This window comes from Weizmannia sp. FSL W8-1119 (genome assembly GCF_038008605.1).
Classification (GTDB): Bacteria; Bacillota; Bacilli; order Bacillales; family Bacillaceae_C; genus Weizmannia; species Weizmannia coagulans.
The window spans coordinates 57,672-115,342 of record NZ_JBBOZL010000001.1 but is presented as its reverse complement, the minus strand read 5'-3'; the positions used below and the strand labels follow the sequence as shown (position 1 = coordinate 115,342).

Here is a 57,671-nt window from a genome sequence, read left to right as displayed (position 1 = left end):
TTGCAGGACGGATCAGCCAAAAAAACTTCTGCTGTAAAAGCAATGACCGGGCGCTTGTTCAGTTCAAGAAATAATTTGTTGAACCCTGCGCCCATCCGTTTCCCCGATCCGGCTGCCGGTATAATCACCTCATAATCTGTCAAATCCAATCTCCCCCCCGCATCGCGTTTAAACCTCCCGCGGCCCGGGCCGCGGGTGTTCCAGCTCCATTATAACGCTTTTTCGAGCAGCTTCGGCTTGGCAAAAATCATCCGACCCGCTGAAGTCTGCAGGACGCTTGTCACAAGCACATCAATGCGTTTGCCAATGTAATTTTTGCCTTCTTCGACAACAATCATCGTGCCGTCATCCAAATAGGCAATCCCCTGGTGATGCTCTTTCCCGTCTTTAATGAGCTGGACATTGAGTTCTTCGCCGGGGAGCACAACCGGTTTTACGGCGTTGGCAAGGTCATTGATATTGAGCACTTTGACTTTCTGGAATTCACACACTTTATTTAAATTGTAATCATTTGTCACGACAATCCCGTTCATCAATTTTGCCAGTTTAATGAGCTTGCTGTCCACTTCCTGGATATCTTCAAAATCGCCTTCGTACATTTGTACTTCGATCGGCAGTTCATTCTGTATCCGGTTTAAGATATCAAGACCGCGCCGGCCCCGGTTTCTTTTCAAGGCATCCGAAGAATCGGCAATATGCTGTAATTCTTCAAGCACAAAGAGCGGAATCACAATCGGGCCGTCAAGAAAACCGGTCTGGCAAATATCCGCAATCCGCCCGTCGATAACAACGCTTGTATCAAGAATCTTCACCTGTTTTCCAGGCTGCGGATGCCCTTCTTGCTCTGTCCCGCCTTTCCGCCTGTGCTGCCGGCTAAAAAACAAATTGAAAATTTCTTCTCTTTTCTTAAAACCGACCTGGAATCCGATATAACCGAGCAATACCGTAAGCGTAATCGACACGATTGTATTGACAATCGGAATTCCCCGGACCGGAATGCTTGCCAGATAAGCAATAATCAGGCCCAGCACAAGGCCAAAGGTTCCGGAAAAAATTTCCGTCATCGGGACTTTTACCAGTGAATCCTCAAACCAATCGACAAAATCAACGATATAATGAATGGACCAGAAAGTAATAAGATAAAAGATAATAGCCCCCAACAGCGCTGAAACATACGGGTTTTTGATTAACACATAATCCACATTCACAAGTTTGTAAAAATCAGGCAGCAGGAAAACACCGAGCGTGCCGCCAATCAGCACCAAACAAATTTGTATAAGCCGTCTTAACAACATGTTCACCTCCTTTATACATTATAAACAAAAAATATGGTTTAAAACGTTTGCCTTCGTATTATTTTTCCCTGCCGAGCCGTTTAATCGCCGCGGTTTTCTCCGGGCATTTTCAGGCTTCATGCACATCCCCTGCTTTCTTTTAAAATTTGTATCCTGCCAGCCGTTGTCTTTTCTGCCTTTACATCATAACGGATCCTGCAAACGCAGATTCGCGGCAGTTGTTTGCTTATCCAGCGGGTTCCGTTTTTTCCCACGTTTGCCTTCACTTCCCGGTTCCTTCACGCACTGATCCAAAGAACACAAGAAGGCACGGAAGTTTGTTCCCAGTCTCATCCTCCGAGTGCCGCTTTTAAAGCTTCCTGGATGGTAGCGACGCCGATCACTTGAATCTCCTTTGGCGGCGTCCACCCACCCATATTATTTTTCGGAATGATCGCCCGCCGGAAACCGAGCTTTGCCGCTTCCTGGACGCGCTGCTCAATGCGGGACACCCGCCTGACTTCCCCCGTCAGCCCGACTTCTCCGATAATGCAGTCATCCGCATTTGTCGGCTTGTCGCGGAAACTGGATGCCACGCTGACGGCAACTGCCAAATCCACTGCCGGTTCATCCACTTTCAGGCCGCCGGCAACTTTTAAATATGCATCCTGGTTCTGAATCAAAAGGCCGGCCCGTTTTTCAAGCACCGCCATAATCAGCGTGACACGGTTATAATCAATCCCGGATGCCATCCGCCGCGGCATATTGAAAAACGTCGGAGCCAAAAGCGCCTGGATCTCGACAAGCACCGGGCGCGTCCCCTCAATGGAAGCAACCACGGTAGAACCGGCTGCACCTTTTGTCCGTTCTTCCAGAAAAATTTCGGAAGGGTTCTGGACTTCTTCCAAACCGGATTCTTTCATTTCCAAAATCGCAATTTCATTGGTCGAGCCAAAGCGGTTTTTGACCGCCCTTAATATCCGGTAGGCATTATGGCGTTCACCTTCAAAATACAGGACCGTATCCACCATATGTTCAAGCACGCGCGGGCCGGCAATAGAGCCTTCTTTTGTCACGTGGCCGACAATGAAGATGGCCACATTTTTTGTTTTTGCCGTCCGCATCAGCTGTGCAGTCGTTTCCCTCACTTGCGACACACTGCCCGGCGCAGACTGGATTTCCGGATGGTAAATCGTCTGGATGGAATCAATGATAACAAAGCCGGGGTTCAGTTCATCTATCGCCTGCTGGATCACGGAAAGGTCCGTTTCCGGCAGCACATAAAGATGGTCGGTATGGATGTTTAACCGGTCTGCCCTTAATTTCGTCTGTTTCGCCGATTCCTCCCCGGAGATATACAGTACATTTAACCCGTGCTTTGCCAGTTGTGATGACACTTGCAAAAGCAGGGTTGATTTGCCGATCCCGGGATCCCCGCCGATCAAAACAAGTGACCCGGCAACAATGCCGCCTCCGAGGACACGATTCAGCTCGCCAAAATCCACTTTCGTCCTTTTTTCTTCTTTAGACTCTATAGACGTAATAGGCGCCGCTTTGGTTTCATTTCCGGGCTCAGGATGTAAAAAAAAGCCCCTCCTTTTTGGCGCCTCCGCTTCCTCCACCATCTGGTTCCACTGGTTGCATTGCGGGCACTTTCCCATCCATTTTGGCGACGCGTAGCCGCAGTTCTGGCAAACAAACTTCACGGTTTTTTTTGCCATCTTAAACCCCTTTCCCTAATATCTATGTGTATAAGTGTAAACAAAGTATCTTGAAATTTAATTAAAATCGTATAAGGAACCGCTATGTGAAAAAAAAGGGTACAATCACCAATACCATTGTACCCTTCCTGCTTCCGGCATTAAGAATTGGACGATACAGCTTCCGACTCCGCCACACTGGCAAAAGTAAATTCGCCGTCTTTTACATCGACCAATACCTTTTGCCCTTCTTTTATATTGCCTTTCAGCATTTCTTCCGAAAGGCGGTCTTCGATGTTTTTCTGAATCGATCTGCGCAGCGGCCGCGCGCCGTATTCAGGATCGTAGCCTTTTTCCGCCACTTTTTCCTTTGCGGCATCCGTCAGCACAAGTTCGATATGATGCTCTTTTAACCGGTCCGACAATTCTTTCGCCATCAATGTGACAATTTCGTTCAAATGTTTCTTCTCGAGCGAATGGAACACAATGGTTTCATCAACACGGTTCAAAAACTCAGGCCGGAACGCTTTTTTTAGTTCCTCGAGCACTTTGTCCTTCATGTCTTTATAATCGGCCTCGACGGTATCCTGAATGGTGAAGCCGACGCTCTTGTTGCGTTTTAAAGCATCTGCGCCGACATTCGATGTCATGATGACAATCGTATTGCTGAAATCAACCGTGCGGCCCTTGGAATCGGTCAGGCGGCCGTCATCCAGCACCTGAAGCAAAATGTTGAAAACGTCCGGATGCGCTTTTTCAATTTCATCAAGCAGCACAACCGAATACGGTTTTCTCCGTACCTTTTCCGTCAGTTGGCCGCCTTCTTCAAAACCGACATATCCAGGCGGCGAACCTACGAGGCGGGAAGTCGAATGTTTCTCCATGTATTCGGACATATCGATCCGGATCATAGCGTCTTCATCGCCGAACATCGCTTCCGCAAGCGCACGCGCCAGTTCTGTTTTTCCGACCCCTGTCGGCCCGAGGAAAATGAAGGAACCGATCGGGCGTTTCGGATCTTTTAATCCTGCCCGTGCACGGCGGACTGCTTTTGCCACAGCAAGCACCGCTTCTTCCTGCCCGATCACACGGGAATGAAGGATTTCTTCAAGGTGCAAAAGCCTTTCCGTTTCGGTTTGCGCCAGTTTCGTCACTGGAATTCCCGTCCAGCTCGAAACAACAAGCGCTATATCACCGACTGTGACTTCGCTGTTTTCCCGGCCTTGTTTTGCCTTCCAGCTTTTCTTCGTTTCCTCCAGCTGTTCGCGCAGTTTCTGTTCGGTATCCCTTAACGCAGCCGCTTTTTCAAATTCCTGGCTCTGGACGGCTGCATCTTTTTCCTTGCGCACCTCTTCCAGTTTCAATTCCAACTCTTTCAAATTCGGCGGCGTTGTAAAGGAACGGAGGCGCACTTTCGATCCGGCTTCATCAATTAAGTCAATCGCTTTATCCGGCAGGAACCGGTCTGCGATATAGCGGTCCGAAAGTTTTACAGCGGCTTCGATCGCCTCATCGGTAATCGAGACGCGATGGTGTGCTTCATAGCGGTCGCGCAGCCCTTTTAAAATCTGGATCGACTCATCAATCGTCGGCTCATCGACCTGGATCGGCTGGAACCTTCTTTCCAGTGCCGCGTCTTTTTCAATATATTTCCGGTATTCATCCAGTGTCGTAGCACCGATGCACTGCAGTTCGCCGCGGGCAAGCGACGGTTTTAAAATATTGGAGGCATCAATGGCCCCTTCCGCACCGCCGGCCCCGATTAAAGTATGCAGTTCATCAATGAAAAGAATGATATTGCCGGCCTGTCGGATTTCATCCATCACTTTTTTCAGGCGGTCTTCAAATTCGCCGCGGTATTTTGTGCCGGCTACAACCGTACCCATATCGAGCGTCATGACCCGTTTGTCACGTAGGGTTTCCGGCACTTCATTATGGACAATTTGCTGGGCGAGTCCTTCTGCAATGGCCGTTTTCCCGACGCCCGGTTCCCCGATCAGGACAGGGTTGTTTTTTGTCCTCCGGCTCAGCACTTCAATGACACGCTGGATTTCTTTGCTCCGCCCGATTACCGGATCAAGGGAATCTTCCCGTGCGATCGCTGTCAAATCGCGGGCCAGGCTGTCCAGTGTCGGTGTGCTGACGCTGGCCGCCGAACCGCCCTGCACGGATGCTTCACTGTTGCCCAATAATTGGAGCACCTGCTGCCTTGCTTTATTTAAGCTGACGCCGAGATTTGTCAGCACACGTGCCGCAACGCCTTCACCTTCACGGATCAGCCCGAGGAGAATATGTTCCGTTCCAACATAGGAGTGCCCGAGTTTTCTCGCTTCATCCATTGACAGTTCAATCACTTTTTTGGCCCTTGGCGTGTAGTGGATCGTTTGGGAAATTTCCTGGCCGTTCCCGATCAGGGTTTCCACTTCTTCCTGGATTTTTTCGGCGCTTAAACCCAGGCCGTACAGCGCTTTTGCTGCGATGCCTTCCCCTTCGCGGACAAGTCCGAGCAAAATATGTTCCGTTCCGATATTGTTATGTTTCAGGCGGATTGCTTCTTCCTGGGAAAGGGCCAGCACTTTCTGGGCTCTCTCTGTAAATCTTCCAAACATCATCTGTCATTCCTCCTGTTCATTTGGTCTCCTCAAGCCTCAAACGTTCTCTTATCAGTGTAGCCCTCCGGATATCCCTTTCATACGGGCTGAGCGCTCTTCCGGCATAAAGCTGTAAAAATCCTGGCTGCATTAAAATCATCAATTCATTTAAAATTTGTTTCGAAATGTTTTGAATATAGCCCAGATCAATTCCCAGCCGGACATCGGACAAACAACGGGCCGCTTCTTTTGTTTCAATGATCCTGCTGTTTTGCAGGACACCGAGCGAACGGTAAACCCTGTCTTCTAATTGTATGTTTGAAGTCTGCACCAATGCTTCCCTTGCCGATCTTTCCTGTGTAATGATCTGCCGGATGACACTGGTTAAATCTGAGACAATGTTTTCTTCCGATGTTCCGAGTGTCACCTGGTTGGAAATTTGAAAAATATTTCCGATGGCTTCGCTTCCTTCGCCATATATTCCTCTTACCACCAAACCAAGCTGATGAATCGCCGGAATGATTTGTTTAATTTGCTGTGTCAGCACAAGCCCCGGCAAATGCATCATGGCCGATGCGCGGATGCCTGTTCCGACATTCGTCGGGCAGCTGGTTAAGTAACCGAGCGTTTCATCAAAAGCATAATCGGCCCCATTTTCAATCAGGTCATCAAGCTGATTGGCTTTCTGAAGCGTTTCATGCAATTGAAGCCCCGGAGAAAGACATTGTATGCGTAAATGATCTTCCTCATTTATCATAATACTAATATCTTCGCCGCTTGACAAAATAACTGCCCCGTCACCCGATTCTTCGGCAAGCTGCGGGCTGATCAGGTGTTTCTCCACAAGCACCCTTTTTTCGAGCGGTTTTAATTCATCCATTTTTAAAAATTCAACCTGCAGTTCAGCCGGAAAATGATTCCGGGCGATATCCTGGATTGTTTTCATAATTTCCCTTGCTTCCTCGGTACTAAACAAGGACGGGAACCGGAAATTTTTTAAATTTCTTGCCAGACGGACACGTGAGGTCAGTACAATTTCCGATTCAGGCCCCTGCTCGTTCATCCAGGAACTGGACGCTTCGTGCAAAAAATGTTCCAAAGACATTACTGCTCCCCTCCTTTAGCTTGAGAAGAACCTTCAAGTGCACGAATTTGATCGCGGAGTTCTGCTGCTTTTTCAAATTCTTCCTGGCTGATGGCTTCCTGCAACGCCGCCTTTAGTTCCTGCAGTTTCTTCTTTGTGTAAATGGCACCGCCAATCCGTGCCGGTATTTTTCCTTCATGCGCAACGTTGCCGCCGTGGAGGCGCTGCAAAATCGGGACAAGCTGGTGCTGAAACGTCTCATAGCAATGCGGGCAGCCTAACCGGCTCGTATTTAAAAACCGGGTCAATGTCATCCCGCAATGGCTGCAGCGAAGCACATCCGGGTCAGGCGCTGTTTCCTGTTTGAAAAGTTGGATGGCCGGGTCAAAATTAAAAAGGCCCGCGAGCAAATTATCGAAGGAAAAGCTTTTTCCCCAATCCGATGAAAACTTTTCCCCTTTCTCCTGCGCGCACTTTTCGCAAAGATGGAATTCCGTTTTCACACCGTTTATAATTTTTGTAAAATGCATGGTTGCCGGCCTTTCATTGCATTCCTGGCAAATCACAGCATACTCACCTCTGTAGTTACTTGTATTTTAAGGTTGTTAACATGGATTTCAACATTCTGGCACGCAGTTCATCCCGTTCCGGCAACTGGATGTAGAGCACGGAGCGGTCCATCACGCTGAGCATGATTTTTGCCTCCCGCCTTGAGATCACCTCTTCTTCAACGAGCCGGAGAATGATGGCTTCCGCATTGGACTGGGAGATGACATTGCCGATATGCACGAGCAGCTGGTCAATCAGTTCCGCATCGCTTTCAGGCCGCACTTTCATGATCCGGATATAACCGCCGCCGCCCCTTTTACTTTCAACAATATACCCTCTTTCAATCGTAAACCGCGTATTGATGACATAATTGATTTGTGAAGGGACACATTGGAACTTATCGGCAATCTCATTGCGTTTTATTTCAAGGATTTCTGTTTCATTCAGCTCCAGAATCCGTTTCAAATATTCCTCTATGATATCAGAGATATTTTTCATCAAAGCCACCTCCTGACATCGTCTTTTGACTTTGACTATATTTGACTATAATTATACAGGATTCCCCCGCAAAAATGCAACAGAACAACCCGCCCAATTTTAATTTTTCTTACTCCGATTTTCAAAAAACTGCTGATTTCTTTTATCTTTTCCCTGATTGCGCTTTAAAAACCCGCCAGGCCGGATACTGTCCCGCCCTTCCAAAGCCGGCATCGGTTTGAAAAAAATGGATTACCGAAACCTCCATTTTTGAAATGTGAAAAACCGCAGACAAATCGCCTGCGGTTTTGATTTGGCCCGGCAACGTCCTACTCTCGCAGGGGGAAACCCCCAACTACCATCGGCGCTGGAAAGCTTAACTTCCGAGTTCGGGATGTGTTCGGGTGTGACCTTTCCGCCATCATCACCGGACCTGTATTTTATTTTGGGATGTGTTCCCTGAAAACCGGATGGGAGAAAAAACTGTAAACGGAGAATGCGTTTCTGCTTCTAACTTTGAAAATTGTCTAGCTCCAGCGCCTATCGGCTAGCGTATTTCTGCGCTTTCTCCCTACGATAAGCGGGCATCGGCTCGCCTTTAGGGGCTCGTCGTGTTTCCTTTATCTCAGTCGAAAGCTCCGAAATCCGTACGCCGATGGGCAAGGCGCTTCCGCTTTTCTACTGTCCAGCTCCGGTGCCTAGCCCCTCGAGGTCGAATCACCTGCCCGCCACGAATCCAAAAGACGGCTCCGTGCCGGTCAAAACATTCGCTTGTCGGGGCTAAACAAGGCACCTTCGCTTTTCTATTTGGTTAAGTCCTCGATCGATTAGTATCCGTCAGCTGCACGCGTCACCGCGCTTCCACCCCGGACCTATCAACCTGATCATCTTTCAGGGATCTTACCAGTTAAACTGTGGGAAATCTCATCTTGAGGGGGGCTTCATGCTTAGATGCTTTCAGCACTTATCCCTTCCGCACATAGCTACCCAGCGATGCCTTTGGCAAGACAACTGGTACACCAGCGGTGCGTCCATCCCGGTCCTCTCGTACTAAGGACAGCTCCTCTCAAATTTCCTGCGCCCGCGACGGATAGGGACCGAACTGTCTCACGACGTTCTGAACCCAGCTCGCGTACCGCTTTAATGGGCGAACAGCCCAACCCTTGGGACCGACTACAGCCCCAGGATGCGATGAGCCGACATCGAGGTGCCAAACCTCCCCGTCGATGTGGACTCTTGGGGGAGATCAGCCTGTTATCCCCAGGGTAGCTTTTATCCGTTGAGCGATGGCCCTTCCATGCGGAACCACCGGATCACTAAGCCCGACTTTCGTCCCTGCCCGACTTGTAAGTCTCGCAGTCAAGCTCCCTTATGCCTTTACACTCTGCGAATGATTTCCAACCATTCTGAGGGAACCTTTGGGCGCCTCCGTTACCTTTTAGGAGGCGACCGCCCCAGTCAAACTGCCTGCCTGACACTGTCTCCCACCCCGGTAAGGGGTGCGGGTTAGAATTTCAATACAGCCAGGGTAGTATCCCACCGATGCCTCCGCCGAAGCTGGCGCTCCGGTTTCCAAGGCTCCTACCTATCCTGTACAAGCTGTACCAAAATTCAATATCAGGCTGCAGTAAAGCTCCATGGGGTCTTTCCGTCCTGTCGCGGGTAACCTGCATCTTCACAGGTACTATAATTTCACCGAGTCTCTCGTTGAGACAGTGCCCAGATCGTTACACCTTTCGTGCGGGTCAGAACTTACCTGACAAGGAATTTCGCTACCTTAGGACCGTTATAGTTACGGCCGCCGTTTACTGGGGCTTCAGTTCAGAGCTTCGCCTTGCGGCTAACCCCTCTCCTTAACCTTCCAGCACCGGGCAGGTGTCAGCCCCTATACTTCGCCTTGCGGCTTCGCAGAGACCTGTGTTTTTGCTAAACAGTCGCCTGGGCCTATTCACTGCGGCTTCCCGGGGCATACACCCCAAAAAGCACCCCTTCTCCCGAAGTTACGGGGTCATTTTGCCGAGTTCCTTAACGAGAGTTCTCTCGCTCACCTTAGGATTCTCTCCTCGCCTACCTGTGTCGGTTTGCGGTACGGGCGCCTTTCACCTCACTAGAGGCTTTTCTTGGCAGTGTGGAATCAGGAACTTCGGTACTTTAATTTCCCTCGCCATCACAGCTCCGCCTTGGCGCGAAGGATTTGCCTCCGCACCGGCCTAACTGCTTGGACGCGATCAACCAGTGTCGCGCTTGCCCTATCCTCCTGCGTCCCCCCATCGTTCAAACGGTGAAGAGGCGGTACAGGAATATCAACCTGTTGTCCATCGCCTACGCCTTTCGGCCTCGGCTTAGGCCCCGACTAACCCTGAGCGGACGAGCCTTCCTCAGGAAACCTTAGGCATTCGGTGGAAGGGATTCTCACCCTTCTTTCGCTACTCATACCGGCATTCTCACTTCTAAGCGCTCCACCGGTCCTTCCGGTCCGGCTTCAACGCCCTTAGAACGCTCTCCTACCACGGACACCAAACGGTGTCCATCCGCAGCTTCGGTGATACGTTTAGCCCCGGTACATTTTCGGCGCAGCGTCACTCGACCAGTGAGCTATTACGCACTCTTTGAATGATGGCTGCTTCTAAGCCAACATCCTGGTTGTCTAAGCAACGCCACATCCTTTTCCACTTAACGTATACTTTGGGACCTTAGCTGGCGGTCTGGGCTGTTTCCCTTTCGACCATGGATCTTATCACTCACAGTCTGACTCCCAAGCATAAGTTTTTGGCATTCGGAGTTTGTCTGAATTCGGTAACCCGATGAGGGCCCCTCGTCCAAACAGTGCTCTACCTCCAAAACTCTCCGCTTGAGGCTAGCCCTAAAGCTATTTCGGAGAGAACCAGCTATCTCCAAGTTCGATTGGAATTTCTCCGCTACCCACACCTCATCCCCGCACTTTTCAACGTGCGTGGGTTCGGGCCTCCAGCAAGTGTTACCTTGCCTTCACCCTGGACATGGGTAGATCACCTGGTTTCGGGTCTGCGGCCTCATACTCTTTCGCCCTGTTCAGACTCGCTTTCGCTGCGGCTCCGCTTCTTCAGCTTAACCTTGCATGAGACCGTAACTCGCCGGTTCATTCTACAAAAGGCACGCCATCACCCGTTAACGGGCTCTGACTACTTGTAGGCACACGGTTTCAGGATCTCTTTCACTCCCCTCCCGGGGTGCTTTTCACCTTTCCCTCACGGTACTGGTTCACTATCGGTCACTAGGGAGTATTTAGCCTTGGGAGATGGTCCTCCCGGATTCCGGCGGGATTCCTCGTGTCCCGCCGTACTCAGGATCCACTCGGGAGAGAACGAAGTTTCAGTTACAGGGCTTTTACCTTCTCCGGCAGGCCTTTCCAGGCCGCTTCACTTACCCCGTTCTTTTGTAACTCCCATATGAGTGTCCTACAACCCCGGAAGGCAAGCCTTCCGGTTTGGGCTGTTTCCTGTTCGCTCGCCGCTACTTGGGAAATCGCAATTGCTTTCTCTTCCTCCGGGTACTGAGATGTTTCAGTTCCCCGGGTGTGCCCTTCCTGCCCTATGGATTCAGGCAGGAATCCTGTCCGATTAAAGACAGGGGGTTTCCCCATTCGGAAATCTCCGGATCAAAGCTTACGTACAGCTCCCCGGAGCATATCGGTGTTTGTACCGTCCTTCATCGGCTCCTAGTGCCAAGGCATCCGCCGTGCGCCCTTTCTAACTTAACCATAAAAGGTTTAAATCCAAAAATAAGCGATTCTCGGTTTACTTGGTTTATTTCTCCTATCCGGTTTTCAAAGAACACATTTATAAAGGTGGAGCCTAGCGGGATCGAACCGCTGACCTCCTGCGTGCAAAGCAGGCGCTCTCCCAGCTGAGCTAAGGCCCCGATCATTAAGGAATGGTGGGCCTGAATGGACTTGAACCATCGACCTCACGCTTATCAGGCGTGCGCTCTAACCAGCTGAGCTACAGGCCCTTAATGAAAGGAAATATAAGGAAGGATTGAACCTTCAAAACTGGACAAAACGGAAACGCCAAACTTAATTTCGGAAAACCGAAGATTTTCCTTTTATGTCTAGCTCCGGGCGCTGTCGGCTAGCGTATTTCTACGTCTTCTCCCTACGATAAGGGGGCATCGATTCGCCTTTAAGGCTCATCGTGTTTCCTTTATCTCAGTCGAAGACTTCGAAATCCGTACGCCGATGAACGAGCGCCCTACGCTTTTCCCCTTAGAAAGGAGGTGATCCAGCCGCACCTTCCGATACGGCTACCTTGTTACGACTTCACCCCAATCATCTGTCCCACCTTCGGCGGCTGGCTCCGTAAAGGTTACCTCACCGACTTCGGGTGTTACAAACTCTCGTGGTGTGACGGGCGGTGTGTACAAGGCCCGGGAACGTATTCACCGCGGCATGCTGATCCGCGATTACTAGCGATTCCGGCTTCATGCAGGCGGGTTGCAGCCTGCAATCCGAACTGGGAATGGTTTTCTGGGATTGGCTTAACCTCGCGGTCTCGCAGCCCTTTGTACCATCCATTGTAGCACGTGTGTAGCCCAGGTCATAAGGGGCATGATGATTTGACGTCATCCCCACCTTCCTCCGGTTTGTCACCGGCAGTCACCTTAGAGTGCCCAACTCAATGCTGGCAACTAAGGTCAAGGGTTGCGCTCGTTGCGGGACTTAACCCAACATCTCACGACACGAGCTGACGACAACCATGCACCACCTGTCACTCTGTCCCCCGAAGGGGAAGGCCCTGTCTCCAGGGAGGTCAGAGGATGTCAAGACCTGGTAAGGTTCTTCGCGTTGCTTCGAATTAAACCACATGCTCCACCGCTTGTGCGGGCCCCCGTCAATTCCTTTGAGTTTCAGCCTTGCGGCCGTACTCCCCAGGCGGAGTGCTTAATGCGTTAGCTGCAGCACTAAAGGGCGGAAACCCTCTAACACTTAGCACTCATCGTTTACGGCGTGGACTACCAGGGTATCTAATCCTGTTTGCTCCCCACGCTTTCGCGCCTCAGCGTCAGTTACAGACCAGAGAGCCGCCTTCGCCACTGGTGTTCCTCCACATCTCTACGCATTTCACCGCTACACGTGGAATTCCACTCTCCTCTTCTGCACTCAAGCCTCCCAGTTTCCAATGACCGCTTGCGGTTGAGCCGCAAGATTTCACATCAGACTTAAGAAGCCGCCTGCGCGCGCTTTACGCCCAATAATTCCGGACAACGCTTGCCACCTACGTATTACCGCGGCTGCTGGCACGTAGTTAGCCGTGGCTTTCTGGCCGGGTACCGTCAAGGCGCCGCCCTGTTCGAACGGCACTTGTTCTTCCCCGGCAACAGAGTTTTACGACCCGAAGGCCTTCTTCACTCACGCGGCGTTGCTCCGTCAGACTTTCGTCCATTGCGGAAGATTCCCTACTGCTGCCTCCCGTAGGAGTTTGGGCCGTGTCTCAGTCCCAATGTGGCCGATCACCCTCTCAGGTCGGCTACGCATCGTTGCCTTGGTGGGCCATTACCCCGCCAACTAGCTAATGCGCCGCGGGCCCATCTGTAAGTGGCAGCCGAAGCCGCCTTTCCTTTTTCCTCCATGCGGAGGAAAAAACTATCCGGTATTAGCCCCGGTTTCCCGGCGTTATCCCAGTCTTACAGGCAGGTTGCCCACGTGTTACTCACCCGTCCGCCGCTAACCTTTTAAAAGCAAGCTTTTAAAAGGTCCGCACGACTTGCATGTATTAGGCACGCCGCCAGCGTTCGTCCTGAGCCAGGATCAAACTCTCAGTAAAGATGTTTGATAAAAGCTCAAAAAGAATTTGACGTTTCGTTTTGTCCAGTTTTCAAGGAACAATCGCTTTGTTTTTCAGCGACTTTTACATCATACCACGGCGCAACCAACATGTCAACTACTTTTTTAAGAAGTTTAATGCCGGATGCGGTGACGAAAACTATTATACTAGGATAACGAAGTACAGTCAATCCTTTTTTAATATGCCCGCTTTTTCGTGGGCGCTCCCGCTTCTTTCGGCCTAAGTTTTGGGTCCCTTCAAATGAATGTGAACTACCCTCCACTTATCAACCTTACGGTTTGATTGAAGTGGGGGCTTCTCGACTTATCGTTGCTTTTACTAGCCAACGAAAACTGACCGAGCTAACCCTCTTGTTCCAAGAGTTTTGTTACTTATGATAACGCTAATAAGCGTATACCTTCATTTTTAATATTGAGCCTCTGCCAAAATAAAAATATACCCTTGAGCGAGGCTCTGGAAAATTAATTATCCCGATTTTTTTGCCTTTTCATCCAGATTTTCAATTCAATAGAAGTAAAACGGTCATTTTCCTTCAAAAAAAGGGCATACGTATCCCGCCTTCACAAAATGGGTTTTTTTCACTACCCTTTGTGGAAAGGAAACGCTCATTTTATTTATTCACATATCCACCTGTGAATAACTTAATTTGCTCTTTGCAGTCGATTGCGTGTCCATCCACAATTGGCCTTTCCAGTCTGATAGTACGCCATATTTGCCATGATATGCATAGATATCATGCATCGATCTACATGAGCTTCAACTGCCTGCTTCCCACGCTTGTGAACACGACGGAGACTGTATCCGTCTTTTAGAATGCCAAAGATTCTTTCGATGATCGTCCTGGCACTATATAACACTTCAAATGTGCGACCATGTTGCGGCAACTCGACATCTACTTGAGGCGTTTGATCAAAGTCCATCCTAAATACTCTTCCTTGTGCTGCCCCATTACAACATTCCGCGTGATTCGCTAGCGGGCAGGTGAGACCTTCTTGCTTGGCATTTGGATGAAATACAGGACAAGTGTAAATATATTGCCCCTTTTCCCGATCAGATCCTCTAAGTTCCATTTTATGTCCACTGATACAGATGGGAGTGCCGTACCGGTTGATTTTTTCAATCCCCCGGGCGGTAGTTGGTTTATCTTTACGGTTCCGTGGATTGATCGGTGCCACCAATTTCGCCTGTAATACATCCTTTGTCACTTTTTGATTTTCCGGCGTTTGGTAGATTCCATCTGCCAGGATAAAGCTCAACTGCTCAGCCATCTCGGGGTGCTCTGCCTTAAACGTTTCCAATGTCGGTTCTAATGTTTTCCCATCGGGTGTATTTCCTTTAAATACTTCCCGCGTCAAAGGCAAACCGGATCTCACCCCGCACACCATTGATAATTTATGCGCAATATAGGAGACTGCATTACTTTTACGCATTACCCCTACATTGTCGTCCGTAAGGACTCTGGGGCAATCGCAATTACCCTCACAAGAACACGTCTTCCTTGTTTTATTCAAGGTTGCTTCTGCCTCTATATGCGATGTATCCACGGCGGCTGCTTCCTCATTCGTTTCAACCACGCCTTCCCCTTTATTATATTCAACAACCAATAGCCGGGCTTTTTCCCAAAGACCATTTGTTGTCATGATTTGATCAAAACGAGCAAAGGAACGGTAGCTCGGAATTTTCTCCGTAAATCCACACATGGTGGCAAATAGCGGGTTTGATTTCACTTGCAAATAGACACTCTCCACCATCACTTCAATATACTGTAAAGAGGCCAGTTCAAAAGCACGAAAAAAGGGCATGAAAGGATGCGGTTTTCTCCCAGTGGAAGGGAGATGAAATAATGAAGACGCAGACTTGTCTTCTTCCTCCGTTATTGAAAATAGTGCCGGTTGTATTTCATTAGAAGGATCATGTGCTCTTTCATTTTTTAGGTGCAAATATAAAAGGGTGTAGTATTCTCGTTCAATCGGCTTAAAAATCTCCCATGGGAAACACATGGATGGAATGACAAATGGTATATCGGCATAGTCTTGCCAATTGTGGGGAATCAAATTGTATGTGTAAAATTTTACTCGAAGGGCAGATGAGTGGAAAAAAATGGGAAGACGCTCTATCATTTAAATGTACGCTTGTGGGCGAATACATTTAGAAAGAGGTCTTCCTATGGATATTATATCAATAATTGCTAGATTATTAAAGGATACAAAAAGTCTTATTGAATTTGAAGAACAAGTTAAAATTCTGATCCAGAATGCCTTTACGCAATGGGTTGGGGAAATATTTGAGACGTTAGATAAAACAATTAAGCAAAAAAAGCTGGAGGATGGCTGGGAGTACTGCCGGAGTGATAACAGAAGCATTCAGTTTTTATTTGGAAATGTGACCTTTAAACGTTCACTAATGCATGACCAGAAAGGGAATTCACATTATCCTCTGGATGAATGGTTAGGGCTTTTACCATACCAACGATACAGCCCGTTAGTGGAGTTAAAGGTGGCAGAGTTGGCAAGTGAGAACACCTATCGGGAGGTAGCTGATATTTTAAAAGAATGGACAGCAGTGAGCCTTAGTCACACAACTGTAGGGAACATGGTGAAACACGTAGGGAAAACGCAAGCTGAAGCCGACAAGGCACTTGTAGAAGAGCTAGAAATAGCTGATTCACTACCTGAGGGAAAGAAGGTAGATTACCTGTTTTCCGAAGCTGATGGTATATTCGTCCGGGGACTAGAAAAGAAACAGGGTTTGGAAGTCCACCACGCCATTCTCTATGAAGGATGGGAAACCAATGGCAAAAGAGTCTCTCTACACCATCCCGTTGTTATCATGACGACGAAATCCATCCAGACATTTTGGGATGAAGTCCAAGCTGTAGCAGCCAACACCTATTCCCTAGAAAAAGCTCGTGTCATTACAAATAGTGATGGAGGTGCGGGGTACACAGCTGAACGGTTTCAAACAGCATTCTCACAGTCGGAATTTCCGGTGCTCAACCAGCTGGATACCTACCACGTTGCACAAGCCATCGTAAGGACATTCGGGGGCGGAAAGAGCGAGATCAAAGAGCAAATTAGAAAAGCGATTAGAACGCATGACCTAGACCAATTCACATTGTATTTGGATACGCATGAAAGCACATTGACGGATGAAAAGAGCCTTAAGAAAGTCAAGGAGTTTCGTTCGTACATCCTAAAAAACTGGGACCGCATTTTTGACTGGAGGGACAAGGTAGAGAACGTACCGGAAGGTGCGAGAGGCCTGGGGGCAATGGAATCAAATCAAAGGCATATCTCATTCAGAATGAAGAAAAGGGGGATGCATTGGAGTAAAGCTGGCGCCGAAGCCATGGTAAAGGTGAAACAGGGCATGCTTAACGGGACATTGCAGGAAACCTATCTGAAACACCGTTCAAGAAGCGCGAGAAAGCAACGGAGCTTGCAACAATCCATCAGGATGTCTCAACTATTCAAGCAGCCTGTACGCCCGTCAGTGGGCGTAAAGCACGGATCAGTTGCCCTGCATTCAAGCAGTTCATCGGCAATGGGACATTTAAGCAAAATATTAGAGCTTTCGTTTTAAGCTTGGCTCAGTGGGGACTGATCGTTGAGGCGCGCGAAATTTACGAGACTCCTGCGGGAAAAGCGAGCCAGGAGAGACCCCGCAGCGAGGTACGAGCGAGGAGGCTCGCCGGCCGCCCGCGGAAAGCGAGTGAATTTCGCGCGCCTCAACATCCCCGTTATCCATCTTTATACGGAAATATTACATCTTTTCCGAAAATTACACCGAGCAAGTAAAGCACGGTAGCCGAAAGTGTACAAAAAGAGTGTCTTGGAATACCCGATATTTAAACCTTGTCGAGAAAAACTTGACACATACTCAAATTTTGTTGTATTGAAAAGTCTCTGGTTTGTGTTAGAATAGAAATAGTCATGAAATCACTCCCTGGATATTTGGTCGTACTTATATCTTAACAAAGGAGTGGCTTTCATGGCTCTTTTTTTTTCAAAAAAAATCATCCTTTTCCGTTTTACAATATTTACCACAGGAATGAGTAGCTTAATCTATTGAAACCCGCCCAAAACCGACCAAAGTGGAAAAATTTAGACACTTATAATAAATAAATTTACCCTATTAAAATCAAAAACTCACAATTTCTTTTTACATTTGTCATAATGTTCCTACAAAGGTCTTTTTTCTTTAGTGGAATAAATCAACGACCTTTAATTGTCTGACTGCTTACAGTTTCAGGGGATATAGCATTTTGGCAAGGGCTCGTAGACAAAGCGAACACAACCAAATGTCTTAGCTAATAATGCGGATTGTTCTTTGTTTGGTAACAAACGAAACTTGAAAGCTTTGTTTTGCTTGGCCATATCCATTCACCTCACTTTGTGCGGAAAAATTTCGTATATATTGATTATATCGTAAAAAATCCGTACAATCAATATGAGGTGATAATCATGAGAGAAGAGAAAGAACGTGTAGAAATTCGTATGCCTAAGACGATATTAGAAAAATTGGAGCAATATCAAAAAGAAAATGGGATTCCAACTAGAACAGCCGCAATCTTAGAATTGTTGAGAAAAGGATTGGAAAAATAACTTTGGCTAAAGCCAACCGAAATTCATCTCCCACCTACTCATTGGTGCGATTCGCACCTTCACATTCCTTGAGGATGGGAGACTTCTTTCGGAAAGCCGTTAAAAAATGCGCCAAAGAAATGATGGATCATTTCTTTGGCGCTGGTTGTCTGCTGATGGCGGTTCAAGCGCTTCTTTTGTCAGGACAGAATCCACGTCTGGATGACAGTCAGGCCGATCACCCCGGGTATACCGAGCAGCCCGGAAACGGATACGGTGGCTGCATTGATCGGGACATGCAGCCCGTACCGGCTGCCCACCTGGTTTAAAAAGAAAAGGAGTACAGCCCCGATGATGGCTTTGATGCACAACTTTCCCGCCCATCGCAACGGTTTGGTTAAAGCTGCGGAAAACAGCAGCAAAAGGATCAGGCCTACAATCGCAATAATGATGATGGTTGAGCTCAAGCGGATCACCCCTTTTTTCCGGCTGCTTTATTTTTATGAAGGAGTTGTCCAAAAAAGAACTTGAGCCGTGCTGCCCTTACTGGAGGCGGATATTTCTTCTTTTCACTTCCCGAAAAAGAAACACATATTTTGCTTCGGCCACTTTGGTGCGGAAGTAAAGTTCTTCATTAAATTCAAAACTTAGATTCTGGAGGGCATTTTGCTGCACCCATTCATTTTTTACGTTTGTGACCAAATCAAGAAGAAGCGCATCGTATGCTTTCCTGAGTTTTTGCTTCTTACTGAACATTGTATCCACCCCGTCAGGTTAAATTTCTCTTCGGCCTTCCAGTGCTTTTGATAAGGTGACTTCGTCGGCGTACTCGAGATCCCCGCCCACCGGCAGCCCGTGCGCAATCCGTGTCACTTTAATGCCGGACGGTTTTAAAAGCCGCGAAATATACATGGCTGTCGCTTCACCTTCGATATTTGGATTGGTTGCAAGAATCACTTCCTGGACGGTTTCATCGCGCAGGCGTTTGAGCAGATCCGGTACACTGATGTCTTCAGGGCCGATTCCGTCCATTGGCGAAATCGCACCATGCAGGACATGGTAAAGGCCGTTGTATTCTTTCATTTTTTCCATGGCAATGACGTCTTTCGGCTCCTCGACAACGCAGATCACGCTTCTGTCGCGGCGCGGATCGGCACAAATATAGCACGGATCTGTATCGGTGATATGCCCGCAAACGGAACAGTACGTCAGATCCCGTTTCGCATCGACAAGCGCCTTGGCAAATGCAAGGACGCTGTCTTCCTTCATATCAAGAACAAAAAATGCCAGCCGGGCCGCGGTTTTCGGCCCAATGCCTGGCAGTTTCATGAAGCTTTCCATTAATTTTGTGATTGGTTCAGGGTATTGCATTGTTGATCACACCTTTAAAATCCCGGAATATTGAAGCCTTTCGTGTACTTGCCCATCGTCTGCTCCGTCAGCTGTTCAACTTTATCCAGGGCGTCATTGGTGGCGACAAGGATCATGTCCTGCAGCATTTCGACATCGTCCGGATCGACGGCTTCTTCATTGATGCGCACTTCCAGCACTTTTTTATGGCCAGAAACGACAACGGTTACCATGCCGCCGCCTGCCGTACCTTCCACTTTCTGTTCGCCAAGCTGCTCCTGTGCCTCCATCATTTCTTTCTGCATCTTTTGCATTTGTTTCATCATTTTTTGCATATTGCCCATATTGCCCATTCCTCGCATATGAAACCCTCCAGTTTTAGTCTTTTATTTCAATTAATTCAGGCCCAAACAATTTGATTGCTTCGGTTACAACCGGATCATCCTGCGGTTTTTCTTCCTCTGCTTCTTCTTTATGGTGGTGGATATAATTTTCCCTGATCGTATTCCATTCATTTTCCGGAACGCCCGCAGCCTGGTACCCGGTTCCGGTTAATTCACTGAGCACGCTCGAAATCGCTTGTAAAAATTTCTCGTTTTCCATCGCCATCTGGCAATGGATCTCATATTTGAATTTGATGACAAAAGCGTTCGGCGACGCCGCCACCGGTTCCGCTTCGTTTAAAAGCGCCGCCTGCGACCGCATCTGCCTGCTGTTGAGCGTCTCAATCATATCGTTCCAACTGTTTTTAATCCGTTTGAGATCCTCTTTTGTCGCTTCTTTTAATATATCATGAATCCTTCCGACTTGTACCTTAAAACCTTTCGAAGTGCGCGGAATTTTTCTCGGGGCCTGCCGTTTTGGCGCATGTTCTGTTTCATCCGCCTCCGGCACCCCGTTTTGCTTGAGAGACTCGAGTTCTGATTCGAGCCGTTCGATTTTTTCAGCAAGTTTCCGGATGAGATCATTTTCCCCGGGATCCGGCGCTTTTTCTTCACAAAGTTTGATAAAAGCCACTTCCAAATAAACGCGGGCCATATTGGAAAAACGCATATCCTGCTGCGTTTGGTTCAGGATGTCAATAAAACGGTAAATTTCCTGCGTTTGAAGCGAGCGGCTCATTTCTTTAAACGCCTCATCTAAATAAACCCTTTGAACCGCTTCCTCCATCTGCGGGGCAGTTTTATACAAAAGCAGATCGCGGAAATAAAGGATGAAGTCTTCCACAAGCCTTGAAGGATCTTTTCCCTGCTGGAGAAGAGAACCGACAAGGTCAAGGCATTTTGCAGCATCCTTCTTTTGAATTGCCTGCGCAAGGCGGGTAAAATCATTCTGGGAAATGGAACCCGTTACCGTGAGCGCATCTTCCACTCTCACTTTCCCCTCGCTGAAAGAGACGGCCTGGTCAAGCAGGCTGAGCGCGTCCCGCATCCCGCCTTCCGCAGCATGGGCGATAATATTGAGCGCCTGTTCATCATATGCAATGCCGGTTTCGCCTGCAATATAAGCCAGGCGTTTAAAAATATCACGGGATGTGATTCGTTTAAAATCAAACCGCTGGCATCTGGAAACGATCGTAAGCGGAATTTTATGGGGCTCGGTTGTTGCCAGAATAAAAATGACATGTTTCGGGGGCTCCTCAAGTGTTTTCAAAAGTGCGTTAAATGCGCCGATCGACAGCATATGGACTTCGTCGATAATATATACTTTATATTTAACAACACTTGGCGCGTATTTGACTTTGTCGCGGATATCCCGGATGTCATCCACGCCTGTATTCGACGCCGCGTCAATCTCGATGACATCTGGGATCGTGCCGTCTGTAATCCCCCGGCAGACAGCGCATTCGTTACACGGTTCCCCGGTCGGAGCATGTTCGCAGTTCACCGCCTTTGCCAAAATTTTAGCGGCACTTGTTTTTCCTGTACCCCGCGGGCCCGAGAAAAGATAAGCATGCGTTGTTTTCTGTTGCAGGAGGGCATGCTGCAATGTTTTTGTCACATGCTCCTGCCCGACGACATCCGCAAACCGCTGCGGCCGCCATGTGCGGTATAACGCCTGATAAGCCATGATCAATCCTCCCGGCCAGATTTGCTTCCGATTCACACATTTCTTTTATTATACCTTAGGAAAAGCGATTTTACATCCCGAATCGAAAAGCATTCAAATATGGAAAAAACCCATCCCGGATCAGGATGAGTTTTGTTTTTTATGTAATGAAACTGCCGCGCACCTTTCTTCGACCGACCCTCATAAGCGTTACTTAAGCAGTTAGCTCGACCCAGGCTGCCCTGCGGCACATGGAATGACCCGCTTAATGCTGCTTCCTTCCGGACCTGACATGGTTCGCGGGGTTCCATTGCGCAGGACCCGGGTGTCAACACCACTTACTTAAGGCTGGCCCTACAAGCAGCCGGCCTCGGAAAGGGATTCAGTCCCGCTGGAGCGGATTGCGGGTACAGGGCACCGCTGCCTCCCCACCTAGCGCGGCAAAATTGATACCAGTTTTAAGCGTTAAAAACTAACGCATAACTAAGTATACATGTCTTTTTTAAAAAAAGCAATCTCTCCCGCCTGTTAATTGGTGGGACTTTTTCCATCTTCCTCTGCCACAAATTTTTCCTTCTTTTTCTTTTCCCTTAAAGACCGGAAAAAGGACCGCAATAGCTCCCCGCATTCTGTTTCAAGCACACCGCTTACGACTTCGCTCCGGTGGTTAAAGCGACCGTCCTCAAGCAGGTTCATCAAAGTTCCCGCACAGCCCGCTTTTGGATCTTTTGCCCCGTAAACGACCCGCTTGATCCTCGATTGTAAAACGGCACCGCTGCACATTGGGCATGGTTCCAGTGTGACATACAACTCGGCATTTTCAAGGCGCCATGATCCGATCACTTCGCATGCTTTTTCGATGGCCAGAAGTTCCGCATGGGCGGCAGCACGCTGGGTGGTTTCACGCAGGTTGTGGGCTGCAGCAATCACTTTTTCATCGATCACAATCACCGCCCCGATCGGCACTTCACGGAGATGCTGTGCTTTTACGGCTTCCTGAATGGCAAGGCGCATATAATATTCATCGCGATTTTCCATCCTAACTCCTCCGAAAGGTATCGTAGCCTTATCGTAACACAGCCTTGAAAAAATCACACTGTGTTCGGTCATCAGTATGGATTTTCCTGCCGTTTTGCGCTGGCTTTCTTCAGGTAGAAGGCTCCTGTGTTAGGAAACGGAAAAGTTGGATGCTCTTTCGTTACTGAGAGCACTTATATGTTAAGGAACATCACAAAAAACGTTCGCTTCCTTCACTTAGAGGGGCTCTATGTTAAGAAACACTGAAAAACATGCTTGCTTCCTTCATTTAGCGGACGGCTACGTTAAGAAAGATGCGCAAATGGGTGCCCTTCCTTTACTTAGAACCCTTCTACGTTAAGAAACACTGCAAAAAATTTCCGCTTCCTTAATCTAGAGCGCCTTTAAGGAGTCGCGAGTGGGTTCGAAATGTCTTTTTGAAGCCGTCAAAAAGACAAAACACGTTGCATCCGGGCTCGAGATGTCTTTTTGAAGCCGTCAAAAGGACAAAACAAGACGCACCTGGGCTCGAAATGGTCTTTTGAAACCGCCAAAAGGACAAATCAAACTGCACCTGGCCCCAAAATGTCTTCTTGAACCTGCCAAAAGGACAAAACACGTTGCATCCTGGCCCGAAATGTCCCTTTGAAGCCGTCAAAAGGACAAAACACGATTGCATCCGGGTTCGAAATGTCCTTTTGAAGCCGTCAAAAAGACAAAACATACCGCACCTGGCCCCAAAATGTCTTTTTGAACCTGTCAAAAAGACAAAACAAGCTGCATCCGGGTCCGAAATGTCTTTTTGAACCTGCCAAAAGGACAAAACAAGCTGTATCCGGGCTCGAAATGTCCTTTTGAACCTGTCAAAAGGAGTCGCGACTGGGTCCAAAATGGTCTTTTTGTTAAGCAACACCACAAAAAATTTCCGCTTCCTTAATCTAGAGCTCCTCTATGTTAAGAAGCGCCACAAAAATCATGCCCTTCCTTTACTTAGAACCCTTCTACGTTAAGCAATACTACAAAAATCATGCCCTTCCTTCATTTAGCAGGCTGTTACGTTAAGAAATGCCGCAAAAATGGTTTGATGAATGATTCCGCAAAAAAAATGCGCACATAAAAAGCGGGCATGTTTTAAAAAAACGGGGCATAAAGATAACAATAGCGATGGCTGACACGAGGGGGGACTCGTTTGCAAATACATGTTGTCGAAAGAAATGACACGGTCTCAAATCTTGCGCAAAGATACAGTGTTCCGGCTTCAGAAATCATTTCGGCAAATGAACTTCCGGATCCGGATCGGCTTGTCATCGGACAGGCGATTGTCATCCCGATCACCGGGAGGTTTTATTGGGTCCGGCCGGGGGACAGCTTATATTCCATTGCACAACAAGCAGGGATATCTTACCAGGAACTTGCCCGCATCAACGGCATTTCTGTCCATCAGCAGCTCCGACCCGGGTTGCGCCTTTATCTGCCGCCTTCCCCGAAAAAAAGAGCAGAATTTAATGCGTATGTTGAACCATTCGGGAACACGGTTTCAGCGTCTCTTGAAACAAGTGCGCGAAAAGCGGCCCCGTATTTGACCTATCTTGCCCCGTTTGCATTCCGGGTAAACCGAGACGGCACACTTGTTGCCCCGCCGCTTGGAAATTTGCGGGCGATTGCCGATGCCCAAAACGCCATTTTAATGATGGTGATCTGTAATCAGGAAAACGGCCAGTTCAGCGATGAACTCGGGCGGATCCTTTTGAACGACGAAACCGTCCAGAACCGGTTTTTAAATGAAATTGTTCAAACCGCAAGCCGGCTCGGTTTCCGTGATATTCATTTTGACTTTGAGTATTTGCGCCCGCAGGACAGGGAAGCTTACAACCGGTTTTTAAGAAAAGCAAAAACGCGCTTCAGCCGGGAAGGTTGGCTCATGTCCACCGCGCTCGCTCCGAAAACGAGCGCCACCCAGGCCGGGCGCTGGTATGAGGCACACGATTACAGGGCGCATGGCGAAATTGCCGATTTTGTTGTCATTATGACCTACGAATGGGGGTATAGCGGCGGCCCGCCCATGCCGGTGTCTCCGATCGGGCCGGTCCGGGATGTGCTCCGCTATGCCATCACAGAAATGCCGCCCAATAAGATTTTGATGGGGCAAAATCTGTATGGCTATGACTGGACATTGCCCTATCAAACTGGCACAACAGCAAGAGCCGTCAGCCCGCAGCAGGCCATCCGGCTCGCGGGTGCGCACAATGTGCCGATCCTGTATGACACAACATCCCAGGCCCCTCATTTTAACTATACAGATGAAAACAACCGGCGGCACACCGTCTGGTTTGAAGATGCCCGTTCCATTGAGGCAAAATTTAATTTGCTTACTGAACTCGGGTTAAGAGGCATGAGCTACTGGAAACTCGGCCTCTCTTTTCCGCAAAACTGGCTGTTAATCGCCGATCGCTTTGATGTAGTCAAACGCCCTTCCTGAAGCAGCGGGTTCCGTTGCTTTTTTCTTTTGCCCCGGAATCCCGCTACTTTTTACCCGGAACCCGCTGCGCCGCACGGACGGGATTGCGAAGTCCTTTCCCCGCATTTATGCCGGCGCCAACTGGACGGTCCGGATGCAGGCCTGATCCGATACACAGAGCAAGCACCAGTCACATTTGAGTTCCATTTTTTGGAGAATGTTTGTTAAAACCAACCCAGGAAACAGCCGGAAGCAGAACGCCGGGACACATGACCGCTTTTTTTCCCGCATGCCAACCGGCGGAGACTTGTGCTAAAATAGCAACAGTGTGCATCAATGAACAATCGCTTCAGCGGGAGGGCGTTATGAAAAGGATACCGTTTATTGCAATCGAGGGACCGATCGGCGTTGGCAAAACGTCATTGGCAAAAGCCATTTCATCATACTTTTCGTTTCAGCTTTTGAAAGAAATTGTGGATGAAAATCCTTTTCTTGGAAAATTTTATACCAATAAAGAAGAATGGGGTTTCCAAACCGAGATGTTTTTTCTCTGCAATCGCTACAAACAGCTGGAAGACCTTAAACGGCATAGGCAGCCTGTCGTTGCAGATTACCATATTTTTAAAAGCTTGATTTTTGCCCGGCGGACGCTAAAAACGCATGAGTTTGAAAAATTTATGAAAATTTACGGCATTTTAACAGCCGATATGCCGCAGCCGAACGTCATCATTTATTTGCACGCAAGCCTGGAAACGCTCCTCAAGAGAATTGAAATAAGAGGGCGGGCATTTGAAAAAAATATGCAGGAAACGTATTTACAAAAACTATCCGCAGACTACGGCCGGTTTATGAGCCGCTTCGAAGCCGGCCATCCGGACATCCCGGTATTAAAGTTCGACTGTGATACACTTGATTTTATCCGGCATGAACATGACCTGACATACATGCTGCAAGAAATCGCGCAAACCTTACAAAAAGGAGTACATACCCATGGAACTTCGTGAGAAATATCAAATTCCGAACCACGCTGTGATCACCATTGCAGGTACTGTCGGCGTCGGAAAATCGACTTTAACGCGTGCGCTCGCGAAGGCGCTCCATTTCCGGGCGTCCTTTGAAAAAGTCGACACCAATCCGTATTTGGAAAAATTTTATAGCGATTTTAAACGGTGGAGTTTCCATCTTCAAATTTATTTTCTGGCGGAAAGGTTCAAGGAGCAGAAAAAAATGTTTGAATACGGCGGCGGTTTTATCCAGGACCGCTCCATTTATGAGGATACCGGCATTTTTGCCCGGATGCATTATGAAAAAGGCAATATGTCTGCCATTGATTTTGAAACCTATACAAACTTGTTTGATGCCATGGTGATGACCCCGTATTTTCCGCATCCCGACCTGATGATTTATTTGGAAGGCAAGCTGGAAAACATTTTGGAACGGATCAAAAAACGCGGCCGTCCAATGGAACAAGATACCCCTGTTGAATACTGGATTGAAATGCAGAAACGGTACGAGCAGTGGATCGACTCTTTCCATGCCTGCCCGGTTCTCAGGCTGAACATTGACGAATACGACCTGTTTAAACATGAAGATGCCGTCGAACCGATTGTCGAGCGGATCGGCTACATGCTCGCACAGGCAGCAGCCGTAAAAAAATAATGGCGGCTAAAAACCCGTTACCATCGCGTAACGGGCTTTTTAATGATTTACGGAGGGATCACGGGCATGCAAAAAAATGTGGTGTCTTGTCCTTACTCCACGAAAAAAGCCCACAGCTCCCGCCATTTCAGGGTGCCACAGGCTTTCAATCATAGTCCTTTTCATTTTTCAAGCGGAGGAAGAGGGATTCGAACCCCCGCGCGGTGTAACCCGCCTGTCGGTTTTCAAGACCGATCCCTTCAGCCAGACTTGGGTATTCCTCCATTTTGACAAAAAAGATTATAACCTACACGATCAAAACAAGTCAAGCACATCAAGATTTTCTACTGCGGAAAGCCATCTGAATTTTAGCCAAAGGAAGGCCCCGGAACGCACATTTAGATATGGCCGTTTTTCTCTTGTCCGCCCTTTTGAGTAAAATCCCGCCCTAAAAAATGCGGAAGCTTCCGGAAAACATGTTTCAAATCCCCGGCTTTTCATGTAAAAAAGCCGGGGATTTTTTTATGATTCTGGTTTGATGATATCGATACGCATGTACGGGCGGAGCACTTCGGGAACCACCACGCTGCCGTCAGCCTGCTGGTAATTTTCAAGGATGGCTGCGACGGTACGCCCGATGGCAAGCCCGGATCCGTTCAGTGTATGGACATGTTCCGGTTTTGCATTGGGTTCCCTGCGGAAGCGGATGTTCGCACGCCTTGCCTGGAAAGCTTCAAAGTTGCTGCACGAAGAGATCTCGCGGTATACGTGCTGGCTTGGCATCCACACTTCAATATCATATTTTTTCGCTGCCGTAAACCCGAGGTCCGCCGTGCACATGCTCATCACATGATAAGGCAGGCCCAAAAGCTGCAGCACTCTTTCCGCATGGCCCGTCAGTTTTTCAAGCTCCTCATAGGAATCTTCCGGTTTGACAAATTTTACAAGTTCCACTTTGTTAAACTGGTGCTGGCGGATCAGCCCGCGTGTATCGCGCCCGGCAGAACCCGCTTCCGAACGGAAACAGGCGCTGAATGCCACATAATTGATCGGCAGGTCGCCGCCGTTTAAAATTTCATCACGGTGATAATTTGTCACCGGCACTTCGGCAGTCGGGATCAGAAAATAGTCTTTTTCATTGACAAGAAAAGCATCTTCTTCAAATTTCGGCAGCTGCCCCGTTCCTGTCATGCTGGCCCGGTTCACCATATACGGCGGCAATACCTCTTCATAACCGTGTTCTTCGACATGCAGATCAAGCATAAAATTATAAAGCGCACGTTCAAGGCGGGCGCCAAGCCCTTTGTAAAAGACGAACCGGCTTCCGGTCACTTTGGCTGCCCTTTCAAAGTCAAGGATGCCAAGGTCAGTGGCAATATCCCAGTGCGGTTTCGGTTCAAATCCAAATGCCGGCACTTCACCCCATTTCCGGATTTCGACATTGTCCTCTTCGCTGTCTCCCACCGGCACGCTTTCATGCGGAATGTTCGGGATAGAAAGCATCAGCATTTCAAGTTCGGCTTCGACTTGTTTCAACTCGGCATCCAGCGCTTTAATTTTCTCGCCGACGCCGCGCATTTCCTCGATCAGCTTTGTTGCATCTTTCTTTTCGCGTTTCAGTGCCGCAACTTGCTGCGTGACTTCATTCCGCCTGTTTTTCAACGCTTCGCTTTCCATGATCAGTTCGCGCCGCCTTTGGTCCAGCCCGCTGAACTTTTCAAAATCGGTCAAATCTTCTCCGCGGTGCTGCATCCGTTCTTTGACTTCATCAAAATGCGCACGCAAAAATTTGATGTCCAACATGCTATCCTTCTCCTTTTATCGAAATTCAAATAAAAAACTCCCGCCCCGAAAACAGGGACGAGAGTGAACCCGCGTTGCCACCCAAATTGAAAACAAGAGTTTTCCGCTTTGTAAGGATAACGGGTTTTTTCCCGTGGATGCCTACTCGCCCGGCTTTCAGCAACCCGCTCAAGGATGGATTCACAGAAGCTTTCCGCCGGTTTCCACCGCCCACCGGCTCTCTTTAGGAAAAGCGTTCTCCTACTGGTTCCTGTCATTGCTTTTTCAGTCTTCACGTACACCTTAATGTACTACAATTTTATCCGTTTTGCAACAGATTATACCGGAATCCAGCTCTGAAGAGTAAATTCATCAATTTTTAGATGTTTTATGATAAAATGACTTATCCACATTTAGAAAATTTTTCCATCTATTTTTTCTGCTTTCAAAGTCAAAAAGAGCCGAATTTGCAAATTTCTTTTTTAAAATTGTGGATAACTTCAAAAAACCTTTTTTTACATCACATCCTTTGCTATAATATAACCATTAAGTAAACCTTACTTGTATTGGCTTACTTAAATGGGTGAAATCCTCGTCTGTTAAAATACGTGTCCGAAACGATTCCAACAGATTTGAGGATTTTTCTTTTGCCGTTTTTTTGAGTGCTTTTAAGATTGACGAACCTTTTTCAAACAGCTGTCTAATAATATCTGTTATTTGAACTAATAAATAATGATTTTTCATGGCTGTGTAGTTTTGGCTATTGGCATGTTCTATATTGTAACGATTATTTTTTTGTTCGTTAAATCCTTGATTTTCAATCTTCCAGCGGCTTCTTCCTGCAGCGATGAGTCGTTCCACGTTCTTTTTCGTGATTTTAATATCCGTTATAAATACATACTCTTTCGATTTCCCATCCTCTGTTTTCATTGTGGCCTCCATCAGATTGACCGTTCTGTCTTTGTAGGCAATATCATTCACCCAAACTAATGAATTCTGATCCTTACTTTGTTCCAGCTCTTTTATTGCCTTAAACTCCGTCGAGATACTTTTAATTCTCCCTTCCTTAAATCTGCATATATATTTCCATTTGTGCGCCCTGCACAGATTAAATACCGTTTCACATGCATAGAGACTATCTCCCAAGATACAAATCGGTAGTCTTTTAAATATTTTTTTTATTTTCTTTGCCAGCCTGTCGAAGGCTTTTAATTCACAATCTTGCTTAGAAACATTTTCTGATTCATTTTCGATAAATTCGGAGGCAATACTGAAGACCATATCCCCCACGACAAGCTTGGCTTCAAGTACATGGTGCATATAAAGTACGTTCGTTTCTCCTGTTTCTTTATTTGTATATGCCCGTCTCAGGCAGTGTTTACAATGTTTCTCATGAAAGGTGTGTAATCCAGTTCCATCAATGATGACACCCCAGTACTTTCCTTCAATTCGATAAGACTCGAGAGACCTTTTTTTCAATAATTCTTTAATCATATACGTTCTAATTTTTTCTAATTCATTTACATCTAAGCCAGATAAAAAGTCGTTAATTGTATCATAATGTGGAAGTTCTTCAAGAGAATCTAAGCCTAACACCTTCCCTACATTTTTAATACATTCTTCTTTATTAAAACTCTCACTCATGTTTCTCATGGATTTTAGGCCGGTCATATTTTTCAACATCATCGTAAATAAAAGGACCTCTGGACCATAAGTGATATAGCTTTGATGTCGGTGGTCTGCTACCTTTTTTAGGTTATTCATCAGGTCTTTGAAAAAATGCTTCTGAATTTTAAGGAACTCGAAAAAATAATTTGCTTCTTTTTCACGATTTCTTTTTTCTTTTCTAGTAACCAAAATAAAAACCCCCTCAAAACAGCCAAGTTTAATTAGGGCTTGCTGAACGAATCAAATTTTAGCTTGTATTCGACTTGTCACTAAGCCATGCCAAAATATTCGTCCAGCAAGCTCTAATTATTTAAATTATTACATATTTAGCCGCATTTTTGGGGGGGAATAGTTAAATTATCACGAAAAATTTTTACTCCTCAGAGCTGACCGGAATCCTTGCCATACTCAAAAAATATTCGGTCATCCGCAGGTCATCCGTTAACTCCGGATGGAAGGAGCAGCCGAGCAGATTTCCCTGGCGGACCGCAACAATCCGCCCGCGGCACTCGGCCAGCACTTCAACATGATCGGAAACGGAAACGATATGGGGCGCGCGAATAAAGACAGCCGGGAAATCTTCCGCGATGCCGTTAACACGGATTGTTTCTTCAAAACTTTCCCGCTGGCGGCCGAAAGAATTGCGCGCCACCGTAATATCCATTGCGCCGATATGCGCATCTTCCTGGCCTTCAATACGCTTTGCAAGCAGGATCAGCCCTGCGCATGTGCCAAAGACCGGCTTACTTTCGGCAAACTGTTTCAGTTCCGCCATAAAACCGTAGCGGTCAATGAGCCGCCGCATTGCCGTGCTTTCCCCGCCCGGCAGGATGAGCCCGCCGATTTCGTCCAACTGCTCTTTTTTCTTAACGACAACACCTTCCGCCCCGCAGGCTTCCACTGCACGGATATGTTCCTCCACAGCCCCCTGGAGGCCAAGTACGCCAATTTTTTTCATGCTGATTCTCCTTACCAGCCGCGCTCCTGCATTCTTGCTTCAGCCGGCAATGTTGAAATTTCTAAGCCTTTCATTGCTGTTCCAAGGTCTTTCGACAATTCGGCAATCAGTTTGTAATCTTGGTAGTGGGTCGTTGCTTCGACAATCGCTTTCGCAAATTTCGCCGGGTTTTCCGATTTGAAAATCCCCGATCCGACGAAAACGCCGTCCGCACCGAGCTGCATCATCAAAGCCGCATCCGCCGGCGTTGCAACACCGCCAGCAGCAAAGTTTACAACCGGCAGCCGGCCTTCTTTTTTAATTTGCAGCAGCACCTCGTACGGGGCACCGAGCTGTTTGGCTTCCGTCATCAGTTCATCTTCGTTCATGTTGACCACTTTCCGCACCTGCGCATTCACTTTCCGCATATGCCTGACCGCTTCAACGATATTCCCGGTTCCCGGCTCGCCTTTTGTCCTGAGCATCGAGGCGCCTTCCCCGATCCTTCGTGCCGCTTCCCCCAAATCGCGGCAGCCACACACAAACGGCACCGTGAATTCTTTTTTATTGATGTGGAACTCATCATCGGCCGGCGTTAAAACTTCGCTTTCGTCAATATAATCGACGCCCATCGCTTCGAGCACCCGCGCTTCAACAATATGGCCGATCCTTGCTTTTGCCATTACCGGAATGCTGACGGCGTTCATTACTTCTTCCACAATGGAAGGGTCCGCCATACGGGCAACCCCTCCGGCTTTCCGGATATCGGAAGGAACGCGTTCCAATGCCATGACGGCAACAGCGCCTGCTTCTTCAGCAAGTTTTGCCTGCTCGGCATTGACCACATCCATGATCACACCGCCTTTCTGCATTTCCGCCATCCCGCGTTTCACTATATCTGTTCCTGTTTTCATCTTTTGTACGCCCCTTTATAAAATTAAAAATTCTTATTATATGTATAATAATTTAAATTAACACCAAAAGCGAATGCTTGTCAAGGCACTCATTTTTCCACGTTAAAGTGAAAAACAGGACAAGGGCCCTTGTCCTGTTTTTTTACTTAAAATAATTTGCCGGCTGTATGATCCCAAAGTCACTCGAAAAATCCGCCAATTCCACGCATCATACGCACAAACCAGTTGGCTTTTTCAATATCGGTTTTGGTAACCAAAGCGGTGTGCGCTGTACCCGGGCCGTACAAATAGCCAAGTTCCTGCCCGTCTTTATGCCGGGCATACAATGTACCGACCTTTGTCCCCTTTTTCACCGGCGCTGTGATTTGTTTTGAATCAAATTTCACAACAGGGGTGTACATTTTGCCTTCCCCGTTTTTCACAGCCACTTTAAGCGGCGCCTTCGTGACAACGGAAGCCTGTTTTTCTTTGCCGGACTTCACCGTTACCGTCTTTTTCACCTGATAGCCTTTCGGGTAAAGGGTTTTTTCTGTGAAATTATTAAAAGCATAATCCATTAATTTGTTTGTGACATCAAATCGGGACTTGATGGTGCTGTTCCCGTTCGCATCCTCTGCATGAAGAACGACGGTAATGATGCGCATGCCGTTTTGCTTGGCCGTGCCTGTAAAGCAGTATCCCGCTTTGTCGGTGTTCCCGGTTTTCAACCCGTCAACGCCCTTCCGCCCGTAAACAAGGGACGGAATCATCCAGTTCCAGTTCTGCATCGCAATTTCATCATCTGTCCCGGCCCGGAATTTCATTTTGGCCGTTCTTGTTGTTTGTAAAATCTCCGGGTAGTCGTGGATCAAATGGTAGGCGATTTTTGCAACGGATTTTGCTGAGACAAGGTTTTCTTCCGTCCTGCCTGTCCCAGCCGGCTGCATGCCTTGCAAATCCTCATTGTTCAGCCCGGTTGCGTTCACAAACTTATAATGGGTGAGGCCGAATGCTTTCGCTTGTTTGTTCATCATGTTCAGATAGTTTTTTTCCGTTCCGCCGAGCGTTTCTGCAATCGCAATCGTTGCGCCGTTTGCCGAATAAATCGCCATCGCTTGGAAAAGCTCTTTAACCGTGTACTTTTCGCCTTTTCTTAACGGCACATTTGAAAGTGCCCTGTTTTGGGAAATGCGATACGCATAATCGCTGATTGTCACTTTCTGGTTCCACGAAACCTTTTTCTCATGAATGGCTTTAAGCAGCAAATACTCCGTCATCATTTTGCTCATGGAAGCAATGCCCAGCGCCTGTTCGGCATTTTTTTCATACAAAATCTGCCCGTTATCCGCATCCACAATGATAGCCGCTTTTGCATGAATATCCAACTGGTCCTGCGCATGGGCTTTTTTCGGCACCTGCTGCACAACCCCTGCCGATAACAGCAGCACCAGAAACGCAAATGCCATTTTTTGCAAGCTTTTTTTCACTTTCAACCCTCCATCAAGATATGTATACACTTTGCCTATTTTAACATAGTTCCGGTTGAAAAAGTAGATGCATAGAGTTTGCCGTATTTGTCAGCTTTTTCCGAAAATGCAGGGCAGCCGGTACAGGGCTGCAACTCTATTAAATGGTAGAAAAAAACGGCAGGAAAATTGCCTGCCATTTTGTTTCCCATTCAAAATCCATGTTAAGATAAAGAATAATTCGGTGCTTCTTTTGTAATCTGGATATCATGCGGATGGCTCTCCCGCAGGCCTGCCCCTGTCATGCGGATAAACTGCGCTTCTTCACGCAAGGAAATCATATCTTTCGCGCCGCAATAACCCATGCCGGACCGGAGCCCGCCAATTAATTGGTAGATGACATCCTGCAGGCTCCCTTTAAACGGCACGCGTCCCTCGATCCCTTCCGGCACCAGTTTTTTCGCGCCTTCCTGGAAGTAACGGTCCCTCGATCCGCTTTCCATTGCGCTGATTGACCCCATGCCGCGGTAGACTTTATATTGCCGCCCTTGGTAAATTTCCATTTCGCCCGGGCTTTCCGATGTCCCTGCAAGCAGGCTGCCGAGCATTACGGCATGTCCGCCGGCAGCCAGCGCCTTTACAATATCGCCTGAGAATTTAATGCCGCCGTCCGCAATAATCGCTTTCCCGTACTTTCTTGCTTCCGTCGCACAATCATAAACCGCCGTAATTTGTGGCACGCCAACGCCGGCAACCACTCTTGTCGTACAGATGGAGCCCGGCCCGATGCCGACTTTTACAATATCCGCGCCAGCGTCTATCAGCGCTTTCGTACCTTCCGCCGTCGCAACGTTTCCGGCGATGATATTTAAAGAAGGGTAAGATTTGCGGATGTTTGCGACGGTTTCCAGCACCCCTTTTGAGTGGCCGTGCGCCGTATCGATGACAACCGCATCCACTCCCGCTTCAACGAGCAATTCCACCCGTTTCATTACGTCACTTGTCACGCCGACTGCCGCGCCAACAAGAAGGCGGCCCTGGTCATCTTTGGCTGCATTTGGGAACTCAATAACCTTTTCGATATCTTTAATCGTAATAAGCCCTTTTAATACGCCGTTCTCATCGACAAGCGGCAGCTTTTCAATTTTATGCCGGTGCAAAAGCTGCTCCGCCTCTTTCAGCGTCGTGCCTACAGGCGCAGTCACAAGATTCTCTTTCGTCATCACATCTGAAATCCGGGTGGAGTAATCTTCAATAAAACGCATGTCGCGGTTGGTCAAAATCCCGACCAGTTTCTGCTCGTCACGGTTATTTACGATCGGCACGCCTGAAATCCGGTATTTGCCCATTAAATGTTCCGCCGCAAACACCTGCTCATCAGGAGTTAAGAAAAACGGATTGGTGATCACGCCGTTTTCTGACCGTTTGACACGGTCCACCTGCTCCGCCTGTTGTTCAATGCTCATGTTTTTGTGGATAATCCCTAGGCCGCCCTGCCTTGCCATGGCGATCGCCATTTCCGCTTCGGTTACCGTATCCATGCCGGCGCTGATGATCGGAATGTTCAACTTCAAGGTTTCCGTCAGCGCGACACTTGTATCGACATCTTTCGGCAGCACTTCCGATTCTGCCGGAATCAGTAATACATCATCAAACGTAAGACCTTCTTTTACGAACTTCGTTTCCCACATGCAAACCCCTCCTGGATTGATAAAAATATTATTTGTAGGTTATCAATTGGACATAATACTGTCAAGGTCTCCAAAACATATAATACTATTCAGTTAATTCGGAGGGCGAAATATTGTCTTTTATGGACCAATGGGATCACTTGATTTTATTTCAATCCGCGGAATATACGCAGCGCTATTTAAAAGCCCGCTATGAGGCTTCGGATTTTAGCCAAAGCGCCGCCAAAAGCTATGAGAACTGCTATGCTTTTATGTATTATCTCGAACACGGTGAAGCTTATTACCGCCAGGCTGTGCAGGCGCCCGTTTCGATTCAGCCTGTTCTGATTTTTTACGGCTTCATTCATTTATTAAAAGCCTGCCTGCTGTCATGCGACCCGCTGTATCCTGAAACCACCTCCGTCCTTGCCCACGGGGTGACATCGCGAAAAAAGAAAAAACAAAACTACCGGTTTGGCGAAGACGAGGTTAAAATTCAAAAAACCGGTTTATGCGGCCATTTTGCCCAAAAAATGTTCGGGCTCGGCCCGCTCGAAGGCAATAAATATTCCATGCAGAGCCTGCTCCGGCAAATCCCGGAACTTGAAACGGCCCTCCCCCGCCGGAAATATTTTGTGCCGGTAAAAGAAAAGAATGGGAAGTACCAGCTTCCTTTTGCGGTCCTTGATGGCTACCATATGACAGCGGACAGGTTTTCACAATATTTGTCCGAAAAACTTCAGGGCAGGCTTTTGGAAATGGAAGCGGAAGATGGCGCCTTCTCCTTTTCCGCCCGTGGCTGTCTCCCTCCGCCATTCCGTTATCATTTCTTTACAAATCAAATTTGCTTTCCGTGTAAATTACAACCGGAGAACGACCTTCCCGATATATTGGTCCATTACCTGCTTTTATATAATTTGAGCATGATTTCCCGCTACGAAACAGAATGGTGGGCAGAACTGCTTAAGAACCGGGAAACGATTGACTTTCCGGCCATCCGCCTTTTTCTCCAGACGGCAATCGAAAAAGGCCCGTTCCTCTGCCTGCAGTTTCTAAAGGGGATACGTTAAACAATTTCGCCAAACTTAAAGGGGAAACTGATTCTTACGGACAAGAGCAAAATGGAACGATTCACCGGCTATCTGTGTGTACTTTTCGGCCGATTTCTACCATCAAGAAGACCTTGCAAGTTGAAAAATCCCTTTCCGGCTCCTCATTTGATAACTTTGAGCAAAACGGGGTGCATTCCGAAAAAAGCAGGAGCCGAGTACATTTCCCAATAAAAATATGCAAAAACCGCAGACAAATCGCCTGCGGTTTTTTTTTGGCCCGGCAACGTCCTACTCTCGCAGGGGGAAACCCCCAACTACCATCGGCGCTGGAAAGCTTAACTTCCGAGTTCGGGATGTGTTCGGGTGTGACCTTTCCGCCATCATCACCGGACCTGTATTTTATTTTGGGATGTGTTCCCTGAAAACCGGATGGGAGAAAAAACTGTAAACGGAGAATGCGTTTCTGCTTCTAACTTTGAGAATTGTCCAGCTCCGGTGCCTAGCCCCTCAAGGTCGAATAACCTGCCCGCCACGGAGCCAAAAGACGGCTCCATGCCGGTCAGAACATTCGCTTGTCGGGGCTAAACAAGGCACCTTCGCTTTTCTATTTGGTTAAGTCCTCGATCGATTAGTATCCGTCAGCTGCACGCGTCACCGCGCTTCCACCCCGGACCTATCAACCTGATCATCTTTCAGGGATCTTACCAGTTAAACTGTGGGAAATCTCATCTTGAGGGGGGCTTCATGCTTAGATGCTTTCAGCACTTATCCCTTCCGCACATAGCTACCCAGCGATGCCTTTGGCAAGACAACTGGTACACCAGCGGTGCGTCCATCCCGGTCCTCTCGTACTAAGGACAGCTCCTCTCAAATTTCCTGCGCCCGCGACGGATAGGGACCGAACTGTCTCACGACGTTCTGAACCCAGCTCGCGTACCGCTTTAATGGGCGAACAGCCCAACCCTTGGGACCGACTACAGCCCCAGGATGCGATGAGCCGACATCGAGGTGCCAAACCTCCCCGTCGATGTGGACTCTTGGGGGAGATCAGCCTGTTATCCCCAGGGTAGCTTTTATCCGTTGAGCGATGGCCCTTCCATGCGGAACCACCGGATCACTAAGCCCGACTTTCGTCCCTGCCCGACTTGTAAGTCTCGCAGTCAAGCTCCCTTATGCCTTTACACTCTGCGAATGATTTCCAACCATTCTGAGGGAACCTTTGGGCGCCTCCGTTACCTTTTAGGAGGCGACCGCCCCAGTCAAACTGCCTGCCTGACACTGTCTCCCACCCCGGTAAGGGGTGCGGGTTAGAATTTCAATACAGCCAGGGTAGTATCCCACCGATGCCTCCGCCGAAGCTGGCGCTCCGGTTTCCAAGGCTCCTACCTATCCTGTACAAGCTGTACCAAAATTCAATATCAGGCTGCAGTAAAGCTCCATGGGGTCTTTCCGTCCTGTCGCGGGTAACCTGCATCTTCACAGGTACTATAATTTCACCGAGTCTCTCGTTGAGACAGTGCCCAGATCGTTACACCTTTCGTGCGGGTCAGAACTTACCTGACAAGGAATTTCGCTACCTTAGGACCGTTATAGTTACGGCCGCCGTTTACTGGGGCTTCAGTTCAGAGCTTCGCCTTGCGGCTAACCCCTCTCCTTAACCTTCCAGCACCGGGCAGGTGTCAGCCCCTATACTTCGCCTTGCGGCTTCGCAGAGACCTGTGTTTTTGCTAAACAGTCGCCTGGGCCTATTCACTGCGGCTTCCCGGGGCATACACCCCAAAAAGCACCCCTTCTCCCGAAGTTACGGGGTCATTTTGCCGAGTTCCTTAACGAGAGTTCTCTCGCTCACCTTAGGATTCTCTCCTCGCCTACCTGTGTCGGTTTGCGGTACGGGCGCCTTTCACCTCACTAGAGGCTTTTCTTGGCAGTGTGGAATCAGGAACTTCGGTACTTTAATTTCCCTCGCCATCACAGCTCCGCCTTGGCGCGAAGGATTTGCCTCCGCACCGGCCTAACTGCTTGGACGCGATCAACCAGTGTCGCGCTTGCCCTATCCTCCTGCGTCCCCCCATCGTTCAAACGGTGAAGAGGCGGTACAGGAATATCAACCTGTTGTCCATCGCCTACGCCTTTCGGCCTCGGCTTAGGCCCCGACTAACCCTGAGCGGACGAGCCTTCCTCAGGAAACCTTAGGCATTCGGTGGAAGGGATTCTCACCCTTCTTTCGCTACTCATACCGGCATTCTCACTTCTAAGCGCTCCACCGGTCCTTCCGGTCCGGCTTCAACGCCCTTAGAACGCTCTCCTACCACGGACACCAAACGGTGTCCATCCGCAGCTTCGGTGATACGTTTAGCCCCGGTACATTTTCGGCGCAGCGTCACTCGACCAGTGAGCTATTACGCACTCTTTGAATGATGGCTGCTTCTAAGCCAACATCCTGGTTGTCTAAGCAACGCCACATCCTTTTCCACTTAACGTATACTTTGGGACCTTAGCTGGCGGTCTGGGCTGTTTCCCTTTCGACCATGGATCTTATCACTCACAGTCTGACTCCCAAGCATAAGTTTTTGGCATTCGGAGTTTGTCTGAATTCGGTAACCCGATGAGGGCCCCTCGTCCAAACAGTGCTCTACCTCCAAAACTCTCCGCTTGAGGCTAGCCCTAAAGCTATTTCGGAGAGAACCAGCTATCTCCAAGTTCGATTGGAATTTCTCCGCTACCCACACCTCATCCCCGCACTTTTCAACGTGCGTGGGTTCGGGCCTCCAGCAAGTGTTACCTTGCCTTCACCCTGGACATGGGTAGATCACCTGGTTTCGGGTCTGCGGCCTCATACTCTTTCGCCCTGTTCAGACTCGCTTTCGCTGCGGCTCCGCTTCTTCAGCTTAACCTTGCATGAGACCGTAACTCGCCGGTTCATTCTACAAAAGGCACGCCATCACCCGTTAACGGGCTCTGACTACTTGTAGGCACACGGTTTCAGGATCTCTTTCACTCCCCTCCCGGGGTGCTTTTCACCTTTCCCTCACGGTACTGGTTCACTATCGGTCACTAGGGAGTATTTAGCCTTGGGAGATGGTCCTCCCGGATTCCGGCGGGATTCCTCGTGTCCCGCCGTACTCAGGATCCACTCGGGAGAGAACGAAGTTTCAGTTACAGGGCTTTTACCTTCTCCGGCAGGCCTTTCCAGGCCGCTTCACTTACCCCGTTCTTTTGTAACTCCCATATGAGTGTCCTACAACCCCGGAAGGCAAGCCTTCCGGTTTGGGCTGTTTCCTGTTCGCTCGCCGCTACTTGGGAAATCGCAATTGCTTTCTCTTCCTCCGGGTACTGAGATGTTTCAGTTCCCCGGGTGTGCCCTTCCTGCCCTATGGATTCAGGCAGGAATCCTGTCCGATTAAAGACAGGGGGTTTCCCCATTCGGAAATCTCCGGATCAAAGCTTACGTACAGCTCCCCGGAGCATATCGGTGTTTGTACCGTCCTTCATCGGCTCCTAGTGCCAAGGCATCCGCCGTGCGCCCTTTCTAACTTAACCATAAAAGGTTTAAATCCAAAAATAAGCGATTCTCGGTTTACTTGGTTTATTTCTCCTATCCGGTTTTCAAAGAACACATACTGAAGGATTGGACCTTCAAAACTGAACAAAACGAAAACGCCAAACTTAATTTCGGAAAACCGAAGGTTTTCCTTTTATGTCTAGCTCCGGGCGCTATCGGCTAGCGTATTTCTACGTCTTCTCCCTACGATAAGCGGGCATCGATTCGCCTTTAAGGCTCATCGTGTTTCCTTTATCTCAGTCGAAGACTTCGAAATCCGTACGCCGATGAACGAGCGCCCTACGCTTTTCCCCTTAGAAAGGAGGTGATCCAGCCGCACCTTCCGATACGGCTACCTTGTTACGACTTCACCCCAATCATCTGTCCCACCTTCGGCGGCTGGCTCCGTAAAGGTTACCTCACCGACTTCGGGTGTTACAAACTCTCGTGGTGTGACGGGCGGTGTGTACAAGGCCCGGGAACGTATTCACCGCGGCATGCTGATCCGCGATTACTAGCGATTCCGGCTTCATGCAGGCGGGTTGCAGCCTGCAATCCGAACTGGGAATGGTTTTCTGGGATTGGCTTAACCTCGCGGTCTCGCAGCCCTTTGTACCATCCATTGTAGCACGTGTGTAGCCCAGGTCATAAGGGGCATGATGATTTGACGTCATCCCCACCTTCCTCCGGTTTGTCACCGGCAGTCACCTTAGAGTGCCCAACTCAATGCTGGCAACTAAGGTCAAGGGTTGCGCTCGTTGCGGGACTTAACCCAACATCTCACGACACGAGCTGACGACAACCATGCACCACCTGTCACTCTGTCCCCCGAAGGGGAAGGCCCTGTCTCCAGGGAGGTCAGAGGATGTCAAGACCTGGTAAGGTTCTTCGCGTTGCTTCGAATTAAACCACATGCTCCACCGCTTGTGCGGGCCCCCGTCAATTCCTTTGAGTTTCAGCCTTGCGGCCGTACTCCCCAGGCGGAGTGCTTAATGCGTTAGCTGCAGCACTAAAGGGCGGAAACCCTCTAACACTTAGCACTCATCGTTTACGGCGTGGACTACCAGGGTATCTAATCCTGTTTGCTCCCCACGCTTTCGCGCCTCAGCGTCAGTTACAGACCAGAGAGCCGCCTTCGCCACTGGTGTTCCTCCACATCTCTACGCATTTCACCGCTACACGTGGAATTCCACTCTCCTCTTCTGCACTCAAGCCTCCCAGTTTCCAATGACCGCTTGCGGTTGAGCCGCAAGATTTCACATCAGACTTAAGAAGCCGCCTGCGCGCGCTTTACGCCCAATAATTCCGGACAACGCTTGCCACCTACGTATTACCGCGGCTGCTGGCACGTAGTTAGCCGTGGCTTTCTGGCCGGGTACCGTCAAGGCGCCGCCCTGTTCGAACGGCACTTGTTCTTCCCCGGCAACAGAGTTTTACGACCCGAAGGCCTTCTTCACTCACGCGGCGTTGCTCCGTCAGACTTTCGTCCATTGCGGAAGATTCCCTACTGCTGCCTCCCGTAGGAGTTTGGGCCGTGTCTCAGTCCCAATGTGGCCGATCACCCTCTCAGGTCGGCTACGCATCGTTGCCTTGGTGGGCCATTACCCCGCCAACTAGCTAATGCGCCGCGGGCCCATCTGTAAGTGGCAGCCGAAGCCGCCTTTCCTTTTTCCTCCATGCGGAGGAAAAAACTATCCGGTATTAGCCCCGGTTTCCCGGCGTTATCCCAGTCTTACAGGCAGGTTGCCCACGTGTTACTCACCCGTCCGCCGCTAACCTTTTAAAAGCAAGCTTTTAAAAGGTCCGCACGACTTGCATGTATTAGGCACGCCGCCAGCGTTCGTCCTGAGCCAGGATCAAACTCTCAGTAAAGATGTTTGATAAAAGCTCAAAAAGAATTTGACGTTTCGTTTTGTCCAGTTTTCAAGGAACAATCTCAAACAGCAACTTTTAAATTATAGCACCTATTTATTTAAAAGTCAATGCTTCTTTGGTGGAGCCTAGCGGGATCGAACCGCTGACCTCCTGCGTGCAAAGCAGGCGCTCTCCCAGCTGAGCTAAGGCCCCGAATTTGAATGGTCGGGAAGACAGGATTCGAACCTGCGACCCCATGGTCCCAAACCATGTGCTCTACCAAGCTGAGCTACTTCCCGTATATGGCGCGCCCAAGAGGAGTCGAACCCCTAACCTTTTGATCCGTAGTCAAACGCTCTATCCAATTGAGCTATGGGCGCATACATTGAATGGTGCCGAGGACCGGAGTCGAACCGGTACGGTAGTCACCTACCGCAGGATTTTAAGTCCTGTGCGTCTGCCAATTCCGCCACCCCGGCAAGAGAAAAAAATGGAGCGGAAGACGGGATTCGAACCCGCGACCCCCACCTTGGCAAGGTGATGTTCTACCACTGAACTACTTCCGCAAAAGATGCAGATAACAAAGAATTTCAGGGCGACTTTGAACAGGCTGAAATTCTTATCTCCTGCTAAATATGATGAGCCATGCAGGATTCGAACCTGCGACCCTCTGATTAAAAGTCAGATGCTCTACCAACTGAGCTAATGGCTCATATTTATGGTGGAGGATGACGGGATCGAACCGCCGACCCTCTGCTTGTAAGGCAGACGCTCTCCCAGCTGAGCTAATCCTCCGTATTATGGCCCGGCAACGTCCTACTCTCGCAGGGGGAAACCCCCAACTACCATCGGCGCTGGAAAGCTTAACTTCCGAGTTCGGGATGTATTCGGGTGTGACCTTTCCGCCATCATCACCGGACCTGTATTTTATTTTGGGATGTGTTCCCTGAAAACCAGATGGGAGAAAAAACTGTAAACGGAGAATAGCTTTGGTTTCTAACTTTGAAAATTGTCTAGCTCCAGCGCCTATCGGCTAGCGTATTTCTGCGCTTTCTCCCTACGATAAGCGGGCATCGGCTCGCCTTTAGGGGCTCGCCGTGTTTCCTTTATCTCAGTCGAAAGCTCCGAAATCCGTACGCCGATGACCAAGGCGCTTCCGCTTTTCTATTGTCCAGCTCCGGTGCCTAGCCCCTCAAGGTCGAATAACCTGCCCGCCACGGAGCCAAAAGACGGCTCCATGCCGGTCAGAACATTCGCTTGTCGGGGCTAAACAAGGCACCTTCGCTTTTCTATTTGGTTAAGTCCTCGATCGATTAGTATCCGTCAGCTGCACGCGTCACCGCGCTTCCACCCCGGACCTATCAACCTGATCATCTTTCAGGGATCTTACCAGTTAAACTGTGGGAAATCTCATCTTGAGGGGGGCTTCATGCTTAGATGCTTTCAGCACTTATCCCTTCCGCACATAGCTACCCAGCGATGCCTTTGGCAAGACAACTGGTACACCAGCGGTGCGTCCATCCCGGTCCTCTCGTACTAAGGACAGCTCCTCTCAAATTTCCTGCGCCCGCGACGGATAGGGACCGAACTGTCTCACGACGTTCTGAACCCAGCTCGCGTACCGCTTTAATGGGCGAACAGCCCAACCCTTGGGACCGACTACAGCCCCAGGATGCGATGAGCCGACATCGAGGTGCCAAACCTCCCCGTCGATGTGGACTCTTGGGGGAGATCAGCCTGTTATCCCCAGGGTAGCTTTTATCCGTTGAGCGATGGCCCTTCCATGCGGAACCACCGGATCACTAAGCCCGACTTTCGTCCCTGCCCGACTTGTAAGTCTCGCAGTCAAGCTCCCTTATGCCTTTACACTCTGCGAATGATTTCCAACCATTCTGAGGGAACCTTTGGGCGCCTCCGTTACCTTTTAGGAGGCGACCGCCCCAGTCAAACTGCCTGCCTGACACTGTCTCCCACCCCGGTAAGGGGTGCGGGTTAGAATTTCAATACAGCCAGGGTAGTATCCCACCGATGCCTCCGCCGAAGCTGGCGCTCCGGTTTCCAAGGCTCCTACCTATCCTGTACAAGCTGTACCAAAATTCAATATCAGGCTGCAGTAAAGCTCCATGGGGTCTTTCCGTCCTGTCGCGGGTAACCTGCATCTTCACAGGTACTATAATTTCACCGAGTCTCTCGTTGAGACAGTGCCCAGATCGTTACACCTTTCGTGCGGGTCAGAACTTACCTGACAAGGAATTTCGCTACCTTAGGACCGTTATAGTTACGGCCGCCGTTTACTGGGGCTTCAGTTCAGAGCTTCGCCTTGCGGCTAACCCCTCTCCTTAACCTTCCAGCACCGGGCAGGTGTCAGCCCCTATACTTCGCCTTGCGGCTTCGCAGAGACCTGTGTTTTTGCTAAACAGTCGCCTGGGCCTATTCACTGCGGCTTCCCGGGGCATACACCCCAAAAAGCACCCCTTCTCCCGAAGTTACGGGGTCATTTTGCCGAGTTCCTTAACGAGAGTTCTCTCGCTCACCTTAGGATTCTCTCCTCGCCTACCTGTGTCGGTTTGCGGTACGGGCGCCTTTCACCTCACTAGAGGCTTTTCTTGGCAGTGTGGAATCAGGAACTTCGGTACTTTAATTTCCCTCGCCATCACAGCTCCGCCTTGGCGCGAAGGATTTGCCTCCGCACCGGCCTAACTGCTTGGACGCGATCAACCAGTGTCGCGCTTGCCCTATCCTCCTGCGTCCCCCCATCGTTCAAACGGTGAAGAGGCGGTACAGGAATATCAACCTGTTGTCCATCGCCTACGCCTTTCGGCCTCGGCTTAGGCCCCGACTAACCCTGAGCGGACGAGCCTTCCTCAGGAAACCTTAGGCATTCGGTGGAAGGGATTCTCACCCTTCTTTCGCTACTCATACCGGCATTCTCACTTCTAAGCGCTCCACCGGTCCTTCCGGTCCGGCTTCAACGCCCTTAGAACGCTCTCCTACCACGGACACCAAACGGTGTCCATCCGCAGCTTCGGTGATACGTTTAGCCCCGGTACATTTTCGGCGCAGCGTCACTCGACCAGTGAGCTATTACGCACTCTTTGAATGATGGCTGCTTCTAAGCCAACATCCTGGTTGTCTAAGCAACGCCACATCCTTTTCCACTTAACGTATACTTTGGGACCTTAGCTGGCGGTCTGGGCTGTTTCCCTTTCGACCATGGATCTTATCACTCACAGTCTGACTCCCAAGCATAAGTTTTTGGCATTCGGAGTTTGTCTGAATTCGGTAACCCGATGAGGGCCCCTCGTCCAAACAGTGCTCTACCTCCAAAACTCTCCGCTTGAGGCTAGCCCTAAAGCTATTTCGGAGAGAACCAGCTATCTCCAAGTTCGATTGGAATTTCTCCGCTACCCACACCTCATCCCCGCACTTTTCAACGTGCGTGGGTTCGGGCCTCCAGCAAGTGTTACCTTGCCTTCACCCTGGACATGGGTAGATCACCTGGTTTCGGGTCTGCGGCCTCATACTCTTTCGCCCTGTTCAGACTCGCTTTCGCTGCGGCTCCGCTTCTTCAGCTTAACCTTGCATGAGACCGTAACTCGCCGGTTCATTCTACAAAAGGCACGCCATCACCCGTTAACGGGCTCTGACTACTTGTAGGCACACGGTTTCAGGATCTCTTTCACTCCCCTCCCGGGGTGCTTTTCACCTTTCCCTCACGGTACTGGTTCACTATCGGTCACTAGGGAGTATTTAGCCTTGGGAGATGGTCCTCCCGGATTCCGGCGGGATTCCTCGTGTCCCGCCGTACTCAGGATCCACTCGGGAGAGAACGAAGTTTCAGTTACAGGGCTTTTACCTTCTCCGGCAGGCCTTTCCAGGCCGCTTCACTTACCCCGTTCTTTTGTAACTCCCATATGAGTGTCCTACAACCCCGGAAGGCAAGCCTTCCGGTTTGGGCTGTTTCCTGTTCGCTCGCCGCTACTTGGGAAATCGCAATTGCTTTCTCTTCCTCCGGGTACTGAGATGTTTCAGTTCCCCGGGTGTGCCCTTCCTGCCCTATGGATTCAGGCAGGAATCCTGTCCGATTAAAGACAGGGGGTTTCCCCATTCGGAAATCTCCGGATCAAAGCTTACGTACAGCTCCCCGGAGCATATCGGTGTTTGTACCGTCCTTCATCGGCTCCTAGTGCCAAGGCATCCGCCGTGCGCCCTTTCTAACTTAACCATAAAAGGTTTAAATCCAAAAATAAGCGATTCTCGGTTTACTTGGTTTATTTCTCCTATCCGGTTTTCAAAGAACACATACTGAAGGATTGGACCTTCAAAACTGAACAAAACGAAAACGCCAAACTTAATTTCGGAAAACCGAAGGTTTTCCTTTTATGTCTAGCTCCGGGCGCTATCGGCTAGCGTATTTCTACGTCTTCTCCCTACGATAAGCGGGCATCGATTCGCCTTTAAGGCTCATCGTGTTTCCTTTATCTCAGTCGAAGACTTCGAAATCCGTACGCCGATGAACGAGCGCCCTACGCTTTTCCCCTTAGAAAGGAGGTGATCCAGCCGCACCTTCCGATACGGCTACCTTGTTACGACTTCACCCCAATCATCTGTCCCACCTTCGGCGGCTGGCTCCGTAAAGGTTACCTCACCGACTTCGGGTGTTACAAACTCTCGTGGTGTGACGGGCGGTGTGTACAAGGCCCGGGAACGTATTCACCGCGGCATGCTGATCCGCGATTACTAGCGATTCCGGCTTCATGCAGGCGGGTTGCAGCCTGCAATCCGAACTGGGAATGGTTTTCTGGGATTGGCTTAACCTCGCGGTCTCGCAGCCCTTTGTACCATCCATTGTAGCACGTGTGTAGCCCAGGTCATAAGGGGCATGATGATTTGACGTCATCCCCACCTTCCTCCGGTTTGTCACCGGCAGTCACCTTAGAGTGCCCAACTCAATGCTGGCAACTAAGGTCAAGGGTTGCGCTCGTTGCGGGACTTAACCCAACATCTCACGACACGAGCTGACGACAACCATGCACCACCTGTCACTCTGTCCCCCGAAGGGGAAGGCCCTGTCTCCAGGGAGGTCAGAGGATGTCAAGACCTGGTAAGGTTCTTCGCGTTGCTTCGAATTAAACCACATGCTCCACCGCTTGTGCGGGCCCCCGTCAATTCCTTTGAGTTTCAGCCTTGCGGCCGTACTCCCCAGGCGGAGTGCTTAATGCGTTAGCTGCAGCACTAAAGGGCGGAAACCCTCTAACACTTAGCACTCATCGTTTACGGCGTGGACTACCAGGGTATCTAATCCTGTTTGCTCCCCACGCTTTCGCGCCTCAGCGTCAGTTACAGACCAGAGAGCCGCCTTCGCCACTGGTGTTCCTCCACATCTCTACGCATTTCACCGCTACACGTGGAATTCCACTCTCCTCTTCTGCACTCAAGCCTCCCAGTTTCCAATGACCGCTTGCGGTTGAGCCGCAAGATTTCACATCAGACTTAAGAAGCCGCCTGCGCGCGCTTTACGCCCAATAATTCCGGACAACGCTTGCCACCTACGTATTACCGCGGCTGCTGGCACGTAGTTAGCCGTGGCTTTCTGGCCGGGTACCGTCAAGGCGCCGCCCTGTTCGAACGGCACTTGTTCTTCCCCGGCAACAGAGTTTTACGACCCGAAGGCCTTCTTCACTCACGCGGCGTTGCTCCGTCAGACTTTCGTCCATTGCGGAAGATTCCCTACTGCTGCCTCCCGTAGGAGTTTGGGCCGTGTCTCAGTCCCAATGTGGCCGATCACCCTCTCAGGTCGGCTACGCATCGTTGCCTTGGTGGGCCATTACCCCGCCAACTAGCTAATGCGCCGCGGGCCCATCTGTAAGTGGCAGCCGAAGCCGCCTTTCCTTTTTCCTCCATGCGGAGGAAAAAACTATCCGGTATTAGCCCCGGTTTCCCGGCGTTATCCCAGTCTTACAGGCAGGTTGCCCACGTGTTACTCACCCGTCCGCCGCTAACCTTTTAAAAGCAAGCTTTTAAAAGGTCCGCACGACTTGCATGTATTAGGCACGCCGCCAGCGTTCGTCCTGAGCCAGGATCAAACTCTCAGTAAAGATGTTTGATAAAAGCTCAAAAAGAATTTGACGTTTCGTTTTGTCCAGTTTTCAAGGAACAATCTAAGTTGTTTTCTAAGCGACTTTAATATTCTACTGCAAACAAATACTATTGTCAACAACTTTTTCAAATCTGTATTTTTAAGTAGGCATTTAATTAGCCAACGAATAATACTATACCATGTATTTGGTACGAATGCAACAGCTTTTCGCCATTTATTTTTCAAACAAGCTGAAGCCTGCTCTCTTTCAGCAAAACAAGAAAAAGGCTTACCGCTGGCCGTAGCCAATACAATTCACAAAAAACCAGCCGCTTGAACGTTAATATTATTTAAAATGATGTTTACAAAAAGCAGCGGTTCCTGCCCCGCTGCTTTTTGTAAGTTTTGCTTTGCTTAATCCCTGCTTTTCATTAATGGGAAGAGCAGCACGTCCCGGATAGACGGGGCATTGGTCAGCAACATGACAAGCCGGTCAACGCCGATGCCGAGTCCTCCTGTTGGCGGCATGCCGTATTCCAATGCTTCAATAAAGTCTTCATCCATTTGGTGCGCTTCGTCATTCCCCTGCTCGCGCTCTTTCAGCTGGTTCACGAAACGTTCGCGCTGGTCGATCGGGTCATTCAGTTCGGTGAAGGCATTGGCATGTTCACGGCCGACAATGAACAGTTCAAACCGGTCTGTAAACCGCGGGTCTTTTTCATTTTTTCTAGCAAGCGGCGAGATTTCGACCGGGTGCCCGTAAACGAAAGTCGGCTGGATCAGTTTTTCTTCTACCCTTTGCTCGAAAAATTCATTGACGATATGCCCGTATTCCATATGTTCCGTGATTTCAATATGGTGTTCTTTTGCAAGTGCCCTTGCTTCTTCGGTGCTTGTCACATTCCAGAAGTCGACGCCCGTATATTCTTTAATTGCATCGACCATATGCAGGCGGCGCCATTCCGGTTCAAGATTTACTTCATGTTCGCCGTACCGGATGGCGGTGGTGCCGAGTACTTCTTTTGCTGTGTGCACAATCATGTTTTCAGTCAGCTGCATAATATCGTTAAAATCCGCATATGCTTCGTACAGCTCAAGCATCGTGAATTCCGGGTTATGGCGGGTATCGATTCCTTCATTGCGGAAAACGCGGCCGATTTCATAGACTTTTTCCAACCCGCCGACAATCAACCGTTTCAGGTGGAGTTCAATCGCAATCCGCATATAAAGGTCGATATCGAGCGCATTGTGATGGGTGATAAACGGCCGTGCAGCCGCCCCACCTGCAATGGCATGCATCATTGGCGTTTCGACTTCCAAATAGCCGTTCTTGTCCAAATAATTGCGGATGGACTGGATAATGCGGCTTCTTGTAATGAACGTGTTTTTACTTTCTTCACTCATAATCAGGTCGAGATAACGCTGACGGTACCGCTGCTCGATGTCCCGCAGGCCGTGGAATTTATCCGGCAACGGGCGCAGCGCTTTTGTTAACAGAATAAATTCTTTGACTTTGACGGACAATTCGCCCACTTTTGTCCGGAAAACCGTGCCTTTAAGCCCGACAATGTCGCCAAGGTCCGTGCTTTTGAATAACTCGTACTGTTCTTCGCCGACTGCGTCCTGGCGAATATAAAACTGGATTTGCCCTTTCAAGTCCTGGATATGGGCAAACCCGGCCCTTCCTTTCCGCCGTTTTGTCATGATCCGCCCGGCAATGGCAACTGGAATCTCTTTTTCTTCCAGTTGTTCTTCCGTGCATTCGCCGTATTTTTGTTTTAATTCTTCCGTGTCGGTTGTCCGTTCAAAACGCTTGCCGAACGGGTCCACCCCTTTTTCGCGGAGCGCCTCCATTTTTTCTTTCCGGACCAGATACTGTTCATTTATATTTTCGCCACTCATCTTTTTTCCTCCAATCGTTAAAAATGCCGGCCAATATGATAGAAAAGGAAAGACGCCTTTCCTTATTTTCCGCCCTCTTCAAGTATGAAAGGTTCTGCCGCCCAACATTAGCCATTATAGACGTATACCTCTATTATTGTACACAATCTTTCGCGTTCAGACATCCTTTCACCAGGTTTTTTCTTTGTATGTATACAAGCAAGTACTGCCGGGATTCCTCCGGCAGTACTCCGTTACATGGCCTGTCGTTGTTTCCGTACCGGTTATACACCAATCCGTATTTCAGTATAAAGCCGCCGCCGGGTTGTTTAAAATGCCCGGGGGTACCCTTTATGGCAAGAAAGCAGTATCCCCTGTGATCTGTTTCCACAGCCGGACGCCTTCTTTGTCTGCGCATTTTTTCAGCAGCTCCGCATACGGGATTTTGGTTACAGGGTCGCAAAGTGCATTGTCCAATTCCGTGAGGGGAACCAAAACAAATGCCCGTTCATGCATGCGCGGGTGCGGAATGGTAAGATTCTCTGTTTTCATATTTTCCTGATTATACAACAAAATGTCAAGGTCTATTGTCCGCGGCCCCCAATGAATTTTCCTTTTTCTCTGTAACTTTTTTTCAATCTCAAGGCAGGCAGCGAGCAGGCCAAAAGGGGATAACCCCGTTTCAATTTTGACAGCCATGTTTAAAAACTGTCCCTGGTCTGTGTACCCGACAGGTTCGGTTTCATAAATGGATGAAGCTTTGCAAACCTTTATGCCCGGGTTGTTTCCAAGCAACCGGACGGCGTGCTGAAGATAATCAAATCGCGGTTCAATATTGGATCCGAGTGCCAAATAAGCGAGATTATCCATTCTTTCTTCTCCTTGTAATTTCTACCGCAACGGACTTGTAATGGCCGGGAATGGGCGGGTCCGGTTTGGTTACTTTGACTGTGACTTCCGCAACTTTTTCATATAAAGCGAGAATGGAAGCAGCCAGTTTTTCTGCAACAGCTTCAAGGAGCTTGAAAGGCTGCCCTTCAACAATTTTTTTCACGCATGCATAGACATCCGCATAACTGACGGTTTCTTCCAGCCGGTCGGTTTCGCCCGCCCGCTTTAAATCCAGACCAAGCACGATGGATACACGGAAGCGCTGGCCCAGTTTGTTTTCCTCGGGCAATACGCCGTGGTAACCGTAAAATTCCATATCATGAATATAAATTTTGTCCATCCTGTTCCCCTTTTCCGACGAGGGCGTCCATCATTTTCACCATTCTGCTTACGGGTTTTACATCGTGGACACGGACCATATGGCAGCCTTTCATGATGCCAAAACAGCATACCGCCCCGGTGCCTTCCATTCTTTCGCCAGTCGGCAGCCCCAGCACGCTTCCGATTATGCGCTTTCTTGAAGCAGCAAGCAGGACGGGATAGCCGAGTCCAACAAGTTTGTCGAGGTTCCGCATCATTTCCATGTTTTCCTGAAAACCTTTCGCAAACCCGATACCCGGATCGAGGATGATTTGCCGGTCTTCGACACCTGCTTTTTTTGCAATCGTAATGCTTTCATACAGATCGTTCAAACAGTCCCGCATAAAATGTTCATATTGCGGGTTTTCGCGGTTATGCATTAAAATAATCGGAACATCGTACTGTGCGGCTACATCGGCGATTTCCGGATCCCGTTTTGCCCCCCATACATCATTGATGATATGTGCGCCCGCTTTTATTGCTTCTTCCGCAGTTCTCGCTTTATACGTATCAACAGAAAGCGGCGCCTGGACTTTTCCTGCCACAGAATGAATGACCGGCAGGATTCTGTCCAGTTCTTCCTCCGCTGATATCGGCTGATGCCCCGGCCTTGTCGACTCTCCGCCAATATCGAGCAGATCGGCACCGTCCTGTACCATCTGATACGCATGTTCCACCGCTTTTTCAGGCTGAAAAAAATTCCCTCCGTCCGAAAAAGAGTCGGGCGTTACATTTAATATGCCCATCACATAGGTTTTTCGGGTAAAGTCGAACGTAAACGGACCACACTTCAACTTCTGTTCTCCCCTTTTCTCAGTTCAATAATTATAGTCTACCACATCCGCAGCCGGGGATTAATACGATATGCAAAGATGCCGGCTTCCCGCAGCGGGCCCGGGTCCTGCACTGAAAATCCCAATCTTTACTGTTCAGGCAGGAAGGGGGTTGCGTTTCAACCCGCATACATAGGTTTGCGAAAAGAAAAACCCGCGGGGGCCGTTCCTCCGCGGGTTTTGCCGTTCTTAGTCTTCAAACTGGTAAAGCGGGGTACTCAAATAGCGTTCGCCGGTATCCGGAATGATGGCAAGCACTTTTTTGCCTTTGCCGAGTTTTTTCGCCACTTCAAGCGCGGCATAAACAGCAGCGCCGGAAGAAATCCCGCCGAGAATGCCTTCTTTTGCAGCTGTATCTTTTGCCGCTTTGAAAGCCTGGTCCGTTGTGACACGGATAATTTCATCGTAAATTTCTTTATCGAGTGTTTCGGGGACAAAGTTGGTGCCGATCCCCTGGATTTTGTGCGGGCCCGGTTTGCCTTCAGACAACAGCGGGGAGTCATCCGGTTCAACCGCATAAATTTTGATGCCCGGATAAGCTTCGCGCAGCGCCTGGCCAGCCCCTGTAATCGTTCCGCCGGTGCCGACACCGGCAACGAATGCATCGAGCTGGTCTCCCATTTGTTCAATAATTTCTTTACCGGTTGTCAAACGGTGGATTTCCGGGTTGGCCGGGTTTTTGAATTGCTGCGGCATAAAATAGCCGTTTTCTTTTACAAGTTGTTCCGCTTTGTTTACTGCACCTTTAATGCCTTCAGAGCCCGGGGTTAAAACGAGCTTTGCCCCGTATGCACGCAGCAGGCTGCGGCGTTCCATGCTCATTGTTTCCGGCATGACAATGACAGCTTTGTATCCTTTTGCAGCCGCAATCATTGCAAGCCCGATTCCCGTGTTGCCGCTTGTCGGTTCAACAATGGTGTCGCCCGGTTTTAAGCGCCCTTTTTGTTCAGCGTCTTCAATCATTGCAAGGGCAATCCGGTCTTTGACACTGCTGGCCGGATTGAAATATTCCAGCTTCAAATAAACTTCTGCGTCATTTTCATTTGTCAGACGGTTTACTTTTACAACCGGTGTGTTGCCGACCAATTCAGCAACAGAGTTCACATACTTTGCCAAAATCATCCACCCCATATTCCGAGTATTTTTATTGGTTTAATATCTAAAAATTAACATCTTTTTACGCAATTGTCAACCAAAACGCCTTGCTATTCTATGACAAAGTGCCTAAGAAAACGGAAACGGCAAAGAGTCGCTTTTTTAGCCACTGGCGCCGGGTCTTCTTGATCAAACGGCGGCTTAATTGCAACGGCGGGGCAAGCTTCCGGCAATCGAACAGGCCGGCCCCGGTTAGCCAACTTGGTTAAAAGCTGCCTATTCGCGCTCGAGGGGCCCGCATTCATCTGAAAAGGAAGGCCGTTTTGCTGAAAATCTCCTGCCCTCACGGCTTTTACCTTACCCTTTTGCTTCTTCCAGCATTTGTTCCAGATCTTCACGACTGAAATGGTATTTTTGGCGGCAAAAATGGCAGACGGCTTCAGCTTGTCCGTCTTCCTCGATCATGTCCCGGAGCTCCTGTTTGCCGAGGCCGATCATGGCAGAAGCAAATTTTTCTTTGGAGCAGGTGCATTCAAACCGTACTGCCATTTTCTCCAATATCTGCACATTTTCTTTGCCGAGCAGATTTGCCAATATTTCTTCCGGCGAAAGCCCCTCGCGGATGAGTTCGGAAATCGGCGCGGTATCGGAAATTTTATTTTCAATTTCCGAGATGACTTTCTCGTCTGTTCCCGGCATCAACTGGATGATAAACCCGCCGGCAGCCAGAATCGTGTTGTCAGGATTGACCAGCACCCCGACACCGACTGCAGATGGCACTTGTTCGGAAGCGGCAAAATAATACGTAAAATCTTCGCCAAGCTCGCCGGATACAAGCGGAACCTGGCCTGAAAAATGCTCGCGCAGTCCGAGGTCTTTCACAACGGTAAGCGTCCCGTCTGTCCCGACTGCACGCCGGACATCCAGCTTTCCTTTTTTGTTTAAATCAAAATGGGTTTGCGGATTGGTAACATAGCCCCGGACTTCCCCGTGTGCATTCGCATCTGCCAGAATGACACCGATCGGGCCGCCGCCTTCCACTTTGATCGTAATTTTTTCATCCCCCTTCAGCATGGCCCCCATCATCGCCCCTGCTGTTAACGTTCTGCCCAGCGCGGCGGAAGCCGTCGGCCAGGTGTAGTGCCTCCGTTGCGCTTCTCCAACGGTTTCCGTTGTGTCCGCAGCGTATGCCCGGACCTGTCCGTCATACGCTAATGCTTTAATTAAATAATCCGCCAAAAGAAAAATCCTCCTTTAATGCTGTAAGTTTCGGTTATAAATCAAGTGCAACCCTTTTAAAGTCAAAAATTGGTCGACAATATCAATGCTTTTTGATTCTTTTGCAATGAGGGGCGCATGCCCGCCTGTTGCAATGACGACCGGGTCTTTTTTACTTTTTGCTTTCATCCGGGACACGATACCTTCAACCTGCCCGACATAGCCGAAAACAATGCCTGCCTGCATGGCGCTGACGGTGTTCCGGCCAATAATATCATCCGGGCTCGCGATTTCTATCCGGGGCAGTTTTGCCGCTCTCGAGTACAGGGCTTCCGCCGAGATGCTGATGCCCGGCGCAATGGCTCCCCCCATATACTGCTTTTCCTCGTTAATATAACAATAAGTGGTTGCTGTCCCGAAGTCGACAATAATTAACGGGCTGCCGTATTCGTGGATGCCGGCGACTGCATTGACAATCCGGTCTGCCCCGACCTCACGCGGATTATCATATTTAATGTCGAGCCCTGTTTTAACCCCAGGGCCGACGATCAGCGGCGAAACGTGGAAATATTTGCTGCACATCCGCTCCAGTGCGTACATGATCGGGGGCACCACAGAAGAAATAATAATGCCGGTAATATCTTTAAAGTGAATGCCGACATGGCGGAACAAGGCTTTCATGGACATGCCGTATTCGTCTTCTGTTTTATCCCTTACTGTTTGAATGCGCCAATGGTATTTTAATTCATCTTTATCGTATACACCTAATACAATGTTTGTATTCCCAACATCGATCACCAATAACATTATGCTCACCACTTTGTTTTTCTGTTTAGTTTTTATGCAACCATCATACCATAATCTCCGTGATTTAGAGAATGCTTTCATTTGGTTCCCGCTGCCATAAAAAAACACCGCCTTTTTTTCAGACGGTGCTTTTTAAAGTGGTTTTACACAATATTAAAGCTGGTCATCATCTGCCGGTCTTGACGGCCCCAGTTTCCCCGGGCGCTTTTCTTCCGGCATCCCGTTATCCGAATTATTTCCGGCACCTGGATCCACTTCTTTTATGCCGCCCTGCTTCGGCTGCAGGTTCACGCGCGGCTCGGTCCCGCCGATTTCAGCTGGATCCTGTGGCTTCGCAGACGGTTCTGGCAACGTGCCGTGTTCAAACAGATGCTTGATTTGTTTTGCATCCAATGTTTCCACTTCAAGCAGCGTTTTTGCGATCAGTTCCAGTTTATCGCGGTGTTCGAGCAAGATCTGCCGTGCCCGTTCATAACAGGTTTTGATGATATTTTGAATTTCCGTATCAATTTCGTAAGCAATTTTATCGGAATAATTTTGGTCATTGTTAATGTCTCTGCCCAAAAATACCTGGCCTTGCGAAGAACCGAACTGGAGAGGACCGAGCTTATCGCTCATCCCGAATTCAGTTACCATCCTTCTCGCAATGCCGGTTGCGCGTTCAAAGTCGTTGGATGCGCCCGTTGACACTTCACCGAACGTAATCTCTTCGGATACACGGCCGCCAAGAAGCCCCGTAATCTTATCGAGCAATTCCGGTTTTGTCATGAAGTAACGGTCTTCCTTCGGCACCATCATCGCATACCCGCCGGCCTGTCCGCGCGGCACAATGGTCACTTTCTGGACAATTTCCGCTTCATCGAGCACGAGCCCGATAACGGTATGCCCAGATTCATGGAAGGCCACAATATTGCGTTCTTTTTCTGAAATGACCCGGCTCTTTTTCGCCGGTCCGGCAATGACGCGGTCTGTCGCTTCATCAATGTCCTGCATGTCAATTTTTTTCTTGGAAGCCCTCGCCGCAATCAACGCTGCTTCATTGAGCAGGTTTTCCAAATCGGCTCCGGAAAAACCCGGTGTCCGCTGGGCAATCGCTTTTAAATCGACGGACGGGTCAAGCGGTTTATTGCGCGCATGGACACGCAGTACAGCTTCACGCCCGTGGACATCCGGCCGGTCAACCGTAATCTGGCGGTCAAAACGCCCCGGCCGCAGAAGTGCAGGATCAAGAATATCCGGGCGGTTTGTTGCCGCAATAATGATGATCCCTTCATTGGCGCTGAATCCGTCCATTTCAACAAGCAGCTGGTTCAACGTCTGTTCGCGTTCATCATGACCGCCGCCGAGCCCTGCACCACGCTGGCGCCCGACTGCGTCAATTTCATCAATAAAGATAATACAAGGCGCGTTCTTCTTCGCATTTTCAAACAAATCACGTACCCGGCTTGCACCGACACCGACAAACATTTCGACAAAATCAGAACCGCTGATGGAGAAGAAAGGAACCCCTGCTTCACCTGCAACTGCCCTTGCCAGCAATGTTTTACCGGTTCCCGGAGGCCCGACAAGCAGTACGCCTTTCGGTATACGGGCACCCAGTTCGGAAAACTTACGCGGATCTTTTAAGAATTCGACGACTTCGACAAGTTCCTGTTTCTCTTCATCCGCGCCGGCAACATCACGGAAACGGACTTTCTTTTTGTCGTCATTGTAAAGCCTTGCTTTGCTCTTCCCGAAATTCATGACACGGCCGCCCCCGCCCTGTGCCTGATTCATCATGAAGAAGAACAGAATGAAAATAATCACGAACGGAATAATGGACGTTAGGAAAGAAACCCATCCATTCGTTTCTTTTGCCTGGAGGACATCGACTTTCACTTTTTGATCGTGCGCCGCTTTATCGATCCGGTTCAGCATGGACTGGTCATCCATGACATACGTAATAAACTGTTTATTGCCGTCTTTCAGCAGGCCCCGGATCTCATAAACGCCCCTTGAAGGCTGCGTTGTTATACTCTTTACACTGCCATTATCCAAATAAGAAACAAATTGATCATAGGATATCGTTTCCGTCGTTTCGTTGCTGCGGTTAAAAAAACTTACGATCCCGATCAAGACGACAAATAATAATACGTAGAAAATTGTATTTCTGAAGATCCGATTCATTCCTTACCTCCTCCCACGGTCTTAAAAAACTATATTCAATAGTACTATAGTGGTTTTTAATTTAACAATATTTTGCACCCGTTTTTCATCTTTTTTTCACAGACCGTCTGCTTTTCCATACATATAGCCTGAATTTCACAAGGATAGTCCTCTTTTTCCGGAATTCTTATTCCCCCTCATGGGTATAAACAGCCGGCTTCAGGATGCCGATATACGGAAGGTTGCGGTATTTTTCCGCATAATCAAGGCCGTATCCGACAACGAATTCATCCGGGACAATGAAACCGACGTAGTCAGCCTGGATGTCCGCTTTCCGTCCCGATGGTTTGTCGAGCAATGTGACGATTTTAATGGATTTTGCTTTCCGGTAGCGGAACAATTCAACCAGGTAACTGAGCGTCATCCCGCTGTCAATAATGTCTTCAATAATCAAGACATCGCGCCCTTCCACCGAGGTATCCAAGTCTTTTAAGATTTTGACTTCCCCGGATGAAACAGTGGAATTCCCGTAGCTCGATACGTCCATAAAATCCATTTCCAAATATGTATCAATATGCTTGACAAGATCGGCCATAAACATCATGGCGCCTTTTAATACCCCGATTGCAAGCGGAAATCTGCCATCATACTCCTTCGTCAGCTGCTCCCCCAATTCCTTTACTTTTCGCTGGACTTCCTCTTCTGCAATTAGGATTTTTTCAATATCCTGATTCATCTTGCGATTGCCCCCTAGAAGTTGTTTGCTTACAATAGTGCACGACATAATAGGTTTCATCAGGTAAAATAAGCCCGGATTCAAATTTTGCTTTTTTCAGATTCGGAAGCCACAGGATGTTCCCTTTTGAATCGGTTACAACCGGCCACAAATCCCGCTCCGGCTTTGAAA

Annotated in this window: 36 protein-coding genes, 10 tRNA genes, 9 rRNA genes, 1 other RNA gene, 1 pseudogene and 1 other annotated feature (2 of these 58 cut by a window edge); of the genes and pseudogenes, 6 read left to right on the top strand and 51 right to left on the bottom strand. The window is 49.0% G+C overall.

What is annotated here, in order from left to right; all coding sequences use genetic code 11:
• The 13 genes from ispD to NSQ19_RS00505 form a co-directional block, all read right to left on the bottom strand.
• Nucleotides 1-143, bottom strand: the start of a protein-coding gene (gene ispD / locus NSQ19_RS00565; RefSeq protein ID WP_017551237.1) for a 2-C-methyl-D-erythritol 4-phosphate cytidylyltransferase. The gene continues 538 nt to the left of window position 1, outside the view; only the first 143 of its 681 coding nucleotides appear in the window; it begins with the start codon at nucleotides 141-143; the stop codon falls past the left edge of the window.
• A gap of 66 nt (nucleotides 144-209) precedes the next feature.
• A complete protein-coding gene (locus tag NSQ19_RS00560; protein WP_013858053.1) occupies nucleotides 210-1,295 on the bottom strand; it encodes a PIN/TRAM domain-containing protein in 1,086 nt (361 codons plus the stop codon).
• A gap of 329 nt (nucleotides 1,296-1,624) precedes the next feature.
• Nucleotides 1,625-2,995, bottom strand: a complete 1,371-nt coding sequence (gene radA, locus NSQ19_RS00555) for a DNA repair protein RadA (protein ID WP_041818577.1) — start codon at nucleotides 2,993-2,995, stop codon at nucleotides 1,625-1,627.
• A 140-nt stretch (nucleotides 2,996-3,135) separates the two neighbouring features.
• A complete protein-coding gene (gene clpC, locus NSQ19_RS00550) occupies nucleotides 3,136-5,586 on the bottom strand; it encodes an ATP-dependent protease ATP-binding subunit ClpC (protein ID WP_118498377.1) in 2,451 nt (816 codons plus the stop codon).
• Between the two features lie 16 nt (nucleotides 5,587-5,602).
• On the bottom strand, nucleotides 5,603-6,670 hold the full coding sequence (locus NSQ19_RS00545; protein WP_118498379.1) for a protein arginine kinase: 1,068 nt from the start codon (nucleotides 6,668-6,670) through the stop codon (nucleotides 5,603-5,605).
• Nucleotides 6,670-7,215 (bottom strand): UvrB/UvrC motif-containing protein, encoded by a 546-nt coding sequence (locus NSQ19_RS00540; protein ID WP_017551242.1) that lies wholly within the window; start codon nucleotides 7,213-7,215, stop codon nucleotides 6,670-6,672. Before NSQ19_RS00540 ends, NSQ19_RS00545 begins: the two co-directional genes overlap by 1 nt.
• Before the next feature lie 19 nt (nucleotides 7,216-7,234).
• Entirely contained in the window at nucleotides 7,235-7,696 is a 462-nt protein-coding gene (locus tag NSQ19_RS00535; protein WP_328228661.1) for a CtsR family transcriptional regulator, read from the bottom strand.
• A gap of 295 nt (nucleotides 7,697-7,991) precedes the next feature.
• Nucleotides 7,992-8,107, bottom strand: a 5S ribosomal RNA gene (gene rrf / locus NSQ19_RS00530).
• A 375-nt stretch (nucleotides 8,108-8,482) separates the two neighbouring features.
• A 23S ribosomal RNA gene (locus NSQ19_RS00525) occupies nucleotides 8,483-11,414 on the bottom strand.
• Nucleotides 11,415-11,502: 88 nt separating this feature from the next.
• Nucleotides 11,503-11,575, bottom strand: a tRNA-Ala gene (locus tag NSQ19_RS00520).
• Nucleotides 11,576-11,588: 13 nt separating this feature from the next.
• Nucleotides 11,589-11,665: transfer RNA gene (locus NSQ19_RS00515), tRNA-Ile, on the bottom strand.
• 257 nt (nucleotides 11,666-11,922) lie between these two features.
• Nucleotides 11,923-13,476 (bottom strand): 16S ribosomal RNA (locus NSQ19_RS00510).
• The 16S, 23S and 5S rRNA genes sit together here with 2 tRNA genes alongside, the layout of an rRNA operon.
• A gap of 662 nt (nucleotides 13,477-14,138) precedes the next feature.
• Complete coding sequence (locus tag NSQ19_RS00505; RefSeq protein ID WP_340702164.1) at nucleotides 14,139-15,617, bottom strand: transposase; 1,479 nt, start codon at nucleotides 15,615-15,617, stop codon at nucleotides 14,139-14,141.
• Nucleotides 15,618-15,663: 46 nt separating this feature from the next.
• Here NSQ19_RS00505 and NSQ19_RS00500 point away from each other — a divergent pair, with 46 nt between their 5' ends.
• Nucleotides 15,664-17,079 (top strand): ISLre2 family transposase, encoded by a 1,416-nt coding sequence (locus tag NSQ19_RS00500; RefSeq protein WP_265115626.1) that lies wholly within the window; start codon nucleotides 15,664-15,666, stop codon nucleotides 17,077-17,079.
• Nucleotides 17,080-17,765: 686 nt separating this feature from the next.
• Here the strand turns inward: NSQ19_RS00500 and NSQ19_RS00495 are convergent.
• Nucleotides 17,766-17,873, bottom strand: a pseudogene (locus tag NSQ19_RS00495) (helix-turn-helix domain-containing protein); the annotation flags it as partial.
• Between the two features lie 87 nt (nucleotides 17,874-17,960).
• Between NSQ19_RS00495 and NSQ19_RS00490 the strand changes: the two are divergent.
• Nucleotides 17,961-18,101 carry a ribbon-helix-helix protein, CopG family gene (locus NSQ19_RS00490; RefSeq protein WP_003352379.1) on the top strand — a complete coding sequence of 47 codons (141 nt, stop codon included), beginning with the start codon at nucleotides 17,961-17,963 and terminating at the stop codon, nucleotides 18,099-18,101.
• Nucleotides 18,102-18,280: 179 nt separating this feature from the next.
• On the opposite strand, the gene NSQ19_RS00485 is transcribed toward NSQ19_RS00490, so the two are convergent.
• The 7 genes from NSQ19_RS00485 to tadA form a co-directional block, all read right to left on the bottom strand.
• Nucleotides 18,281-18,547 (bottom strand): pro-sigmaK processing inhibitor BofA family protein, encoded by a 267-nt coding sequence (locus NSQ19_RS00485; RefSeq protein ID WP_041818574.1) that lies wholly within the window; start codon nucleotides 18,545-18,547, stop codon nucleotides 18,281-18,283.
• Between the two features lie 76 nt (nucleotides 18,548-18,623).
• Nucleotides 18,624-18,836, bottom strand: a complete 213-nt coding sequence (locus NSQ19_RS00480; RefSeq protein WP_013858046.1) for a YaaL family protein — start codon at nucleotides 18,834-18,836, stop codon at nucleotides 18,624-18,626.
• An 18-nt stretch (nucleotides 18,837-18,854) separates the two neighbouring features.
• Nucleotides 18,855-19,451 (bottom strand): recombination mediator RecR, encoded by a 597-nt coding sequence (gene recR / locus NSQ19_RS00475; RefSeq protein ID WP_013858045.1) that lies wholly within the window; start codon nucleotides 19,449-19,451, stop codon nucleotides 18,855-18,857.
• 14 nt (nucleotides 19,452-19,465) lie between these two features.
• The gene (locus NSQ19_RS00470; protein ID WP_013858044.1) at nucleotides 19,466-19,792 is read right to left on the bottom strand and encodes a YbaB/EbfC family nucleoid-associated protein; all 327 of its coding nucleotides are present in this window, start codon (nucleotides 19,790-19,792) and stop codon (nucleotides 19,466-19,468) included.
• Nucleotides 19,793-19,808: 16 nt separating this feature from the next.
• Complete coding sequence (gene dnaX / locus NSQ19_RS00465; protein ID WP_061565185.1) at nucleotides 19,809-21,500, bottom strand: DNA polymerase III subunit gamma/tau; 1,692 nt, start codon at nucleotides 21,498-21,500, stop codon at nucleotides 19,809-19,811.
• A 155-nt stretch (nucleotides 21,501-21,655) separates the two neighbouring features.
• Nucleotides 21,656-21,920, bottom strand: an RNA gene (ffs, locus tag NSQ19_RS00460) — signal recognition particle sRNA large type.
• Nucleotides 21,921-22,007: 87 nt separating this feature from the next.
• The gene (gene tadA / locus NSQ19_RS00455) at nucleotides 22,008-22,517 is read right to left on the bottom strand and encodes a tRNA adenosine(34) deaminase TadA (RefSeq protein WP_133537570.1); all 510 of its coding nucleotides are present in this window, start codon (nucleotides 22,515-22,517) and stop codon (nucleotides 22,008-22,010) included.
• A 1,168-nt stretch (nucleotides 22,518-23,685) separates the two neighbouring features.
• Between tadA and NSQ19_RS00450 the strand changes: the two genes are divergently transcribed.
• The 3 genes from NSQ19_RS00450 to NSQ19_RS00440 all read left to right on the top strand — a co-directional run bounded on the left by NSQ19_RS00450 (nucleotide 23,686) and on the right by NSQ19_RS00440 (nucleotide 26,613).
• Nucleotides 23,686-24,975 (top strand): glycoside hydrolase family 18 protein, encoded by a 1,290-nt coding sequence (locus tag NSQ19_RS00450; RefSeq protein WP_340702162.1) that lies wholly within the window; start codon nucleotides 23,686-23,688, stop codon nucleotides 24,973-24,975.
• Between the two features lie 344 nt (nucleotides 24,976-25,319).
• On the top strand, nucleotides 25,320-25,958 hold the full coding sequence (locus NSQ19_RS00445; protein WP_061575902.1) for a deoxynucleoside kinase: 639 nt from the start codon (nucleotides 25,320-25,322) through the stop codon (nucleotides 25,956-25,958).
• The gene (locus NSQ19_RS00440; protein ID WP_133537564.1) at nucleotides 25,945-26,613 is read left to right on the top strand and encodes a deoxynucleoside kinase; all 669 of its coding nucleotides are present in this window, start codon (nucleotides 25,945-25,947) and stop codon (nucleotides 26,611-26,613) included. Before NSQ19_RS00445 ends, NSQ19_RS00440 begins: the two co-directional genes overlap by 14 nt.
• Before the next feature lie 173 nt (nucleotides 26,614-26,786).
• On the opposite strand, the gene NSQ19_RS00435 is transcribed toward NSQ19_RS00440, so the two are convergent.
• From NSQ19_RS00435 to guaB, 7 genes are all read right to left on the bottom strand, one after another.
• Nucleotides 26,787-26,876 (bottom strand) — tRNA-Ser (locus NSQ19_RS00435).
• Between the two features lie 238 nt (nucleotides 26,877-27,114).
• Entirely contained in the window at nucleotides 27,115-28,395 is a 1,281-nt protein-coding gene (gene serS, locus NSQ19_RS00430) for a serine--tRNA ligase (protein WP_340702161.1), read from the bottom strand.
• 50 nt (nucleotides 28,396-28,445) lie between these two features.
• Nucleotides 28,446-28,661: a binding site (T-box leader), on the bottom strand.
• 259 nt (nucleotides 28,662-28,920) lie between these two features.
• Entirely contained in the window at nucleotides 28,921-30,231 is a 1,311-nt protein-coding gene (locus NSQ19_RS00425) for a transposase family protein (protein ID WP_013858128.1), read from the bottom strand.
• 184 nt (nucleotides 30,232-30,415) lie between these two features.
• The gene (gene pdxT, locus NSQ19_RS00420; RefSeq protein ID WP_340702160.1) at nucleotides 30,416-31,000 is read right to left on the bottom strand and encodes a pyridoxal 5'-phosphate synthase glutaminase subunit PdxT; all 585 of its coding nucleotides are present in this window, start codon (nucleotides 30,998-31,000) and stop codon (nucleotides 30,416-30,418) included.
• Nucleotides 31,001-31,011: 11 nt separating this feature from the next.
• Entirely contained in the window at nucleotides 31,012-31,893 is an 882-nt protein-coding gene (gene pdxS, locus NSQ19_RS00415; RefSeq protein WP_019720907.1) for a pyridoxal 5'-phosphate synthase lyase subunit PdxS, read from the bottom strand.
• 179 nt (nucleotides 31,894-32,072) lie between these two features.
• Nucleotides 32,073-33,359: a serine hydrolase gene (locus NSQ19_RS00410; RefSeq protein WP_118499557.1), complete on the bottom strand. Its 1,287-nt coding sequence runs from the start codon at nucleotides 33,357-33,359 to the stop codon at nucleotides 32,073-32,075.
• Between the two features lie 203 nt (nucleotides 33,360-33,562).
• Complete coding sequence (gene guaB, locus NSQ19_RS00405; RefSeq protein ID WP_013858032.1) at nucleotides 33,563-35,029, bottom strand: IMP dehydrogenase; 1,467 nt, start codon at nucleotides 35,027-35,029, stop codon at nucleotides 33,563-33,565.
• Nucleotides 35,030-35,151: 122 nt separating this feature from the next.
• Here guaB and NSQ19_RS00400 point away from each other — a divergent pair, with 122 nt between their 5' ends.
• Nucleotides 35,152-36,078, top strand: a complete 927-nt coding sequence (locus tag NSQ19_RS00400) for a YaaC family protein (RefSeq protein ID WP_328005031.1) — start codon at nucleotides 35,152-35,154, stop codon at nucleotides 36,076-36,078.
• Nucleotides 36,079-36,335: 257 nt separating this feature from the next.
• Here NSQ19_RS00400 and rrf (NSQ19_RS00395) read toward each other — a convergent pair.
• The 23 genes from rrf (NSQ19_RS00395) to tilS form a co-directional block, all read right to left on the bottom strand.
• Nucleotides 36,336-36,451: ribosomal RNA gene (gene rrf / locus NSQ19_RS00395) — 5S ribosomal RNA — on the bottom strand.
• A gap of 217 nt (nucleotides 36,452-36,668) precedes the next feature.
• Nucleotides 36,669-39,600: ribosomal RNA gene (locus NSQ19_RS00390) — 23S ribosomal RNA — on the bottom strand.
• 319 nt (nucleotides 39,601-39,919) lie between these two features.
• Nucleotides 39,920-41,473, bottom strand: a 16S ribosomal RNA gene (locus NSQ19_RS00385).
• Between the two features lie 119 nt (nucleotides 41,474-41,592).
• Nucleotides 41,593-41,668: transfer RNA gene (locus tag NSQ19_RS00380), tRNA-Ala, on the bottom strand.
• A gap of 9 nt (nucleotides 41,669-41,677) precedes the next feature.
• Nucleotides 41,678-41,754, bottom strand: a tRNA-Pro gene (locus NSQ19_RS00375).
• 4 nt (nucleotides 41,755-41,758) lie between these two features.
• A tRNA-Arg gene (locus tag NSQ19_RS00370) sits at nucleotides 41,759-41,835 on the bottom strand.
• A 10-nt stretch (nucleotides 41,836-41,845) separates the two neighbouring features.
• A tRNA-Leu gene (locus tag NSQ19_RS00365) sits at nucleotides 41,846-41,934 on the bottom strand.
• A gap of 12 nt (nucleotides 41,935-41,946) precedes the next feature.
• A tRNA-Gly gene (locus tag NSQ19_RS00360) sits at nucleotides 41,947-42,021 on the bottom strand.
• A 73-nt stretch (nucleotides 42,022-42,094) separates the two neighbouring features.
• Nucleotides 42,095-42,167: transfer RNA gene (locus tag NSQ19_RS00355), tRNA-Lys, on the bottom strand.
• A 7-nt stretch (nucleotides 42,168-42,174) separates the two neighbouring features.
• Nucleotides 42,175-42,250 (bottom strand) — tRNA-Val (locus tag NSQ19_RS00350).
• Nucleotides 42,251-42,258: 8 nt separating this feature from the next.
• Nucleotides 42,259-42,374, bottom strand: a 5S ribosomal RNA gene (rrf, locus tag NSQ19_RS00345).
• 374 nt (nucleotides 42,375-42,748) lie between these two features.
• Nucleotides 42,749-45,680, bottom strand: a 23S ribosomal RNA gene (locus NSQ19_RS00340).
• Between the two features lie 319 nt (nucleotides 45,681-45,999).
• Nucleotides 46,000-47,553: ribosomal RNA gene (locus NSQ19_RS00335) — 16S ribosomal RNA — on the bottom strand.
• A gap of 395 nt (nucleotides 47,554-47,948) precedes the next feature.
• Entirely contained in the window at nucleotides 47,949-49,436 is a 1,488-nt protein-coding gene (gene lysS, locus NSQ19_RS00330; protein WP_013858029.1) for a lysine--tRNA ligase, read from the bottom strand.
• 330 nt (nucleotides 49,437-49,766) lie between these two features.
• Nucleotides 49,767-50,285, bottom strand: coding sequence for a 2-amino-4-hydroxy-6-hydroxymethyldihydropteridine diphosphokinase (gene folK / locus NSQ19_RS00325; protein ID WP_133537102.1), 519 nt, complete (start codon nucleotides 50,283-50,285; stop codon nucleotides 49,767-49,769).
• Nucleotides 50,278-50,646 carry a dihydroneopterin aldolase gene (gene folB, locus NSQ19_RS00320; protein ID WP_013858027.1) on the bottom strand — a complete coding sequence of 123 codons (369 nt, stop codon included), beginning with the start codon at nucleotides 50,644-50,646 and terminating at the stop codon, nucleotides 50,278-50,280. Before folB ends, folK begins: the two co-directional genes overlap by 8 nt.
• Nucleotides 50,624-51,460 (bottom strand): dihydropteroate synthase, encoded by an 837-nt coding sequence (gene folP, locus NSQ19_RS00315; protein ID WP_017554387.1) that lies wholly within the window; start codon nucleotides 51,458-51,460, stop codon nucleotides 50,624-50,626. Before folP ends, folB begins: the two co-directional genes overlap by 23 nt.
• Nucleotides 51,461-51,688: 228 nt before the next feature.
• On the bottom strand, nucleotides 51,689-52,615 hold the full coding sequence (cysK, locus tag NSQ19_RS00310) for a cysteine synthase A (protein WP_014096549.1): 927 nt from the start codon (nucleotides 52,613-52,615) through the stop codon (nucleotides 51,689-51,691).
• A 336-nt stretch (nucleotides 52,616-52,951) separates the two neighbouring features.
• Nucleotides 52,952-53,833 (bottom strand): Hsp33 family molecular chaperone HslO, encoded by an 882-nt coding sequence (hslO, locus tag NSQ19_RS00305; protein WP_046721997.1) that lies wholly within the window; start codon nucleotides 53,831-53,833, stop codon nucleotides 52,952-52,954.
• Nucleotides 53,834-53,848: 15 nt separating this feature from the next.
• Nucleotides 53,849-54,619 (bottom strand): type III pantothenate kinase, encoded by a 771-nt coding sequence (locus NSQ19_RS00300; RefSeq protein ID WP_017553409.1) that lies wholly within the window; start codon nucleotides 54,617-54,619, stop codon nucleotides 53,849-53,851.
• Nucleotides 54,620-54,772: 153 nt separating this feature from the next.
• Complete coding sequence (ftsH, locus tag NSQ19_RS00295) at nucleotides 54,773-56,785, bottom strand: ATP-dependent zinc metalloprotease FtsH (protein WP_029141883.1); 2,013 nt, start codon at nucleotides 56,783-56,785, stop codon at nucleotides 54,773-54,775.
• Between the two features lie 166 nt (nucleotides 56,786-56,951).
• Nucleotides 56,952-57,500 (bottom strand): hypoxanthine phosphoribosyltransferase, encoded by a 549-nt coding sequence (hpt, locus tag NSQ19_RS00290; RefSeq protein WP_013858021.1) that lies wholly within the window; start codon nucleotides 57,498-57,500, stop codon nucleotides 56,952-56,954.
• Nucleotides 57,484-57,671 carry the end of a tRNA lysidine(34) synthetase TilS gene (tilS, locus tag NSQ19_RS00285; protein ID WP_265114558.1) on the bottom strand. 1,249 nt of this gene lie beyond the right edge of the window, so 188 of the gene's 1,437 nt are visible here — the last part of the coding sequence; its start codon lies off the right edge, out of view; its stop codon occupies nucleotides 57,484-57,486. The genes hpt and tilS overlap by 17 nt, the downstream gene beginning before the upstream one ends.

Bases quoted from the DNA above. Each gene is read 5' to 3' on its own strand.
- NSQ19_RS00560 (WP_013858053.1), bottom strand. From the start codon at position 1,295: ATGTTGTTAAGACGGCTTATACAAATTTGTTTGGTGCTGATTGGCGGC.
- radA (WP_041818577.1), bottom strand. From the start codon at position 2,995: ATGGCAAAAAAAACCGTGAAGTTTGTTTGCCAGAACTGCGGCTACGCG.
- clpC (WP_118498377.1), bottom strand. From the start codon at position 5,586: ATGATGTTTGGAAGATTTACAGAGAGAGCCCAGAAAGTGCTGGCCCTT.
- NSQ19_RS00545 (WP_118498379.1), bottom strand. From the start codon at position 6,670: ATGTCTTTGGAACATTTTTTGCACGAAGCGTCCAGTTCCTGGATGAAC.
- NSQ19_RS00535 (WP_328228661.1), bottom strand. From the start codon at position 7,696: ATGAAAAATATCTCTGATATCATAGAGGAATATTTGAAACGGATTCTG.
- NSQ19_RS00505 (WP_340702164.1), bottom strand. From the start codon at position 15,617: ATGATAGAGCGTCTTCCCATTTTTTTCCACTCATCTGCCCTTCGAGTA.
- NSQ19_RS00500 (WP_265115626.1), top strand. From the start codon at position 15,664: ATGGATATTATATCAATAATTGCTAGATTATTAAAGGATACAAAAAGT.
- NSQ19_RS00490 (WP_003352379.1), top strand. From the start codon at position 17,961: ATGAGAGAAGAGAAAGAACGTGTAGAAATTCGTATGCCTAAGACGATA.
- NSQ19_RS00480 (WP_013858046.1), bottom strand. From the start codon at position 18,836: ATGTTCAGTAAGAAGCAAAAACTCAGGAAAGCATACGATGCGCTTCTT.
- recR (WP_013858045.1), bottom strand. From the start codon at position 19,451: ATGCAATACCCTGAACCAATCACAAAATTAATGGAAAGCTTCATGAAA.
- NSQ19_RS00470 (WP_013858044.1), bottom strand. From the start codon at position 19,792: ATGCGAGGAATGGGCAATATGGGCAATATGCAAAAAATGATGAAACAA.
- dnaX (WP_061565185.1), bottom strand. From the start codon at position 21,500: ATGGCTTATCAGGCGTTATACCGCACATGGCGGCCGCAGCGGTTTGCG.
- tadA (WP_133537570.1), bottom strand. From the start codon at position 22,517: ATGGAAAATCGCGATGAATATTATATGCGCCTTGCCATTCAGGAAGCC.
- NSQ19_RS00445 (WP_061575902.1), top strand. From the start codon at position 25,320: ATGAAAAGGATACCGTTTATTGCAATCGAGGGACCGATCGGCGTTGGC.
- NSQ19_RS00440 (WP_133537564.1), top strand. From the start codon at position 25,945: ATGGAACTTCGTGAGAAATATCAAATTCCGAACCACGCTGTGATCACC.
- serS (WP_340702161.1), bottom strand. From the start codon at position 28,395: ATGTTGGACATCAAATTTTTGCGTGCGCATTTTGATGAAGTCAAAGAA.
- pdxT (WP_340702160.1), bottom strand. From the start codon at position 31,000: ATGAAAAAAATTGGCGTACTTGGCCTCCAGGGGGCTGTGGAGGAACAT.
- pdxS (WP_019720907.1), bottom strand. From the start codon at position 31,893: ATGAAAACAGGAACAGATATAGTGAAACGCGGGATGGCGGAAATGCAG.
- guaB (WP_013858032.1), bottom strand. From the start codon at position 35,029: ATGTGGGAAACGAAGTTCGTAAAAGAAGGTCTTACGTTTGATGATGTA.
- NSQ19_RS00400 (WP_328005031.1), top strand. From the start codon at position 35,152: ATGGACCAATGGGATCACTTGATTTTATTTCAATCCGCGGAATATACG.
- lysS (WP_013858029.1), bottom strand. From the start codon at position 49,436: ATGAGTGGCGAAAATATAAATGAACAGTATCTGGTCCGGAAAGAAAAA.
- folK (WP_133537102.1), bottom strand. From the start codon at position 50,285: ATGGATAATCTCGCTTATTTGGCACTCGGATCCAATATTGAACCGCGA.
- folB (WP_013858027.1), bottom strand. From the start codon at position 50,646: ATGGACAAAATTTATATTCATGATATGGAATTTTACGGTTACCACGGC.
- NSQ19_RS00300 (WP_017553409.1), bottom strand. From the start codon at position 54,619: ATGTTATTGGTGATCGATGTTGGGAATACAAACATTGTATTAGGTGTA.
- ftsH (WP_029141883.1), bottom strand. From the start codon at position 56,785: ATGAATCGGATCTTCAGAAATACAATTTTCTACGTATTATTATTTGTC.
- hpt (WP_013858021.1), bottom strand. From the start codon at position 57,500: ATGAATCAGGATATTGAAAAAATCCTAATTGCAGAAGAGGAAGTCCAG.